Raw genomic sequence first — 57,671 nt, 5'->3', positions numbered from 1 at the left:
CAGGCTTTTCCCGCCCTGCTGGCGCTGGCTGATGAAGCCTTGTATCGCGCTAAAGCCGCCGGACGTAACCGCGTCGAAGGTTATCAGACGCCGCAGGCGGCAATGGCTGAAGCCGGTTAGTGCGTTGAGTGGTGATCGCGACGGCAGCGTTTGTCACCGTAGTGACGCAGCCAGTAGTAGCGGTCTTCTACCCTCTCCCGCCCGCTGACGCGTGCGCCGACCAGCCACAGTAGCGCACCCACGAAAATACTGAACATCGCTCCATGCGCGAGGAACTGTGGCAGGTTGACCGACGGCAGCTGGTTAATGATGGAATAACCCACCCCGAGCACCATGGTTAACAAGCCGAGACACATCAAACCATTACCGACGGTGCGGCAGTGTTGACGTTTCATGATTCACCTCCATCCTTTTCAGCAACGCAGAAAACAGCACGTTTGGTTAACTGGCCATAAGTTTAGGCAATGGCTGGCGGTTAAGATGCGTACAGGATCACATATCCTTCACAATGTCTGACAAAACTTTACCGCCAGCACCTTGATTTCGATAGAAATTGATTAGTCACCTCAGGTCATTAATCTGCCATTACGCCCTTTGTCATCCCCGCCGGCAGGCAGTAAACTATCGCCCTTTCGCAGCGAGACAGGATAAACATCGTGAGCAGCATTAAACTGATTGTGGGGCTGGCCAATCCCGGGGCTGAATACGCGGCAACGCGCCATAACGCTGGCGCCTGGTATGTGGATTTACTTTGCTCGCGCCATAATCAGTCCCTCAAAGAGGAGCCGAAGTTTTTCGGCTACACCGCGCGCCTGTCGCTGGCCGGCGAGGATGTGCGCCTGCTGGTGCCCACTACCTTTATGAACCTGAGCGGCAAAGCGGTGGCGGCGATGGCGACGTTCTATCGCATTACGCCGGAAGAGATTCTGGTGGCACACGATGAAATGGACCTGCCGCCAGGCGTGGCGAAATTCAAACAGGGCGGCGGCCATGGCGGTCATAATGGCCTGAAAGACATCATCAGCAAGCTCGGTAATAACAACAATTTTCATCGCCTGCGCGTCGGTATCGGCCATCCGGGCGATCGAAACAAGGTCACCGGATTTGTGCTCGGCAAGGCACCGGCCAGCGAGCAGAAGCTGATTGACGAGGCGGTCGACGAAGCGGTGCGCTGCACCGAACTGTGGCTAAAAGAAGATAAGATTAAGGCGATGAACCGTCTGCACGCCTTCAAAGCCAGCTAAGCCAATTCCCGCGCCGCCGCAGGTAATTCTGTGTATAATGCGCGAAAATTTTTGAATCAGTCGGCGCTGTCTGCCAGCGCTGCACACTCAGTGAGAAAGGTAAGATCATGGGATTTAAATGCGGTATTGTGGGCCTGCCGAACGTCGGTAAATCCACCCTGTTCAACGCGCTGACCAAAGCGGGTATCGAAGCAGCCAACTTTCCGTTCTGCACCATCGAGCCCAACACCGGCGTGGTGCCGATGCCTGACCTGCGCCTCGATCAGCTGAGCGAAATTGTTAAGCCACAGCGCGTGGTGCCAACCACCATGGAGTTCGTGGACATCGCCGGTTTGGTAAAAGGCGCGTCCAAAGGTGAAGGCCTGGGCAACCAGTTCCTGACCAACATCCGCGAAACTGAAGCTATCGGCCACGTGGTACGCTGCTTTGAAAACGACAACATCATCCACGTCTCCGGTAAAGTAAACCCGGCGGAAGATATTGATGTCATCAACACCGAGCTGGCGCTGTCGGATCTCGACACCTGCGAACGTGCCATTCAGCGCTGCCAGAAGAAAGCCAAAGGCGGCGACAAAGATGCTAAGGCGGAACTGGCCGCGCTGGAGAAGTGCCTGCCGCATCTGGAAAACGCCGGTATGCTGCGCTCGCTGGCGCTGGACGCCGATGAGAAAGCAGCGATCCGTTATCTCAGCTTCCTGACGCTGAAGCCGACCATGTACATCGCCAACGTCAATGAAGACGGTTTCGAGAACAACCCATATCTCGACCAGGTGCGCGCGATTGCTGAAGCCGAAGGCTCAGTAGTGGTGCCGGTCTGTGCGGCAGTGGAATCGGACATCGCCGAGCTGGAAGATGAAGAGCGCGACGAATTCATGGCCGAGCTGGGCCTGGAAGAGCCGGGCCTCAACCGCGTGATCCGCGCCGGTTATGCCCTGCTCAACCTGCAGACTTACTTCACCGCGGGCGTGAAAGAAGTGCGTGCCTGGACCATCCCGGTTGGCGCCACCGCACCGCAGGCAGCCGGCAAAATCCACACCGACTTCGAGAAAGGCTTTATCCGCGCTCAGACCATCGCCTTCGAAGATTTCATCACATACAAAGGTGAGCAGGGCGCGAAAGAAGCCGGCAAAATGCGTTCAGAAGGTAAAGAGTACATCGTGAAAGATGGCGATGTGATGAACTTCCTGTTTAACGTCTGATTGGCTTCCAGGGTGTCATGAGGTTCCACTTATCTCATGAACCCGCAAAAAATAAAATCCACGCAATTGCGTGGATTTTTTTATGGCTGAAGCCCTGTCGCCAGGCTAATTATCCGATCCGTTAGTGGCATACAGCGGCCATGACTCAAACAGGTAGCCGTCGAAATCAATGTCGTCCACATCGGAGAACTCCAGCAGCAGCTGCTTGACGTTTTCCAGGTGCTGCCACATCGCCTGTTTCGCGGCGCGCGCGTCTTTCTTGATTAAGGCGGCGAGGATCTTTTTATGATCGTCGAGCCACTTTTTGCGGTAGTTGGTATTGATCAGATGCCGGTGCAGCTGGCTCCACATCACGTTGTCTTCGCGCCACTGCCAGGATTGTTTGAACAGCTCCACCAGCATGCTGTTGTGTGTGGCTTCGGCAATCGCCAGGTGGAAATTGCGGTCGCCGTTTTCGCTGTCGTTCACTGCGCCTGACGCCAGCTCACGCTCTTCCAGCGCCAGCGCCTGGCGCATTTTGATGATGTCTTCACGCGTCGCCTGTAACGCAGCGAATTCGGCGATATTGCTCTCCAGCAGCTGACGGGCCTGCAGCATCTCAAACGGACCGGCCGCATTGCAGGCGGTTTGCGCAGCGGCACGCGGTGCCGGCGTGTCGTTGATCACGTAAATGCCTGCACCACGCCGCACTTCAATCAACCCTTCCAGCTCCAGCATAATCAGCGCCTCACGCACCAGCGTGCGCGTGACGTTCAGCAGCATCGCCAGTTCACGCTCCGGCGGCAACCGCTCGCCAATCGCGTACTGTTTCTGCGTAATCATATTGCGAAGCATCTCGCCCACTTCCTGATAGGGTCGCTGTGCTGAAGCTTGTGGTTTCATAACGCTCTTTTCTGCTGGTTCAGACATTAGGCCGCCAAATTTTCTACCCTGCACTATAACACAGGGCGTGATTTTCACCGTGGGTTAAGGGTGAAGTAGCGTCGGGCGTTATGGAAGCAAATATCCTGCAACATCGCGCCCAGCGCGGCTTCATCGTGCGGCACAATGCCGTCACGCACCCACTCGCCAAACAGATTGCACAGAATGCGGCGGAAGTATTCGTGCCGCGTATATGAGAGAAAACTGCGCGAATCGGTCAGCATGCCAACGAACTGGCTGAGCAGCCCCATCTGCGCCAGCTGCTCCAGTTGCCGCAGCATCCCTTCACGCTGATCGTTGAACCACCAGCCAGAGCCGAACTGCATCTTGCCCGCCATGCCTGCGCCCTGAAAGTTACCCGCCATGGTAGCCAGCACTTCGTTGTCACGCGGATTGAGGCAGTAAAGAATGGTTTTTGGCAGCTGGTCATTGGTGTCCATCGCGTCAAGCAGGCGCGCCAGCGGCCAGGCAACAGGATGATCGCCGATGGAGTCGAAACCGCTGTCCGGGCCGAGCTGACGGAACATGCGCGTGCTGTTATTGCGGATTGCACCGATATGTAACTGCATCGCCCAGCCACGACGGGCATATTCCGCGCCCAGCCACACCAGCACGGCAGTGCTGAACTGCGCAATCTCCAGCTCGCTCAGCGCCGTACCGCTGCGGCGTCTTACGAGAATGCCATCCAGCACGCTGTCGGCAGGCACCGCAGCATAGCGCAGCGTTTCAATGCCGTGGTCGGCGGCACGGCAGCCATGGGCGGAAAAGTGGTCCAGACGGCGCAGTAACGCCACACGCAGCGCATCAAAGCTGTCGATACTGACATCCGCGGCGGCTTCCAGCCGGGTCAGGTAATCGCTGAATCCTTCCAGCTCAATCTTGAACACCCGGTCCGGACGCCAGCTCGGTGCCACCTCAATATCAAAGCTGCTGTCTTCAGCTATCTGACGATGATACTGCAGGGAGTCGATCGGATCGTCAGTGGTGCCCACCATACGCACGTTCATCTGGCGCATGATGCCGCGCGCGGAAAATTCAGGCGTGGCCAGCTTCTCCGCACACTCATGCCAGATGCGCGGTGCGGTTTCCGGTCCAAACAGCGTGTCAGTGATACCGAACGGCCGGCGCAGCTCCAGATGCGTCCAGTGATAGAGCGGATTGCCAAGCGTTTTCGGCACGGTCTGCGCCCAGGCCAGGTATTTATCGTAATCGCTGGTGGTGTTACCGGTGATCAGTGATTCCTCTACGCCCGCCGCGCGCAATGCGCGCCATTTGTAGTGATCGCCCTCCAGCCAGATTTGCCCGAGGTTGGCAAACTGCCGGTCTTCTGCAATCTCCTGCGGATTGAGGTGGCAGTGGTAATCATAGATCGGCATCTCCGCCGCCACGTCGTGATACAGGCGGCGCGCCACCTCGCTGTGCAACAGAAAATCGTCATCCATAAAACGCTTCATTTGGCCTCCGGATTGAGGGATGCAACCGCGGCTCTGGCACCCTGCTGGCACAGGCGGTCATAGGTGTGTTGCAGGGCGGCAACAAAGGCCGGATTGGCGGGTAAGTCGTCCGCGAAGATCTCGTTAATGCCCAGCAGTGCCTGCACGCGGGCGGGACCTGAAGGGAACTGCTGATTAATCCGCTCAAACTTAGCGACCAGTGGATCAGCCACCGGGTAGCGCTCACCCTTTTCGTCTTCGCCGAGGATATAACGCATCCAGCCCGCGATGCCGAGCAGCAGATGCCGGCAGTCACTGCCGTGGTGCAGATGATAGCGCAGCGAATCCAGCATGCGCTGTGGCAGTTTCTGACTGCCATCGCTGGCAATTTGCGCCGTGCGATGGCGCAGCGACGGATTACTGAAGCGCTCAAGCAGTTGATGCGCATACGCGTTCAGATCGCTGCCTGCCGGCATCGTCAGCGTGGCCCGCTGTTCAGTCAGCATCAGCGACAGCGCGGCCTGACGGTAAGCGGGCAGCTGCATGGTCTCAGCGATAGTTTCACAACCGCCGAGGTAGCCAAGATATGCCAGAAACGAGTGTGTGCCATTCAGCAGACGCAGTTTCATCAACTCGTAGGGGGCGACTTCCGGAACAAATTGCGCACCAACGCGCTGCCAGTCGGGACGTCCCGCCACGAAGTTATCTTCTATCACCCACTGACGAAACGGTTCGCAGGCAACACCGCAGGGATCGGCGATGCCCAGTAGCCCGGTAATCTCGCGCTTCGTCTCTTCCGTCACGGCCGGCACGATGCGGTCAACCATGGTGCAGGGAAATGTAACCTGTTGCTCAATCCATGCCGCCAGCGCCGCATCCTGCCGTTGTGCCAGGCCGATGACCGCAGCCCGCGCGACGTGGCCGTTATCACGCAGATTGTCGCATGACAGCACGGTAAAAGGCGCTAACCCGGCTTCACGCCGCAAGCGCAGCGCCTCAACGATAAAGCCAATGGCGGATTTCGGCTGCCGGGGATGGGCCAGATCGTGCACGATCAGCGGATGGGTGCTGTCCAGTTCCCCGGTTGCGCCATGAGTGCAGTAGCCTTTTTCGGTTACCGTCAGCGAGACGATGGCGGTTTCCGCGCGGGCAAGCGCGTTGAGAATGCCGTCACAACCGTCCAGCGCCGGGTGCAGCGCGGAGTGTACGGAACCAATGATTTTGACGTCATGACGCGTCGCGCCTTGCTCGGTGACGCTGTAGAGCAAATTCTGCGCGCGCAATTGTTCCACCAGCTGTCTGCCGCTGGCCGACATCAGGTTGACCTCGCAAATGCCCCAGTCGCTGTCGCTCATCTCCAGCAGATGGTGCTGATAGAGCGCCTGATGCGCGCGATGAAACGCGCCGCAGCCAATATGCACGATGCGCGGCACCAGCCGCTGCTGCTGCCATGCGGGCCGCGCCACCTTAATGCTGGCGTCGGCAAGGTTGTGTTGCATGTAAACTCCTCAGTGTCCGGCGCGACTGCGCGTCCGCCGGGCAAGCGGTACAGGGCGATCGGCGTCAGAAAAAGGCGCGGTGTATCGCCAGCTCAACGCCACGAATCTCAGCCAGACCTTTCAGCCGGCCAATCGCGGAATAACCCGGATTGGTTTTCTTATGCAGATCGTCCAGCATCTGATGCCCGTGGTCGGGCCGCATCGGGATCAGGTCTTCCTGCCCCGCATTACGACGGCGCTGCTCCTCTTCGGCAATCGCTTTGATCACCGCAAACATATCGACATCGCCGCCAAGGTGCGCGGCTTCGTGGAAAGTTTTGGGGTTGGCTTCACGCCGGGTTGAGCGCAGATGGGCAAAATAGATGCGCGGGCCAAAACGTTTCACCATGCCGGCTAAATCATTTTCCGCCAGCACGCCGTAGGAGCCGGTACACATCGTGAAGCCGTTAGCCGGGCTGTCGATGGTGTCGATCATCCACTGCAGGTCGTCAGCATTGGAGACGATACGCGGCAGGCCGAGGATCGGGCGCGGCGGATCGTCAGGATGTACCGCCATGCGAATACCGACCTCTTCAGCAACCGGAATGATACCGCGCAAGAACGTGGCGAAGTGCTCGCGCAGCCGGGCTTTGTCGATGCCGTCATAACGCGCCAGCTGAGCACGAAACTGCGCCAGCGTATAGCCCTCTTCCGCGCCGGGTAATCCGGCGATGATGTTACGCGTCAGACGCAGCTTGTGCTCTTCGCTCATGCTGGCGAAGCGCGCAGCAGCCTGGGCTATCTCGTCAGTGCTGTAATCATTTTCTGCGCCCTGACGCTGCAGGATATGCAGCTCAAATACCGCAAATTCAATCTGATCGAAGCGCAGCGCTTTCGCGCCATCCGGCAGCTCGAACGCCAGGTCGGTGCGCGTCCAGTCCAGAATCGGCATGAAGTTGTAGCACACGGTGTGGATGCCGCACTGCGCCAGATTGCGCAGCGACTGCTGATAGTTGCTGATCCACTGCTGGCACTGCCCGCTGCCGGTTTTGATCTCCTCATGGATCGGCACACTCTCCACTACCGACCAGACCAGCCCGGCCGCCTCAATCATCGCTTTGCGCTGCAAAATCTCCTCCACTGGCCACACCTCGCCGTTCGGGATGTGATGCAGGGCAGTCACAATGCCGGTAGCGCCCGCCTGTCGGGCATCGGCGAGTGAAACGGGATCGTCAGGGCCATACCAGCGCCAGGTCTGCTTCATGTCGTTCTCTCCTGCGGGCCTGAGCATCACTCTCAAAGCCCTTCCATTTTGGTTGACCAATTTTACAAGCGAAGCGCTTTCTGAGTCGTAAAAAGTGCCTGCGCAGCGTCAAATTCAGCTTCTCACCGACGGAAGTCAACCTGATAAATGATTTTGGTTAACCAGATCACAAATACCGCATCAGGCTGGCGACCACCTGACCTAACTGTGGTTCACTCCCGGCGGATAGGTAAAACAGGACGCATCACGCCACGCCCGGCAATCAAGGGCCAGGGGTTATGCGCTGGCCGGTATGGACTCCACCTCCGGCCAGGCAGTCACAGACGTTGCTCACACATGCTGTTAATAATGAATGGAGAATCCGATGAACCGCAGTTTGAACCCAGGGATTGCCGCAACCGGCACGAAACGCGTCATCCGTCATCTGCGCTGGTGGGTGCTGGTGCTGTTTCTCGCCGGTGTCACCGTCAACTACATTACCCGTAACTCGTTAGGCATTCTGGCCCCCGAGCTGAAAACCAGTCTCGGCATCACCACAGAACAATATTCATGGATAGTCGGCGCTTTTCAGCTGGCTTATACCTTCTTTCAACCAATCTGCGGCTGGCTGATTGACGTCATTGGCCTCAAACTCGGCTTCTTCATCTGCGCCACCATCTGGGCGCTGGCCTGTCTGTTCCATGCCGGCGCCGCCAGCTGGTTGCACCTGGCCATCTTGCGCTTTGTCATGGGCGGAGCTGAAGCGGCCGCCACGCCGGCCAACGCCAAAGTGATTGGTGAATGGTTCCCGAAAAAAGAGCGCCCGATCGCGGCCGGCTGGGCCGGCGTCGGCTTCTCGATTGGCGCTATGCTGGCACCTCCCATCATCTACTTTGCCCACGCCTCGTTCGGCTGGCAGGGCGCATTCCTGTTTACCGGCTGTCTGGCTCTGGGCTGGGTGGTGCTGTGGTGGCTGTTGTATCGCGATCGGGAACGTAACCCGAATCTCAGCAGCGATGAGCTGGCCTTTATTCGTCAGGATAATGAGCCACCGGCGGTCAAACTGCCCTTTTTCAAAGCCCTGAAAACCGTCTCCAGAAACAAGCGTTTTTACGGTATCGCCATTCCCGCTTTTATGGCTGAACCGGCATGGGGCGTGTTGAGTTTCTGGGTGCCGCTCTATCTGGCAAAAGACCTGGGAATGGACCTGAAACAGATTGCCATGTTCGCCTGGCTGCCGTTCCTCGCGGCGGATCTCGGCAGTGCAGCCAGCGGCTACCTGACGCGCATCTATACCCGGCTGTTTGGCTTCAGGCAGGTGAATTCCGTTGTCGCCAGCTCGGTCACCGGCGCCTTTCTGATGCTGTCGCTGGCGCTGGTGGCGATGACCAAAGACCCCTATGTCGCGATTGCTCTGATCTCGATTGGCGGTTTTGGTCATCAGATCATCTCCTGCATGTTGAGTGCGCTGGTGGTGGAAAAATTTGATAAGGGCCAGATGGCCACGGTGAATGGCATGCGCGGCTCGTTTGCCTGGATCTCCAGCTTCCTGTTTTCGCTGGTGATTGGCGTGACGGCTGACAAAATCGGCTTTAACCCGCTGTTTGTCGCCATGGGCTTCTTTGACCTGATCGGTGCAGTCTTCCTGATTGCGTTTATTGCTGAGCGTCGTTCAGCGACCCAATGAAGTAGGTAACGATGAAAACCTTAAAAAACTGGTCTTTAGCCCATTCTGATCATCACCATGTGGTGCTTAACGTCGATGGCAAACACCATCTGTGCCTGTACGTGCTGGAAAAAGGTCTGTTCCGCGTGGTGATCAAGCGCCACGGCAACTACAGTCTGGACCGCACCTGGAGCATTGCACCGGAACAGGATGTTCCATGGGAAGGGCGTCCGCGCGACAGCCTGGCCGGGTTTAGCCTGCCCGGCTTTACGCTGGAGGAAGAAGCCAGTTGTCTGACCATTAGCACCGACACGCTGCGCGTGATGGTGCGTCAGCCGCTGGCGCTGGAGTGGCAGTACCGTGATGCCGCAGGCCACTGGCAACTGCTGACCGGCGATCGCCCCACCAGCGCCTATCAGATCAACGCACACGGCGACGGCGTGGCACACTATCAGCGCCGCATGGCGGACGACCGCTACTACGGTCTGGGCGAAAAAACCGGCGATCTGCAACGCAACGGCAAACGCTATGAGATGCGTAATCTGGATGCCATGGGTTACAACGCTTCCTCCACCGATCCGCTCTACAAACATGTGCCCTTCACCCTCACGCGGCGTAACGACGTCAGCTTTGGCCTGTTCTACGATAATCTCAGCACCAGCTGGTTCGATCTGGGTAACGAACTGGATAACTATCACCAGCCGTATCGCCGCTGGCAGGCGGAGAGTGGCGATATCGATTACTACCTGTTTGTCGGTAAGCGGGTGCTGGATATCACCAAAACCTTCGTACGCCTGACCGGCAAAACGCTGTTCGGCCCCAAATGGAGTCTGGGCTACAGCGGCTCGACCATGCACTACACCGATGCGCCGGACGCGCAAAACCAGCTGATGAACTTTATTCGCCTGTGCGAAGAGCACGCTATTCCGTGCGACTCCTTCCAGCTCTCCTCGGGCTATACCTCCATCAATAACAAGCGTTATGTGTTCAACTGGAACTACGACAAAGTGCCGCAGCCGGAAGCGATGAGTCAGGCGTTTCACGATGCCGGGCTGCGTCTGGCGGCCAACATCAAACCCTGCCTGCTGCAGGATCACCCGCGCTATGAAGAAGTCGCAGCTCAGGGACTGTTTATCCGCGATTCGGAAGAGGATGTGCCAGAGCGCTCAGTGTTCTGGGATGATGAAGGATCGCACCTCGATTTCACCCATCCGCAAACGGTGGCCTGGTGGCAGGAGAACGTCACCCGTCAGCTGCTGGAAAAAGGCATCGACGCCACCTGGAACGATAACAACGAGTATGAAGTCTGGGACGGCGAAGCGCGCTGCCACGGCTTCGGTACGCCGATTGCCATCAAGCATATTCGCCCGGTGATGCCGCTGCTGATGATGCGCGCCTCGATGGAAGCGCAACAGCGCTTTGCCCCCGAACAGCGACCGTTCCTGATTTCGCGCTCCGGCTGCGCCGGGATGCAGCGCTACGTGCAAACATGGAGCGGGGATAACCGCACCAACTGGACCTCGCTGCGCTACAACATTCGCATGGGCCTCGGCATGAGCCTGTCCGGCTTGTATAACGTCGGTCACGACGTCGGCGGCTTCTCGGGCGATAAACCCGACGCGGAGCTGTTTGTGCGCTGGGTGCAGAATGGCGTCATGCATCCGCGCTTCACCATTCATTCATGGAATGACGATCACACCGTGAATGAGCCGTGGATGTATCCTTCGGTCACGCCCGCGATTCGGGCGGCCATCGCGCTGCGCTATCGCCTGCTGCCGTATCTCTACACGCTGCTGTGGCAGGCGCATGCGGACGATGAACCGATGCTGCGCCCGACGTTCCTTGATCATGAACACGATGCCCAGACCTTTGCTGAGTGTGATGAATTCCTGCTCGGCCGCGATCTGCTGGTCGCCAGCGTAGTGGAACCCGGCCAGCGTGAACGCCGCCTGTGGCTGCCCGACAACCAGACAGGCTGGTATGATTTCGCCACGCAGCAGTGGTATAGCGGGGGTCAGTGGATCACCTTACCTGCGCCCCTGGAAACGCAGCCGCTGCTGGTGCGCGCAGGTGCGGCACTGCCACTCAGCGAGCGAATTGCTCACGTCGACGCCGCCGCAGACGATCGTCGCACGCTGCAGCTTTATCCATTGCAGGGCAAAGGCGTTAGCCACGGCGAACTGTTCGAAGATGATGGCGAATCCTGGGGCTATCAGCAGGGCAATGCGCTGTGGCTGCAGTGGGAAATGCGCTGCGAAGCCACAGCCATTCACCTTACGTTGCGGCGCAAGGGTGATTATCAGCCGGCATGGCAAACGTTGCAGATTGCCCTGCCCGCCGGTGAACAGCGTGCGCTGTTTATCGATGGTGTCGCCGCAGGCGCTGCGTCAGCCGACGTGACGCTGGCGCAGATTTCCCGCAGCTGATAAAAGCAAGAGCGCACCGATGTCGGGTGCGCCTGCTTAACTTCACCACAGCCCGCTTTTCTCTCCCTCAGCAGCTTGCGCCACCACGATATCTGCCAGTTTCCTGCCCTGACGTTATCGCGCTAATAAATCTATCCGGTTTAATACGCTTATTTCACCGCCCTGCTCACCCGATTAATCCTGGTTGCTTACTAATATAATAGCTGCGCTTAATGCAGGCATAACCGTTTTCTGCTGAGGCGATTGCGTAAAACATGACGACGCACTGGCTAAGCCATCGCAATAATATGCCTCAACACGGAAACGCCGCGGTTTAAGCAATATTCAACTGTGGCGCGCTATTAGTCATTAAGACGACATTAACCGGGTAATTCCCGACTTCTCAAAGGGCCTCTGTGATGAAAAGATTGCTGTTACCGATGATAGCTTTACTTGCCAGCCACGCCACCCTTGCCGCCGACGGTCAAATCACGTTCGTCGGCGCGATTGTTGAACCCTCCTGTGAGTATGCCGTGACGCGCAGCGTCTCGCTGAACTGCACGCGCGAAGGGATTAAAAAGAGCGAAACCCTGCAGGTTAATAGTGCCGCGCGTGAATTACCTTACGCGCTGGGCACCGCGCGCATTATCCGTGAGCGTGGTTTGACTTTTCTGCAGGTAGAATATAATTGATGGTTTTAAGTCTGATTTACTCAGCTGCTCATTATCCTAGTCATTATCACTGCCTGGCAAAGGAATGCTTTATAAAACAGTGTTTCTCTTAACCCATCCTGGCATTTCACTTCCAAAAAAACAGACACCTGATTAATCTGGCATTCAACGCTTCAGTCTGCAGATATTTTTAACTGCACGATGATGGATATAAGATCATTTGCGACATCATGATTTTATATAAATATAGCGCCTGAACCAACAGGCCGGAAGCGCCCCGTCTGATGGCCGCGGCCGGGTATTCAGCTCACGCGCCTGATCGCCCATAGCACATTGACTTCTTTCGTGGCGCAGGTACATTTTACGCCATGAAAACCTTTCTGATTATTGTCCCGGACGGCGGCATGCTGTTCGAAGCGGCGGGTATCGCCGACATCCTCATGCACGCCAACCTGCACCTGCCGGTGGGCGTTGCTGGCGCACGCTATCGCATCAGCATCGCGACCACGCAGCCGCACCAGGTGATCCACGGCCAGTCCGGCCTCAATCTGCTCGCCGACCTTAAACTGGCTGAACTCGATCCGCGCGAACGCTGGGACACCATCATGATTACCGGCCGCGGTGATAACCCCGAAGAACGCAACATGGTGGTGGACTGGATTAAGCTGGCTGCCCCGCAGGCGCGCCGCGTGGTGTCGATTTGCGGGGCGGCAATGCTGCTGGCGGAAGCGGGATTGCTGGATGGCCGGCGCGCCACCAGCCACTGGCGTCTGCTGGACACGCTGCAGGCCAGCTATCCGCGCGTGCAGGTTGAAGGCGGCCCGCTGTATATCCAGGATGGCCCAATCTGGACCTCCGGCGGCGTCAGCTCCGGCTTCGATCTGACGCTGGCGCTGGTAGAGGAAGATTTTGGTTTCAGCGTGGCGCGCGACATCGCGCAGGATATGGTGATGTATCTGCGTCGTCCCGGCGGCCAGATGCAGTTCAGCCACTTTCACCTGCAGTCCGTTAGCGAGTCGGGGCCGATTGCTCAGTTGCAGAGCTGGATCGCCGCCCATCTGGCGGAAGACCTGTCGGTGGAGAAACTCGCAGCCCAGGTGGCGATGAGTCCGCGTAACTTTACCCGCGTGTTCAGCCGCGAAACCGGCGTTTCACCGGCGCGCTATGTGGCAGAAGCGCGGCTGGCGGCGGCGCGCGAACGGCTGGAGCAGACGCGCGAGACGCTGGAACGCATCGCCATCGCTACCGGCTTTGGCAGCAGCATCAATCTGCGGCGCAGCTTCGAGCGCCAGCTGCATCTCACGCCCAACGAATATCGCCAGCGCTTTCACAGCCGCAAAATGGCGTAAAGTGATCCTTTTTTGTCGTTTACGCCAGCACGCCTCCGGCCTACAGTGACTGCAGTAACTTCACTAAGGAGTCAGTCATGATCAAGGTAGGCATTAACGGTTTTGGCCGTATCGGACGTAACGTATTCCGCGCCGCGCTGGGCAGCAGCGACATCGATATTGTGGCGATTAACGATCTCACCGACAGCAAAACGCTGGCGCATCTGCTGAAGCACGACTCCCTGCTGGGTCGGCTGCCAGCCGAAGTCAGCGCTGGCGACGGTGAACTGCGCATTGATGGCAAACCAGTGCGGGTGTTCAGCGAGCGCGATCCGGCCAATATTCGCTGGCGTGACGTGGGCGTGGATATCGTCATCGAAGCCACCGGCTTTTTTACCGAGCGTGACAAGGCCGCGGTGCATATCACGCACGGCGGCGCCAAACGCGTGATCATCTCTGCGCCGGGCAAAAATGATGATTTGACGATTGTGATGGGCGTCAATGACCAGCGCTACGATCCGCAGCAGCACTTTGTAGTGAGCAACGGCAGCTGTACCACTAACGGCCTGGCGCCCGCCGCGCAGGTGCTGCATCAGGCGTTTGGTATTGAGCACGGTCTGATGAACACCACCCATGCCTACACCAACAGTCAGGCGCTGCACGACCAGCCAGAGAAAGATCTGCGCGGCGCGCGTGCGGCGGCGCTGTCGATTGTGCCCTACTCCAGCGGCGCGGCTAAAGCGCTTGGCCGGGTAATTCCGGAACTGGAAGGCCGCTTAACTGGTTACTCGCTACGCGTGCCGGTGCCGGTGGTCTCGGTGGTGGATCTGACGGTGACGCTGAAACGCGACGTGACGGCCGAAGAGGTGAATGACGCCTTTAAAGCCGCTGCTGCTGCCGGTCCGCTGCAGGGTATCCTCGGCTACAGCGATGAGCCGCTGGTCTCCAGCGATTATCAGGGCGATGCGCGCTCATCGATCATTGACGGCTTATCGACGCTGGTGATTGGCGGCAACCTGGTGAAGATCCTTGCCTGGTACGATAACGAATGGGGCTTCTCCAACCGTCTGGTTGACCTCGCGCGCCTGATGGCACAGCGCGGTCTGTAACCTCCCCGGCGGCGTGCGCCCGACCTGTGCACGCCGCGCTAATGCGCCAGATAGAAGATCAGATGCATACCCGGTGCCTGCTCAATTTGCAGCGAGGTAAAGGTATATGTCTGCATCCTGCCCTCGACATCAATCAGGGTTTTATTGCCCGCGCCGATTTTCCCCACATCATGGTCATTCCACAGCGTGCGAAACCCGGCGCTGCGCGCCAGCAAATCCTCGATCACCACTTCGAATTCCTGCGCCTGATTGCTGGCGGCATACCCGGCGCGAAACGCCGACAGCGTATGGCGCGCCGCCTCTTCCCAGCCATGAATGCGCTGCTGGTAGGCTTCACTGATGAACATCAGCTTGAGCGAGTTGCGATCCGCCGGCGGCAGGGCCGCCCAGTCGACAATCAGCGACTGCGCCGCCGGATTCCAGTAGACAATATCCATATTGGCGCGGCGCACAAATGCCGGATGCGGGTCCAGCGCATCCACCATCGCCCTCACTTCAGGCGGCAATTCATGACTGAAAGGTTGCGAATGTGCGTTACCAAACACCAGCGCTTCAAGATACTCCTGCTCGGTGACAGAGAGCTGTAGCACTTTGCCGATACGCTGCAGCGCGGCGGGCGAAATACTGATGTCGCGGCCCTGCTCGAGCCAGGTGTACCAGCTGACGCTGACCGCCGCCAGCTGTGCCACTTCTTCGCGCCGCAGTCCGCTGACGCGCCGGTTTTGCCGGCTGAAGCCATAGATCTGCGGATCAATACGCGCGCGCTGGCGGGTAAGGAAGTTTTTCACATCTTCACCACGCAATTTGACGGTCTGGGTATGACCTGTAGTCATAGGATAAACCACCCCATTTTTCACTGACTGATTGACATTTACTATCACCGGACAGAGTAAGGGATCTCAGCGGAGTAAAGCAAAGTATGTCAGCAGATTCAGTTTCCGCCGGACGGCAAGCAGTCCGGCACACCCGGGTGAGCCTGATCACCATGCTCACCGGCATGGTGACCCTGATTGTGGTAATGGGTATCGGCCGCTTTTCACTCACGCCGCAGATCCCGCTGATGATCGCCAACGGTCACCTGACGCTCTCCAGCGCTGGTGTGCTGGCAGCGATGAATTACATCGGCTATCTGCTGGGCGCACTGCACGTGAGCCGTATCACCGCCCATCACGCGCGCTACCTGAAGGCCGGTTTGCTGGCCACCGCGCTGGTGACTCTGCTCTCCGGCTTTAGTCATGCCTGGGTGCTGCAGTGCCTGTTCCGTGTGGTGGCGGGTATCGGTGGTGCCTGGGCCCTGATTATCGTCACCTCCTGGACGCAGATGGTGCTGGCACAGCAGCAGGCCCCGCGCATGTCCGCCGCGGTATTTGCCGGCCCGGGGGCCGGCATCACCCTGAGCGGCGTGCTGGCGTGGCTTATCACCCGGTTACAACTGAATGACGATCGCGCCTGGCAATGCTATGGCGTGGTCGCGCTGGCTGGCGTGCTGCTGGTGTGGCGCGCGCTGCCCGCGTCGCTCCCCGCCCGGCAGCGGGAAAGTGCGCCGACGGCTCCGGGTCACGAGGTAAAACGGCTATGGCTGGCCTATACGCTGGCCGGTTTCGGCTACATTTTGCCCGCGACGTTTCTGTCACAAATGGCGCACAGCCTGTTTGCGCAGGGTCAGCTGGCAGCGCTTTTCTGGCCGCTGTTTGGACTCTGCGCAGTGGCTGGTGTGGTGCTGATTATGCTGTTTTCAGCGCGCCTGAATACGCGCCTCAGCCTGGCGTGGGTTATGATCCTGCAGGGGTTGGGCGTGGCCAGCGGCGTGCTCATCCCGGGCGTGAGCGGGCTGCTGATCTCAACGGTGATAGTCGGGCTGGGGTTTCTTTCGATTATGCAGCTGTCGATGCAGCTGGCGCGCGCCGTCTCCAATATCAGCGTGGCAAAAACCGTGGCGATATTGACGTCAGGCTATGCCACTGGCCAGCTGATCGGTCCGCTGATCTCCGCCGCCAGCGTGCAGGTTTTTGCTTCCCTGCACCCCGCGCTGCTGCTGGCTGCTGGCGGACTGGTGCTGGGCGGACTGCTGGTGCTGCGCATCCGCCCGCACTGACGCGCTTACTTCAGTGCCATCGCCTGCTTCAGCGTGAAGAACAGGTCGGTCTGATCGGTCAGGCCGACCACATTCGCCGCGTGCGGACCGTAGGCCGCGATGCGCAACTGGGTGCCGGTGTGCTCCTGGGAATCCTCTTCCGAGTTACCGTAGCTGATGGTCATCACCGCGCCATCTTTGGTGTTGAGCGCCTGAGTCAGACCCGGCGCTTTGGTGCCGTTTTCGACGATCTGGCTACTGTGCGCGTGATCGGCGGTTACCACCACCAGCGTATCGCCGTGCTCGCGCGCATACGCCAGCGCCACCTGCACCGCCTCATCTAAATCGACGGTTTCACCAATCTGACCGCACGGGTTAGCAGCGTGATCCTGCTTATCAATCGACGCGCCCTCCACCTGCAGGAAGAAGCCATGACTGTTGTGGCTGAGCAGGTCGATGGCTTTTTGAGTCATCTGCGCCAGGGTTGGCATTGATGCCGGGCGGTCTTTGTTGACCTCACAGGTCACTACCGGTTTATCCAGATTGCCGTGATAGCTGGCTTTTGGCCCCTGCCAGCGCACCGGCATGTTGCCCTCCGAGAACAGCCCCAGCAGTGGCGTCTGTTGATTCGCCTGCTGTACCGCGTTCAGCGCGGCGAGATTATCGACCAGCTGGAATCCCCGTACTTCGGCCTGCTCGCGCAGGGTTTTGCCTTGGTAGTCGCCCGCCTTAGCTCGCTCAGCGAAGGATTTGGCGCCGCCGCCCAGCGTGACGTCGGGACGGGTTTGCAGCAGCTGCTCGCTGATTGATCCTTTCCCGCCCTGCTCCAGCGCGTTACCCGGACACAGCCCAGTGGTTTTTTCCGGGCCGTAGCATTTGCGCGAGGTAACGTGCGCCATCAGCGCGGCCGGCGTGGCATCCTGCAGTTCTGCGGTGGAGACGTTGCCGGTGGCTTTACCGGCTGCTTTGGCCAGCTCAAGCAGCGTAACCTGATCTGTGCCGTTGACATCGACACCAATCGCGCCGTTATAGGTTTTCGTGCCGGTGGCCCAGGCCGTGGCCGACGCGGCAGAATCCGTTACGTAGTTTGGCTTATGCGTTTTCTTGTCCAGCGAGTAATGGGTGTACTGGCCGGTGAGCGGCAGCGCATCAATACCGGGAAAGAAACCGCCGGCCCCCATTGCCTGATTGCGTGCCGCGGTGATTTCGGAATCGCCCATGCCATCGCCAATCAGCAGGATGACATTCTTCGCCGTGCTATTGCTCAATGAGGCTTTCAGCGCCTCGGTCTGGTCGCCGCTCAGGCGACGCGCGCCGCCGTGCTGGGTGATATCGCCGGTGGCGGCGCGTTGATAGCTGGCGATCTCTGCCAGCGCGGACGTGGTGGTGAGTGAAGCCAGCAGAGAGAGGGTGAAAAGAGGTAAGCGTTTCATTTATCAGCATCCTTATCCGTAGATATAACCAAATGTTTCCGCCGACAAGTCTGCGACAGTGCGGTGACACTTTTGTGTCAGTTAAGGAATGTTTTGATGACAAAACCGGCAAAGTGGAGAGGCTTAAGGCAATCTGCGCAGAGGTTAAGCGAATAGAAAAAAAGGAGAAAATAGCCCTTGACCCTTATCGCTGAACTCCCTATAGTAGCGCCCCGTTGACCCAGTGCGGTCAGCAAACAAAATGTGGTGAGGTGTCCGAGTGGCTGAAGGAGCACGCCTGGAAAGTGTGTATACGGCAACGTATCGGGGGTTCGAATCCCCCCCTCACCGCCATCATTCAGAGAAGAGCCTGTACGCAAGTACGGGCTTTTTTCATTTATATTCTCCACGCGTGGGGGGATGAGAATCCCCGATGGGGGTTCGACAACTGGCGCATGCCAGTTGGACAGCGGAGCCTGCGACGCTGCCCGCAGGGTGAGCGAAGTGACAAAACGGCAGGATAGCCGTTTTGCATGGCTGCAAGCCACCCGGAGGGCGAGGCACAGGAATGTGCCGAGTGACATCAATCCCCCCCTCACCGCCATCATTTATATATAGGTGCCCGGTTAACAGCTGGGCATTTTTATTTGTCTGTTATCCAACCGCTTTTGTGCCACAGGACGCATAATCGAAAGATCCCTTTTCGCTGCAATATCGCGTGGGCAGCGGACCGTGTACTCTTACCGGAAATTTTGCAGGGTATCCTTTTCATCCACTGATGTTGTCGCTGAATTAAGAGGGAATGCACTATGACCAGACTGAAAAAGCACCGGCCATGTTCCGGCCATTCTTTTCGCTGCTTAATGAGACGGACGAACCATTGCCTGACGGGAGAGCGTTAACATGGCCGTTCAGTCAAACGTATCCCATATTCTTAACGAACTCGCGCACAACGCCCGGCAGATAGACGAGAGCCAGGCGCAGGCATTGATCGCACATATTCGCAGCGCGAAACACATTTTCCTGCAGGGTGCCGGGCGCAGCGGTATTGCTATCCGCGCGTTCGCTAACCGTCTGTTGCATTTGGGTTTCTCTGTCAGCATGGTCGGTGAAATCTCGTCACCCCACTCCAGACCTGGCGATTTATTGATTATTGGTTCTGGCAGTGGCGAAACCGCGAGCCTGAAAGCGCTGGCGCTGAACGCCGTTGAGCGCGGTGTCGATGTGGCGCTGATTACCCTGAAAGCAGATTCAGGCATCGGCAGACTGGCCAAATGCGTGTTGGTGTTACCCGGCAACGTTAAAACCGATAACGCACGCAGCGCCGGACGATTCTCGCAGCCAATGGGCTCGGCCTTTGAGCAGCTTTGCTTTATCACCTGTGACGCCATGGTGCTTGAAATCATGCATCAGTGCGGTGAAACCAGCGAGAGCATGTTCAGCCGCCATGCGGATTTCGAATAACAGCATAACGCTTTTCCCGAACGTCGCTGATTTATACCCGGCAAATCTGACACCGAAACCCTGTGTGGTGATACGGTATCGCCGCTGATACGGGTGTGCAGGTTAGATAAGTTATTCTGTTTATATTTAAGCGTAATTGATTTCCCTGATGCCGGACTCAGTTATTGATGTGGATAAGGCCACGCATGATCGAGGCCGGTTGATGACAGGATGCCTGTGACGGCCAGCCAGGCGATCACCAGCGCGAAGACAATAATTGCTGTGATTTCAATTGATTTAATCCAATGACGCTTAGCCATAAATACCCCTTCTCAGTTCGGGTGTTTGTACACGCTTCTCTGAAGATAAGATGTTACCGGTAAAGCGCAAGCGTTGATCACATCATGAAACATAAAGCATAGCTTATTGATTATTTGCGGCGCGAAAATTTGGCATAGCCGTTTGCCCGTCTGCTGGCGTCCTGGTACATCCGGGTTTTTCGTGGGGTGAGTGATGTTATCCTTCAGACGCTGCGTGCACCGGGCTGACCGCATCCGTTGCCGCTAACCCATTTTTGTGACGCACAATATCCGCCATGATTGCCAGCGCGATTTCCGCCGGGGTTTTGCTGCCGATATCCAGCCCAACCGGTGCGTGAATGCGCTGCAACTGCGCCGGCGTCAGCTCCGCAATCGCGCTCAGGCGCGCTTTGCGTTTGGCGCTGTTGCGCTGCGAGCCCATCGCACCGAGATAAAATGCCGGCAGATTGACCGCTTCCATCATGGTGAGATCATCAATACGCGCATCATGCGTCAGCGAGAGGATCGCCGTGGCGGCATGACAGCCCTCGCGTTCCAGATACACTGCCGGAAACTGCTGCACCAGTTTGACATCCGGCGCCAGTTCGGCCGCCATATTGCTCAGCACCTCTTCACGGTGTTCACAGACGATGGTTTCGAATCCCAGCGCCAGCGCGAAGTTGGCACAGTAAACGGCGACGCTGGAGAGTCCGGCAAGGATCAGGCGCGGCGCGGCACTCAGGGTCAGAACGATTTCACCGTCAGTGACATGGGTGCGGGCGCGACGGGTATAAGGCGCCGGTTCGAGGGCGTGACACGGCTGCGGCAGCGTCAGGCGTTTGGTGATAGCTCGCGCGCCGGTCAGCGCATCCTCCAGCTGCTGTAAGTAGCCCAGCGTGGCGGCACCGGCAGGCAACCGTTCGACCAGAATATCCAGTACGCCGCCGCACGGCAGCGCGCGGTCAGGCGTGTCGCCCCCCTCACCGTAGCGCACCAGTTGACTGGCGGCAGAGAACGCCTGCTGCTGAACGCGGGTGATAAAATTCTCCTCGACGCAGCCGCCGGAAAGGGAACCGCTATAGCGCCCATCGGCGCGAATCACCATCATCGCGCCCGGCGGGCGCGGCGATGAGCCGTACGTGCTGAGCACGGTACACAGCCACACCGGCTGCGCTTCCGCCCACTGCTGCGCCATCCTTACCACCTGCACATCAAGAGAGTGCATGACTTTCTCCGCTCATCGTTTTCGCCCTTTTCGTCCCGTAAGCATAGCAATGAAAAACCCGGCCGCAGCCGGGTTGAGATTAGCTATTTTTTCAAGGTTAACTGTAAGCATGCAGCGTGCGCTGGCACAGTGCCGAGCGAACGCAGTCCTCTTTACCGAAACGCACCACGCCAATCATCTCATCCTCTTCGAAGCGCGCCAGCGCATCGGCAAGGCCAGATTTGACGCTGGCGGGCAGGTCGCACTGGGTGACATCACCGTTGACAATGACCGTGACGTTTTCACCCAGGCGGGTCAGGAACATCTTCATCTGCGCAGCGGTGACGTTTTGCGCCTCATCCAGAATCACCACCGCATTCTCAAAGGTACGTCCGCGCATATAAGCGAAGGGCGCGATCTCTACCTTGGCGATTTCGGGTCGCAGGCAGTACTGCATAAAGGAAGCGCCGAGACGTTTAACCAGAACGTCGTAAACCGGTCGGAAATAGGGGGCAAATTTCTCGGAGATGTCTCCTGGCAGGAAACCGAGATCTTCATCCGCCTGTAAAACCGGGCGCGTCACAATGATCCTTTCGATGTCCTTATTGATCAGGGCCTCGGCTGCTTTCGCAGCGCTGATCCAGGTTTTACCGCAGCCGGCTTCACCGGTCGCGAATATCAGCTGTTTCGTTTCTATGGCGTTAAGATAGTGCGCCTGAGCATCGTTTCTGGCCTCAATTGGTGACCGGTCACGCACATCGCGCGCCATGCCAATTGCATCCAGCCCACCCATCTGCACCAGCGAAGTGACCGATTCTTCTTCACGCTGACGATGACTGCGAGAGTCACTGCGAAGCACTCGGCGGGCTTCACGACGCGCTTTGATCACTGCTTTCTGTCTTCCCATAGTGGCACCTTACAGTTGGTTTCATTTATCGCGGCGGATCACCCGCGGCGATGATTTGAACGCTTTAGAGGTTTTGTTGGCTTCCTTGTAAGCCGTATCGAGCCAGTGAGAAAAGTGTGCAACAACGCCGAAACGCTGCCGCGCACCGGTAAACATCGGAAAAGAATTCGAAGGCGATAAAAGAAAAGTGAAGAGGATTCTCACGCGGGAGGCAATCCCCCGCAGCGTACTGCGCTAGCTGAAGTGTATTTAACTGTCCGTATAAGGACCGGGCCATGCGCGAACTCCAGTGGACTTAGCCACACAACTGACGACGCTATGACTAAAGTTCATCATATTTCCGCCGATTTGCAACACTATTTTTACTTTACAGCAAAGAAAACCCGCATGGCGCTGCCTTAACCCGGTGCGCTTAAATTAAATTAATATTAATATTCAGTAAGATAGGTAATTGAGCACTTAACAAACTGTTTCAGAAAATTCGGACATCACAGCGAGACAAGAGAAATTTAAGGCGGGCTTAACAGCAGCGCCTGGCACCGCGAACGGCGAACAAGCGCTGTACATTAATTAATCAGGCTTCGAGCAACGGCTGCCCCAGATAATGATTTTTGTCCGCCACGCCGGGCAAAACAAAAAAGTATCCGCCGCCGATGGGACGAATATATTCTTCCAGCGCTTCGCCGTTCAGCCGTTTCTGCACGGTAATAAAGCCTTTGCTTAAATCGTGCTGATAACAGACGAACAGCAGCCCCATATCCAGCTGCCCTGCCCCGGTAATCCCCGAGGAATAGCTGTAGCCGCGCCGCAGCATCAGGCTGCTGTCGGTTTGCGGCGTGCGCGGATTGGCGAGCCGGATATGCGCATCCAGTGCGATAATCTCGCCGTCCGGATCGCGGGCGTAATCCGGCACGTCATGCTCGTGCTGCATCCCCAGCGGCGCGCCGGACAACTTCTCACGACCAAAAATGGTTTGCTGCTCGCCCAGCGGCGTACGGTCCCACATTTCAACGTGAAAACGGATGATGCGTACCGCCTGATAGCTGCCGCCGTGCGTCCACGCCGGTTCCTGCTGTTCTGGTGTCACCCACAGCAGCTGGTCCATCAACTGAGTATTGTGCGTATCCGGATTGGCGGTACCATCTTTGAAACCCAGCAGGTTGATCGGCGTTTCGCGCCCTTTGCTGCGTGCAGCGTGATCGGCGATAAAGCCGTCGCGCCGCCAGCGCACCGCCAGCAGATCCGGCGTGTGCTTGATGATATCGCGCAGCGCGTGAATCACCGTATCCTGGGTATTGGCGCAGATCTGAATCAGCAGGTCGCCATGACACTGGGCGGCGTCGAGCGAATCGTTGGGAAAGCGTGTCATCGTCTGCAGCTGGCTGGGCTTATGCGCGGCCAGCCCGAAGCGCTCGTCGAACAGTGAATGCCCCACCGACAGCGTCAGGGTCAGGTTATCGGGCGCAATGTCCGCACCCAGGATGCCGGAGTCGAGCGGCGGCAGCTGCGGATTGGGCACCGCCGGCGCCGGTCCGCCCTGGGTGAGAAAGGCAAAGCGCTGCGTCAGCAGCCGCAGCAGGCGTTCCAGTTCGGCTTTATCACTGGCCAGCACATCAAACGCCACCAGCATCATAGATGCCTGCTGCGGCGTCAGGATGCCGGCCTGATGAGCGCCGTAAAACGGTTGCGCCTGCTGGCGCGCGTCGGGTGCAACCGTGCCAGGTGAGAAACTCTCTGCCGCGCTGGCGGCATGGAACGGACAGCCGCCGCCCAGTGCCGCCGCGCCACCCAGCATGCCTAATCCCTGTAACAGACGACGACGCGACGGTTGCGCCGCGTCATTTTTTTTACTCATGATTAATCAAGACCTAAAGTGCCGCGCAGCAGGGAGAGATCTTCCGCCAGCGTGGTGATGGGCCCTTTCAGCGCATTACGGTCGCTGGTGGTCAGCTTTTCATAGGAGGCAAAACCGTCTTTGGTGCGGTATTTGCTGAGAATGCCATCCACCTTCTTAAAGTTCGCGTCCACTTTCGCCAGCAGCTGCGGATTGGCTTTTTGCAGCAGAGGACGCAGCAGATCAACGATTTTCTGTGCGCCGTCGATGTTGGCCTGAAAATCGGACAGATCGGTACGGCTGTAGCGATCTTCATCACCGGAGATTTTGCTGGACGCTACCTCTTCAATCAGGCCTGCCGCGCCACCGACCACTTTCGCCGGCGGGAAGGCCAGCTCGCTGACGCGGGTTTGCAGATCCTGCACATCCTTATACAGCTGGTCAGCGAACGCGTCCGCGCCTTTGGTGGTGTTGTCGGCGAACAGTAGTTTTTCCAGCCGGTGGAAGCCGCTAAATTTCGGATCTTCCGCTTTTTTCTCGAAGTCATCTTCACGCGCGTCAATACTGCCGTCGAGGTCAGAGAACAGTTCGGCAATCGGCTCGATGCGCTCATAGTGCACACGCGTCGGCGCATACAGCGCTTTGGCTTTTTCCACGTCACCGGCTTTTACCGCGTCGGTAAAGGCTTTGGTGCCGGCCACCAGCGCGCTCACTTCTGCCATCACGTAGACTTTGTAATCGGCAATCGGCCCGACCAGCTGCAGCACGTCTGGCTTGCCGGTGCTGGCGGTTTGGCTGTCACCGCTGACCACCAGCTTGCCTTTCGGATTGGTGAGCAGGCCGCAGGTCATGTCATATTCACCCGCTTCCAGGTTGGCGGTGAGCTTCTGGCTGAAGCCGGGCGCGATGTTTTCGCGCTCTTCCACCACCATCACGCCTTTAAGGATTTCCCACTCCAGCGCTTTCTGGCTGTTGTTTTTGATGATGAACTGGGTTTTACCGGCCTGCACGTTGAGCGACATCGGCTCGCACTGCTTGTCAGTGACCGTCACCGTGACCTGCGGTACGGCAGCGGCAGAAGCGGCACCGGACAGCGCCAGCATGGAGAGCAACAGCGCCTTACGGCGGAAGCGAATCGTCATAGTCATATCCCTGTTACATGAAGGTACAGGCGCACGCGCGCCTGCGAAAATTTAGCGCACCGACCGTGCGGCGCTGGGTGCCGGACGCGCCGGGAAGAAAAACAGCAGCAGCGCCGGGATCAGATAAATCAGCCATACCGCGACTTCGCTGACGCTCGGCGCTTCCTGATAACCCAGAATGCCTTCCAGCAGCGTGCCAAAGATCGAATGGGTAGAGAGCGTGTTGCTGAAGTCAAACGCGGTCGCCTGGAAGTGGTTCCACAGTCCCGCCTCGTGGAAGGCGCGGATCGCCCCCGCCGCCAGTCCGGCCGCCACCAGCAGGATGAACAGGCTGGTCCAGCGGAAGAAGTGCGCCATGTTAAGACGCACGCCGCCGTAGTAAATCAGCATGCCCAGCACGATGGCGGTCGCCAGACCCAGCACCGCGCCAATCGGCGGCGCATAACCGACATCCTGGGTAAACGCTGCCAGCAGAAAGAACACCGACTCCAGCCCTTCACGCGCCACGGCGAGAAACACCATCAGCACCAGCGGCAACCCGCTGCCGCCCGGCTTCTGCAGCGCCTGATCGACGGATTTTTCCAGCGTGGCTTTGATATTGCGCGACACCTTGCGCATCCAGAACACCATTGAGGTGAGGATCACCACGGCAATTACCGCCACGATGCCCTCGAACAGCTCCTGCTGTTTCTGCGGGAACTCACCGGTGGTTTCGTTGATGAAAATACCGAGCGCGAGGCACAGCGCCGCAGCAATAAACACGCCGGCCCACATCGCGGGGAACCACTGGCTGCGCTGGGTGCGTTTGAGATAGCTGGCAATCAGGCTGACGATGAGCGCTGCCTCGAGACCTTCGCGCAGCATAATGAGAAAGGGAACGAACATCACCAACCTCTTGAATGTTAAGGAGGGTAAACCTAAGGTAAAAATACGTAAAGTGCGAACGATATCGATTATCATTATCGCGGATGAAAATACAAGTCACCGCGCGAAATTAATTTTGCTTTTGCGGGTCAGGTAGAGATGCGGGAAAGTCAGGGCGGAGTGACAGATTGCGCGATAAATCGTGCGCAGAGGACGAGACATGAAAACTGCGGGGAGCACGGCACTCGCGCTCCCCGCTTTACTCAGACCATCACCGTTATTTGGTGTTGTATTCCGCTTCGGCGGCATCGAAACGCTGCTGCGCTTCAGCCGACGGTTCGCGGCCGGCCAGGCTCACCACGACAATCGCGATGCTGGCAAACAGGAAGCCCGGGATGATTTCATACAGATTGAGCCAGGCGTACTGCTTCCAGATCAGCACCGTGGCGGCACCGATAATCATGCCGGCCAGCGCGCCGTTGCGCGTCATGCGCTTCCAGCACACGCCGAACAGCACCACCGGACCGAATGCGGCACCAAAGCCTGCCCAGGCGTAGCTCACCAGCCCCAGCACGCGGTTCTCCGGGTTGGAGGCCAGCGCAATTGCCACCAGCGCAATCACCAGCACCATTAAACGGCCAACCCACACCAGCTCTTTCTGGCTGGCATTTTTACGCAGAAAGCCTTTATACAGGTCTTCGGTCAGTGCGCTCGAGCACACCAGCAGCTGACAGCTCAGGGTCGACATCACCGCCGCCAGAATGGCTGACAGCAGAATACCGGCGATCCACGGATTGAACAGAATACGTGCCAGTTCGATAAACACGCGCTCGCCGTTTTCGCTCACGCCCGCAGCCTGATCCGGATGGTTCTGGAAATAGGCGATGCCGAAGAAGCCCACCGCGACGGCACCGGCCAGGCACAGGATCATCCAGGCCATGCCGATGCGGCGTGCGGTACGAATAGAGCGGTGCGAGTCTGCGGCCATGAAGCGCGCCAGAATATGCGGCTGGCCGAAGTAGCCAAGGCCCCAGCCGAGCAGTGAAATCACCGCCACGAAGTTGAGGCCCTTCAGCATATCGAGGTTTTCCAGGCTTTTCGCTTCAATCACGGCCAGCGAATCATCCAGGCCACCGACAGCGATAATCACAATCACCGGCGTCAGGATAAGGGCAAAAATCATCAGGCTGGCCTGCACGGTATCGGTCCAGCTCACCGCAAGGAAGCCGCCCACCAGGGTATAAAGAATGGTTGCTGCCGCGCCGGCCCACAGCGCGGTTTCATAACTCATGCCGAAGGTGCTTTCAAACAGGCGCGCACCCGCAACCACGCCCGAGGCACAGTAAATGGTGAAGAAGATCAGGATTACCAGTGCCGAGATGACGCGCAGAATTTTGCTGTGGTCTTCGAAGCGGCTGGTGAAAAAGTCCGGCAGGGTTAAGGCGTTATTGTGATGCTCGGTCTGCACACGCAGGCGACCCGCAACAATTTTCCAGTTCAGCCACGCGCCAATCGTCAGGCCGATGGCAATCCAGCTCTCAGAGATCCCGGAGAGAAAAATCGCGCCCGGCAGTCCCATCAGCAGCCAGCCGCTCATGTCCGAGGCCCCGGCTGACAGCGCGGTCACCACGCTGCCCAGGCTGCGACCGCCCAGAATATAGTCGTCAAAGTTTTTGGTTGAGCGGTACGCGATAAAACCAATCAACACCATCCCGAGGATGTAAATGATAAATGTCACCAGCATCGGTGTACTTACTGTCATCTGTCTCTCCACTTATTATTTGATCTCTTAAGAGAAATCTTTTTCCTGCGTTACCGGAACGGGATAACGTCAGGGCTTTACCGCATCCAGAGAAAGCGATTTCTCATAAGGCGCGGTATCCTGCCGCAAAGGTGCGACGCGCACAATGCATTTAACACAGCTGTTACCTGGGTTTCACCTGACTTTGCGTTTTTCATGCTCACAGGTTGCGCCTGTTCACATTTTAAGTTGCACCTGATGTCAGCCAGGATGCGTTTTGTTGCGGTGGGTTGCAACTCTGGCGAGATTCTTGCAGCAAGTTCTGTGCCGCTTTTGCTGCGTTAACAAAAAAGCCGGTTAAAAACGTGCAACCGGGGTCACATTTAACACGGTTGCACAAAGTTGCAACATGAGTGATAGTGCAGCCCACGCTGAAGTTGATTCACACTTTGAGGACGAGGAAATCATGGGAACCACCACCATGGGGGTGAAGCTGGATGAAGCCACCCGCGATCGCATTAAACTGGCGGCGCAAAAGATTGACCGCACGCCGCACTGGCTGATCAAGCAGGCAATTTTTAACTATCTCGGCCAGCTGGAAGCGGGAGAAACGCTGGCGGAGATCCCGCTGCAGCTGAATGATGCCGCAGACGATGAGCGCGTGCCGGAAGAGAGCTTCCAGCCTTTCCTCGACTTCGCCGAACACATTTTGCCGCAGTCGGTCAGCCGCTCAGCCATCACCGCCGCGTGGCGTCGTCCGGAGACCGATGCGGTGCCGATGCTGCTGGAGCAGGCGCGTCTCACTGCCCCGCTGGCAGAGAAAACCCATCAGCTGGCATACAGCCTGGCGGACAAGCTACGGCACCAAAAAGGGGCAACCGGACGCGCCGGCATGGTGCAAAGCCTGCTGCAGGAGTTCTCGCTCTCGTCTCAGGAAGGCGTAGCGCTGATGTGTCTGGCGGAAGCGCTGCTGCGTATTCCTGACAAGCCCACCCGCGATGCGCTGATCCGCGATAAAATCAGCAACGGCAACTGGCAGTCCCATCTGGGCCGCAGCCCGTCGATGTTCGTCAACGCCGCCACCTGGGGCCTGCTGTTTACAGGGCGTCTGGTCTCCACGCACAATGAAGCCAACCTGTCTAAATCGCTGAACCGCATCATCGGCAAGAGCGGCGAACCGCTGATCCGCAAAGGCGTGGATATGGCGATGCGCCTGATGGGCGAACAGTTTGTCACTGGCGAAACCATCGCCGAGGCGCTGGCCAACGCGCGCAAGCTGGAAGAGAAAGGCTTTCGCTACTCGTATGACATGCTGGGCGAAGCGGCACTCACCGCCAGCGATGCCAAAGCCTATCTGATCTCCTATCAGCAGGCGATTCACGCTATTGGTAAAGCCTCCAACGGACGCGGCATTTATGAAGGTCCGGGCATTTCCATCAAGCTGTCGGCGCTGCATCCGCGCTACAGCCGCGCGCAGTATGAGCGGGTGATGGAAGAGCTTTATCCGATCCTGAAATCGCTGACGCTGCTGGCGCGCTCGTATGACATCGGCATCAACATCGATGCTGAAGAAGCCGATCGCCTGGAGCTGTCGCTCGATCTGCTGGAAAAACTCTGTTTTGAGCCGGAGCTGGAAGGCTGGAACGGCATCGGTTTCGTGATTCAGGCTTATCAGAAGCGCTGCCCGTTTGTGATTGATGCGCTGGTGGATCTGGCGCAGCGCAGCCGCCGTCGTCTGATGATCCGTCTGGTGAAAGGCGCTTACTGGGATAGCGAAATCAAACGCGCGCAGATGGAAGGCCTTGAAGGCTATCCGGTTTATACCCGCAAGGTGTATACCGACATCTCCTACCTCGCCTGCGCGCGTAAACTGCTGGCGGTGCCTAACCTGATTTATCCGCAGTTTGCCACCCACAACGCCCACACGCTGGCGGCGATCTACCAGCTGGCGGGCAACAACTACTATCCTGGCCAGTACGAGTTCCAGTGCCTGCACGGCATGGGCGAACCGCTGTACGAGCAGGTGGTGGGCAAAGTGGCCGATGGCAAGCTGAACCGGCCGTGCCGGATTTATGCGCCGGTCGGTACCCACGAAACGCTGCTGGCCTACCTGGTGCGTCGCCTGCTGGAAAACGGTGCCAATACCTCGTTCGTCAACCGCATCGCTGACAACACGCTGCCGATTGACGAGCTGGTGGCCGATCCGGTGGCTGCAGTGGAAAAAATGGGTGTCGCAGAAGGCGCCATTGGCCTGCCGCATCCGAAGATTCCGCTACCGCGCGATCTGTATGGCGACAAGCGTGTTAACTCTGCCGGTCTGGATCTGGCCAACGAACACCGCCTGGCGTCGCTCTCCAGCGCCCTGCTCTCCAGCGCCAGCCAGCCGTGGCAGGCTCAGCCGATCATTGATGGCGAGCTGGGTAGCGGCAGCAGCCGCGCGGTGATCAACCCGGCCACGCCGGCGGATATCGTCGGCAGCGTGCGGGAAGCCACCCCTGAAGAGGTCTCCTGTGCGCTGGATGCCGCGGTCAATGCCGGACCAATCTGGTTCGCCACGCCGCCGCAGGAGCGTGCCGCGATTCTTGAACGTGCCGCCCAGACAATGGAAGACCAGATGCAGCAGCTGATTGGTTTGCTGGTGCGTGAGGCAGGTAAAACCTACAACAACGCCATTGCCGAAGTGCGCGAAGCGGTGGACTTCCTCTATTACTACGCCGGCATGGTGCGTGACGATTTCGATAACGAAACCCATCGCCCGCTCGGTCCGGTAGTGTGCATCAGCCCGTGGAACTTCCCGCTGGCGATCTTCACCGGCCAGATTGCCGCCGCCCTGGCGGCCGGCAACAGCGTGCTGGCGAAACCCGCCGAGCAGACGCCGCTGATTGCCGCGCAGGCGGTGCAGATCATGCTGGATGCCGGCGTACCGGCCGGCGTGCTGCAACTGCTGCCCGGCCAGGGCGAAACGGTGGGTGCGCAGCTGACCGGCGACGAGCGGGTGCGCGGCGTGATGTTCACCGGCTCAACCGCAGTCGCCACCCTGCTGCAGCGCAACCTGGCTGGCCGCCTCGATCCGCAGGGTCGCCCGACGCCGCTGATCGCCGAGACCGGCGGCATGAACGCCATGATCGTCGACTCTTCAGCGCTCACCGAACAGGTGGTGGTGGATATCGTGGCGTCCGCGTTTGACAGCGCCGGCCAGCGCTGCTCGGCGCTGCGTCTGCTGTGCATCCAGGACGATGTGGCTGACCACACGCTGAAGATGCTGCGTGGTGCCATGGCCGAATGCCGCATGGGCAATCCGGAGCGTCTGTCGACCGACGTCGGTCCGGTGATCGACGCTGAAGCCAAAGCCAACATCGAGCGCCATATCCAGGCGATGCGCAATAAAGGCTTTACTGTGTATCAGGCGGTGCAGGAGCATCCGCAGGACAGCAAAGAGTGGCACAGCGGCACCTTTATCAAACCGACGCTGATTGAGCTCGACCAGGTCAGCGATCTGGATAAAGAGGTGTTCGGTCCGGTGCTGCACGTGGTGCGCTTTGCGCGCAACAACCTGCCGCAGCTGATTGAGCAGATCAACGCCTCGGGCTATGGCCTGACGCTCGGCGTGCATACCCGAATCGATGAAACCATTGCGCAGGTGACGGCCGGGGCGAAAGTCGGCAACCTGTACGTTAACCGTAACATGGTCGGCGCGGTGGTCGGCGTACAGCCGTTCGGCGGCGAAGGCCTGTCGGGCACCGGTCCGAAAGCCGGCGGTCCGCTCTATCTTTACCGCCTGCTGGCTCATCGTCCGGACGGTGCTCTGCGCATCACCTTTGATCGTCAGGATGCCGAACGGCCGGTGGACAGCAGCGTGCGCACCACGCTGCTGAGCGCGCATCAGGCATTGCAGAGCTGGGCACAGGATAAGCCGGAGCTGCTGGCGCTGTGTCAGCGTTACGATGCGCTGAGCCAGGCCGGAACCATGCGACTGCTGCCAGGCCCGACCGGTGAGCGCAACACCTTTACGCTGCTGCCGCGCGATCGGGTACTGTGTATCGCGGACAATCAGCAGGATGCGCTGATTCAGCTGGCGGCGGTCACCAGCGTCGGTAGCCAGGCACTGTGGCAGGATGACGAGCTGCACCGGACGCTGCGCCAGTCGCTGCCGGCCGCGGTACAGGCGCGCATCACGCTGGCGAAAGATGTGCTGGCGGCGGAGTTTGATGCGGTGATCTATCACGGCGATGCCGATCAGCTGCGCAGCCTGTGCGAACAGATTGCCGCCCGCGAAGGTGCGATTGTGTCAGTGCAGGGCTTTGCCCGCGGCGAGACCAATCTGCTGCTGGAACGTCTGCTGATTGAGCGCTCGCTGAGCGTCAATACCGCGGCCGCCGGCGGCAACGCCAGCCTGATGACCATTGGTTAAGTAAAGCAGGATCGCCATGGATGGCGTAATGGAGATCGGTGAAGGACACCGCAAGTTGCAATAAGGCCGTAGCGGCGCTATTCATTGTGCGATGAATCGCGCCGCTACGAAATGTGCCCTCGTTTTTGTACCACTTTAAAACTTACCAGCGCACATCACGCCACCGACTTACTGCGTTTCAAACCAATCAGCGTCGGGAAAACAAACAGCGACTGCCCCAGCCCGCGGTTGGTCAGCGACCACACCGCCACCGAACACAGCGAACAGATGCCGACAATTGCCAGCGGATAGAAGCACGCCCACAGCAGCGCAAACCACGCCTGCTCAAACAGATGATGGCGCTGCGCAAACAGAATCGCTGACATGCCGAAGAACTCAATAAAAATGCGGTGGATAACGTAGATCTGCAGCGTGTTGCGGCCAATCCAGTTGAAGTAACGCATGCTGAAGTGCGCGTTGAGCCAGCGGCACGCCGCCACGCTCACCAGCACCGCGATGATGCACATGAACAGGCTCTTATCGAGGCCAAAAATCACGTGCAGGCCGGACAGCGCGGCCAGCGCGGCCCACGGCAGAAGGTTCTCGCGGCGCAGTTGACTCAGGCGCAACATCAGCGGGCTCCAGAACGCGCCCAGCAGGAAGAACAGGAAATACTGCGCCACGCTCTGCGGTCCCCAGTAGGGAATGATCTTCTCCACCGCCAGATAATTCAGCACCACCGCCGCCACCAGCAGCGCCACTTTGTGCTGACGGAAGATTTTGGCGCACAGGAAGTAGATCGCCAGACCGTACAGGTACCACGAGGTGCTCATCGCCAGGAAAGTCAGCTTAAGGAACTCCAGCAGCGAACCGGCGTAAGCCGCGTTGAGGTTCTGCGAGATACGCTGGCCGGTGATTTCAGTCGAAATGCCGACAATCGACCACCACTGAATAAAGCCCCACAGCACATAGAGATAGAACAGATTGGTAATGCGGCTGGTAAATACCTGTTTCCACGGCCGGTTGAGAATGCCGTTGGTGGCAAGCAGGCCGGAGACGAAGAAAAAGGCGGGCATGCGCAACGGTGATAACACCGTATTAAACTGCACCCATATTTCCGCCGGAATCCAGCCGGCGCTGAGATATTTAACCGTGCCTTCAAAGCCCGGTAATACGGTGTGATACAGCACCACCAGCAATATGCACACCCCTTTCAGGGTATTCACCCATGCAATATCTTCTTTCATGGCGTTATTCATATTTTTGACTCCTGCTGCGGTGTAGGTCTTAAAGGAGAAGAATGGAAAAACAGGCAGTGAAGCCTTTATGGTTATTCAACGATTATTCAGCAAGCAGCAGGGACTGACTCTAGCGAAACTCCTAAAACTTTTTCGCTGGTCCTGATATAACAATACTTTACAGTACCAGAGATAAATTGACCGCCCGGCGGGTTAGCCGTGAATAGCTGTTATTTAAGCCTTCATGGCATAAATTGACGGTGCGCCGCGCACGTAATGCCGCGTGGAAATTAAGAACATTCCGCAGCGGAGTAAACCAGCATTAATTATATCGCCGGGAAATAAATTTATTAATGCGTCAAAAAGATAAGCGCGATATTTAATATTTTGCTAGAGGAAAAATAATTCGGGCCAGCGAACCGGCCCGGAGAGATTATTGATTGAGAAACTTGTCGAGAAATTGCCGGGTGCGTGCCTGCTGCGGATTGCTGAACAGCGCTTTAGCCGGGCCCTGCTCCACAATACGCCCCTGATCCATAAAGATGGCGCGATCGGCGACGTCACGCGCGAAGCTCATCTCATGCGTAACGATCACCATAGTGCGTTTCTCCTGCGCCAGCGCGCGAATGGTGCTGAGCACCTCGCCCACCAGTTCAGGATCCAGCGCCGAGGTTGGCTCATCGAACAGAATCACCTGCGGACGCATCGCCAGCGCCCGGGCAATTGCGACGCGCTGCTGCTGACCGCCGGAAAGCCGGCGCGGGAAACTCTCTTCCTTACCGTGCAGACCGACCTTCTCCAGCAGCGTGCGCGCGCGCGCAATGGCTTCCGCCTTCGCTTCGCCTTTGACGATCACCGGCCCTTCAATGATGTTCTCCAGCACCGAACGGTGCGGGAACAGATTGAAGTTCTGGAACACAAAGCCGACCTGCTGGCGCAGCTGCCGCACTTTATCCTTCTGCTTGTGCAGGCCGAGGCTGGCGTCGATGCTGATGTCACCGACTTTGACCTGGCCGCTTTCCGGCACTTCCAGCAGATTAATACTGCGCAGCAGCGTGGTTTTGCCCGAGCCGCTCGGACCGATGATCGCCACCACTTCGCCGGGCGCGACATCGAGGTCGATACCGTGCAGCACCGTCTGGCCGTGAAACTGTTTCACCAGCTGACGGACTTCAATTGCACTCATCTTGCCTCCCGATCCTGACGATTGACGTGCGCTTCCAGCCGATTTTGCAGCGCCGACAGCACCGTGGCCATCACCCAGTAAATCAGCGAGGCCGCCAGATACATGGTGAACACTTCCAGCGTGCGCGAGGTGATCAGCTGCGCCTGCCGGAACAGCTCCGGCACCTGAATGGTGGCCGCCAGCGAGGTATCTTTCACCAGGCTGATAAAGCTGTTACCGAGCGGCGGCAGCGCGGTGCGCGCCGCCTGCGGCAGAATAACGCGACGCAGCGTCTGCCACGGCGTCATGCCGATACTGGCGGCCGCTTCCCACTGACCGCGCTCAATAGCCGCAATCGCGCCACGCAGCGATTCCGAGGCATAGGCCGCGGTGTTGAGCGACAAACCAATCATCGCTGACGGAATCGGGTCGAGCTCAATGCCAAACTGCGGCAGACCGTAGTAGATCATAAACAGCTGGGCAATCAGCGGCGTGCCGCGAAAGATCGACACATAAAAACGCGCCAGCCAGTTAACCGGCCAGAAGCGTGACAGGCGCATCAGCGCCAGCACGAAGCCGAGTATCAGGCCGAAGAACATCCCGCCGATACTCAGCTGCAGCGTGAACAGCGCGCCTTTCAGCAGAAAAGGTGCTGAATCCAGCACCAGCTGTAAACTTTCCTGCATTATTTCGTGACGTCCGCGCCAAACCACTTCTCAGACAGCTTGCTCAGCGAGCCATCTTTCTGCATGTCGGCGATGGCACCATCAATCGCTTTCAGCAGCGATTCATTGCCTTTGCGCAGCGCCACGCCCGCTTCCAGACGGGAGAACGCCGGGCCAGCCACCGCCATGGTATTGCCGGTTTTCTTCACCAGATCCAGCGCGGCTAAGCGGTCAACCAGAATGGCATCCACGCGGCCTGAACGCAGATCCTGATATTTGGTTGGGTCATCATCATAGGTACGGATATCCACGCCTTTGACGTTGTCGCGCAGCCACTGCTCATAGTTAGAACCGAGACCCACGCCGACTTTCTTGCCGGACAGATCATCCGGTTTGGTGATGGAGCCCGCGTTCTTCTTCAGCGTCAGCGCCTGCACGCCGGAGATGGTGTACGGCGTGGAGAAGTCATACTTCTTCTTGCGCTCGTCGGAGATGGTCACCTGGTTGATCACCACGTCGATACGTTTGGAATCCAGCGAGGCCAGCATACCGTCCCATTTGGTCGGTTTGAGATCCGCTTTCACGCCGAGGTGTTTTGCCAGCTCCTGGGCAAACTCGACTTCAAAACCGGTCAGCTTGCCGTTTTCATCCTGGAAGCTGAACGGCGGATAGGTGCCTTCCAGCCCGACGCGCAGCTCACCTTTGCTCTTGACCTGCGCCAGCAAATCTTCTGCCGCAAAGCTTTTTACGTTCACGCCCGCCACCAGTGCGACCGCCATCATTCCCATCACCAGCTGGCGACGAATCGGAGAGAAAGCCATGTTTACCCCATTATTGTGATGTGTTGTGTGCTTATGGTTAATTAACGCACATTTTGGGCGCGGCGTGCTTTATCTCGCAATAAAGGGTGCCGCTCCGGCATGTGCTCTTTGTAATAACCGCTGGATTATAAACCTTTTTTTGCTGCTGTCTCATACCGAAGGATGATAAGCAAATAACGCCGGTGCGCCGCCGGTATGCACAAACAGCAGCGGCCCTTCCCGGCGGAAACGGTTCTGGCTGATGCCATCGATCAGACCCGCCATCGCTTTGCCGGTGTAGACCGGGTCGAGCATAATGCCCTCCAGCCGCGCCAGCAGGCGCACCGCTTCCATGCCTTCGTCATTGGGTTCGCCGTAGCGCGGCGCAAAATAGTCATCCCACAGGGTTACCGGCGCACGCGCTTCCAGCTCCAGCTGCTGTGCCAGCGCGCTGCGAATGCGCTCCACCACCGGCAGCTGCGCCTCAACCTTGCGCGACACCGTAACGCCCACCAGCTCGCTATTCGGCAGCAGCTGTTCCAGACCGATCGCCAGCCCGGCATGCGTCCCGGCACTGCCCGACGCCACCACCACCGCAGCGAAATCCACCACGCCTTCGCTTTGATGGGCGATCTCCTGCGCGCATTCGACGTAGCCGAGCGCGCCAAGCGCATTCGAGCCGCCCATCGGCACAATGTAAGGCCGGAAGCCCTGCGCTTCCAGCCGTTCTGCCTGCTCTGCCAGCTGCTGCGGCGGATTGTGCAGCGCATCAACCATCACGACCTCGACATCCATCAGGTCCAGCAGCAGGCGGTTGCCGTTGCTCAGGTAGTTGGCGGCGTCGGTGCCAATCGGGTTCTCCAGCAGCGCCACGCATTTCAGGCCCAGACGCGCCGCCACGGCTGCCGTCTGGCGCACGTGGTTGGACTGAATCGCGCCGGCGGTCAGCAGCACATCGGCGCCTTCCCGCAGCGCATCGGCAGCGAGAAACTCCAGTTTACGCAGCTTGTTACCGCCCAGCGCCACCGGCGTGACGTCATCACGTTTAATAAAGATATCGCGTCCGAGGTAATCAGACAGGCGTGGCAAATGTTCTAACGGCGTCGGTGCGCCAAGCAGTTCAAGACGGGGAAACTGGTGCAAAAGATGTAAGGACAATGCAGCCTCCATTCGGGCAATGTGCAGTTATCCCTACAGTGTTGCAGAAGATGAGAAAAGTCGCATCCGGAATTGATCGCGACGCGCCCCGGTTGCTGGCATGCTCACCAGTAACCGGGGTTGAATCACCCTTAGCCGCGCTGCCAGCCTAAGAACTGGTCATATTTGCGCAGTGCAATACGGTAGTTATTGTTGCCCGCATCGGGCAGATCGTTTTGCAGACACTCATGCCAGCTGTTGCCCCGTAACCTTTCTGCCGGGAAATTTTTCGCTTTCAGCATGTCATCAAGACGACGCAGACGCACCACATATTCACGAATGGTACTGTGACTCATCTCGGTCTGCTCAAACAGATATTGTTTGAACGCCATGATATCGAAGTAATTCGGATGGGTATTACAAAAAATATCGCTGCAGAAACGGCACAGCGCCGTCAGTTCCGGCTGGAGTTTCATCCATACCTGATCGTCAATCATCTGGTCCATGCGTGCGATGGCCTCTTTATTGATGATCTGGCCGCGGAACACTAACGCCATACGGTCTAAAACTTTGCCACAGTGTGAACAGTTGCTTTGGCTGTGTTTGTAGTCTTTAAGGTAGCGACTTAACGGTCTGGCTTTAACTTTGGCTCCCATTGCTGAGTCCCCGGTTTTTTTATTTTTGGTTCCCCAGGAACTGAGTCTGTTAGCGCGCTCCCGTCAAACGGGCCCGCAGGCGTTTGATCGCCTGACTGTGCAACTGGCTGACGCGGGATTCCCCCACTTCCAGCACCGCGCCAATCTCTTTCAGGTTCAGTTCTTCCTGGTAGTACAGTGTGAGCACCAATTTTTCGCGTTCAGGCAACGCCTCAATCGCTTCAATCACGCGTTCACGCAGGTTTCCTTCCATTAACTGATGCAACGGGTTGGCTTCCTCATGCCCCTCCGTGACCAGTTCCGCACTGTCGCCGTGTTCTTCCCGATACTCGTCGTACGAGAAAAGCTGGCTGTTATTGGTATCCAGCAGAATCTGCCGGTACTCTTCCAGCGAAACATTCAACCGCTCAGCCACTTCCTGCTCGGTAGCCGCGCGCCCCAACGCTTGCTCTACCTGATGCATAGCGCCGGCCACCTCGCGCGCATTACGACGTACGCTGCGTGGTGCCCAGTCGCGGCTGCGCAGCTCATCCAGCATTGCGCCCCGGATACGCTGCACGGCGTAGGTGGTAAAGGCGGTGCCCTGCAGCGCGTCATAGCGCTCCACGGCATTCAGTAAGCCAATACCACCGGCCTGCAGCAGATCGTCAAGCTCAACGCTGGCTGGCAAACGCACCTGCAGGCGCAGCGCTTCATGCCGCACCAGAGGAACGTAGCGCTGCCAGAGCGAATGTTTATCCATCACGCCATCGGCGGTATAGAGATCGTTCACGTTGACTACCCTGCGTTAATAAAGTTATCGGCATGATTATCCAATTCTGTAGCGGTTTCGATTGGCAGAATAGGCAGGCAAAAGCGAGGTTATTTCAAATTTGTTATGGATGGCGGTGGATCGCACCGCCATTGCGCGCAGGTTCAGCGCAGATTACGCAGCCGCTGCCTTGTGCCAGGCGGGACGGCGTCCCACAGCGCACAGGTTTTGCCCTCAAGCGCCTGATAAAAAGGGCTAATGGACTCGTCGCATTCCAGCGCGGAATTAAACAGCACCTGACCGGTTTCTGCGTCAATGCTAATCATTTTGTTGATAAACAGCCGCTGCAGGTCGCTGCGCAGGAACAGGCCGTTGTCGACGCTGTTATCCGCCAGGAAGCCCTCTTCATTCTCCTGGGTGTCGATATGGCAGGCTTCCACCCACGGCCAGCTGTGGCGCTCGGTTAAGCGCGTGCCGGTAATAATGCAGGCACCATAGCGCGCCTTCACCGCCGCGCTGAACTCCGCCTGGCTGGCGCGCTGGAACACTTTCGCCTTGACGCGCCGCCCCACTTCAGTACCCGGCATTACCGCGCTGGGCATTTTCTGCTGCGGCGTGCTGAGTACCACTAAAAACTGGATCTTGCGCGACAGCGGGAAACAGGGGTGCGCCTGCGGATCGAACAGCTGCCAGTACTCATCCTCTTCGGTCTGACGCATCAGCACCAGCTTGAAACCGCGGCTGTTGAGCAGGTTTTGCGCTTCCGCCGAGCGGGGATCGAGCATCGCGTAGACCCTGGTTTCGCCGATCACTTTCCAGCGTCCGCTTTTACGCGCTTCATCGTTACGACGAAAATAGAGAAACGCCTGCTGGTTTTTAAGGTAATGCTCGAAGCGGCGCAGGTAGTTTTTGCGCTCGTTATCGTCGGAGACGAACAGCAGATCCTCCAGCGGACTGTTCAGCTCCTCCTGCGCAAACAGCGCGCGGATCACCAGATTGCGGTAGCTGGTTGACGGGCTGAGCAACCCGCGGGCGGTGAGCTCCTTCTCCTCCGGATGCTGCTGCGCATAGCGCAGCGCGATCTCATCGAAGGTCAGTTGCTCACCCGGTAACAAGTCATAATTGAAGCGCATAGACACCCCAGAAACAGGAAAAATAGAGCTTAAAAATTGGAATGATTCTGAAGAGGGTTATCGGCAGTTCTCACCCAGGCTGTAACAGGATGGTTACTTTTTTGAGGTTATGATGCGCAAGGGGAAATCGTCTGCCGCGCAAGAGCCCAATTTGATTTAGCTCAGCAGGAATGCCCACGCGCTGCTTTTCTCTCCTTCCGCTTATCCCCGGCAATGCCCGCTTTTTTATCGGTTATTCGCGCCATCAATTATTCCTGCGCGCTCGTATGCTCACAGCATGACTCTGTGGAGAGCAGAGACGCGTAATAAGGAAGGCAATGATGAAAGGTATAGTGCTGGCGGGCGGGACAGGTTCCCGCCTGCATCCTGTAACCTGCGGCGTATCGAAGCAGCTGTTACCGGTTTATGACAAACCGATGATTTACTATCCACTTTCGGTGCTGATGCTGGCAGGCATTCGTGACATCCTGGTGATTACTACCGCTGAAGATCTGGCGGGATTCCAGCGTTTGCTGGGCGACGGCAGCCATTTCGGCGTCAATCTCCAGTTCGCGGTGCAGCCATCGCCCGATGGCCTGGCGCAGGCGTTTATCATCGGTGAGTCTTTTATTGCCGGTGAGCGCTGCGCATTAGTGCTGGGCGATAACATTTTCTTTGGTCAAAGCTTTGGTAAAAAGCTCGAAGATGTGGTCGCGCGACCGCAGGGTGCTACGGTATTTGGCTACCAGGTGATGGACCCTGAGCGCTTCGGCGTGGTGGAATTTGATAAGCAGTTCCGCGCACTGTCCATTGAAGAAAAACCGCTACAGCCAAAATCGAACTATGCCGTCACCGGCCTCTATTTTTACGATAAAAATGTCTGCGCCATGGCGCGGGAAGTTCGCCCTTCTCACCGCGGCGAACTGGAAATTACCACCCTCAATCAGATGTATCTCGACGATGGGTTGCTTAACGTCGAAGTGCTGGGACGTGGCTTTGCCTGGCTCGACACCGGTACCCACGAGAGTTTACTCGAAGCGTCACACTTCATTCATACCATTGAAAAGCGCCAGGGCTTCAAAATTGCCTGTCTGGAAGAGATCGCCTGGCGCAAGCGCTGGATCGGTAGCGAGTCGCTGCTGCAGCGCGCCGCCTATCTCGGCAAAACACAGTATGGTCACTATCTGAAGATGCTGGTGGAGGAGTGAGATGGAGGTCATCACCACGAAAATTGCTGATGTAAAAATTATCCAGCCTAAAGTATTTGGCGATGCCCGCGGCTTCTTCCTCGAAACCTTTGAGAAGCGGCGTTATCAGCAACTGCTGGATATCGACCTGGATTTTGTGCAGGACAACTACTCCCGTTCGGCGCGTAACGTGTTGCGCGGGCTGCATTTTCAGAAAACCCAGCCGCAAGGCAAACTGGTGCGCGTGGTACGCGGCGCGGTGTTTGACGTTGCCGTCGATATCCGTGCGGATTCGCCCACCTTTGGCCAATGGACCGGGCTGGAGCTGTCTGAAGAGAACAAAACCCAGTTGTGGATCCCGCCGGGTCTGGCACACGGTTTTGTGGTGCTCTCCGAGGTCGCTGACTTCGAATATAAATGTACTGATTACTACAACCCACAGGATGAAGCCTGCCTGATGTGGAATGACGCTGAAATTGCGGTGCAATGGCCGGTAGCGACGCCTCTGCTATCGGTAAAAGATCAACAAGGACTCTCCCTGCAGGAGTTAGTGCAATGCGCGTTTTGTTAACCGGTGCTTATGGCCAGCTTGGCCGTTGTTTACTGGATCGGGTGCCGGCAGAGTGGGTGCTGCTAGCCTGTGGCTCTGCCGAGTTAGATATTACCGACCGCCCGGCGGTGGAACGGGTGGTGAAGAAATTCCGTCCCGATGTGATCATCAATGCCGCCGCATATACCGCGGTCGATAAGGCTGAAACCGACCGTATCCGCGCCATGAAGGTCAACGCCATCGGCCCGGAAAATCTCGCCATCGCCGCTCACCAGCAGGGCGCCCGCTTGATTCATCTCTCCACCGATTACGTGTTTGATGGCAGTAAAAAAACGCCTTATACCGAAAGCGATCTGCCCTGCCCGATTAATTTCTACGGCCTGAGCAAATGGGAGGGTGAGAAACGCGTATTCTCAGTGCTGCCGGACGCCGTAGTGATTCGCACCTCGTGGGTGTTCAGTGAGTACGGTGCAAACTTTGTCAAAACCATGCTGCGGCTGGCAGAAACCCGCAGCGAAATCAGCGTGGTGAACGATCAGTTCGGCTGCCCGACCTATGCCGGCGATCTGGCACAGGCGATTATCACCCTGGCATCCCGCGCGGAAGCCGCCGGCGTTTATCACTACTGTGGCGATGTGGCGGTCAGCTGGTGCGAATTCGCCCAGGCGATTTTTGTGGCCGCGCAGCGGGATGTGCTGGTGAAAGGGATTGGCAGTGCGCAATATCCGATGGCGGCGGCAAGGCCGGTAAATAGCGTACTGAATACCGTGCGGATAGCGGCGCTGGGGGTTGAAGCATCGGACTGGCAAAACCGCGTGCAATCCGCCTGCTTAGCCGGTGATTCAGCCATCGTTCAGCCCGTTCCTGACATCACCGCCCTGCAATAAATATAAAACAAGGCGTCTCAGACGCCTTGTTATTATCCCACCAGAGGTAACGCGCGGCTTGTTAGCTTTTGCTCAGCCAGGCGGTGAATGATTTGCACAATATTGTCAACTTCGGCCAATGCTAAGCCAGGATAGACCGGCAAACATAACACGCGCTGAGACATTTGTTGTGCAATCGGTAAGGCCGCTTCATCAGCGCTAGGTAATCCACGATACATTGGGAAACTGGTGATCAGCGGATAGAAATAACGGCGGGCAATAATGTTGTGCTCACGCAGATGGGCATAAAGCTCATCACGACTCAGCGGAAAATCTTCGGTTACCATCACCGGCAGATAAGAGTAGTTCCATTCAACATCAGCCGGAATATGCGGCAGCGTAATGCCATCGATTTCCGCGAGCAAATCATAGTAGTGCGCCTGAATACGCGCCCGCTCCGCTAATGCCTGGTCGATGTGCTTTAACTGCAGCAGGCCAAAGGCCGATTGCACCTCGTTCATCTTGCCGTTAATGCCGGTCGCCACAATGGTGGTTTCATCTGCAAAGCCAAAATTCTTCAGGTAATCGATGCGCTTTTTGGTTTTAGCATCCGGGCAAATAATTGCGCCACCTTCAATGGTATTGAAAACCTTCGTTGCGTGAAAACTTAAAATCGACAAGTCACCATAATTCAATATGCTGTTGCCGTTTTTACGGACGCCAAAGGCGTGAGCCGCATCGTAAATGACTTTCAGCCCGTACAGGTCAGCGATGCGCTGAATATTCTCCACGTCGCACGGATTGCCGTAGCAGTGCACCGGCATAATGGCTGTGGTTTGCGGTGTAATGGCCTGCTCTATTTTGGAGGCATCGATATTACAGCTTATCGGGTCGATATCGACAAACACCGGGGTTAACCCATTCCACAACAGAGAATGCGAGGTGGCGACAAAAGAATAAGGTGTGGTGATGACTTCACCGGTAATACGCAACGCCTGCAGTGCCGTCAGCAACGCCAGCGTGCCATTGGTAAATAAGCAGAGATGCTCAACACCTAAATAGCGTGCCAGCTCCTGTTCAAGTTGCTGATGGAAGGGCCCGCCGTTGGTCAGGACTTTATTCTGCCAGATCTGTTCAAGGTAAGGCATGAACTCTTCCAGCGGTGGCATAAGCGGGCTGGTTACATACACAGGTTTATTATTCATAATCGTTCACCTCAGCAGAGTGCCTTTTCACACCAACCCACTCTTGAAGGTTATCAGCCGGGTCATTCCCTGCAGAACAGGTATTCGCCTCAGCCAGTGATGAGGCGGTGAATGACCGCAGAGTGTGGTGTTATCCAGATAGATTGAAACTGCATTGACCCGCTGCGGTGCAGCAGGTCAAAAATTAACGCTTCAGCGTCCAGGCTTGTGACCAGCTTTGCAGGTTCTCGCCTTCCAGCATCCAGTCCTGGCGAATTTCCTGCTGCAGCCTGGCGCCCATTTGGGCACTCGCTGCGGGGTCCAGCAGATGCATATTGATGGCGTCCACCCAGTCTTTGTGGCGGTTCTTCACGCGCGTGACGGTTAAATCACCGCGATAACACGCCACATCACTGCAAATCACCGGAATGCCGCAGGCACCATATTCCATCAGGCGCAGATTACTTTTACAGGTGTTGAAAAAGTTATCTTCGACAGGCGCTAACGCCAGGTCGAGATTAAGCGAAGCCAGTTTGGCCGGATAACGCTCAATTTCTACGCCGTGGTGATATTCATGAATAAAAGGCCGCAGCTTTGGCGGGCACATGCCAAAAAACACCCATTCAACGTCATTAGCAAAATGGCGCACTACATCGACAATCATTTCCAGATCGCCGGTATGACTGGAGCCCCCGGCCCAGCCAACGCGTGGTTTTTTTCCCTGATTGCGCAGCGACTGCAGCTTGCCCCACCAGTCATGCGAAAGACGGTTTTTACGCACCACAATATCGTGGTGCATATCCGCGAACGCTTCGGCTAGGGGTTCGGTGGATACGACAAAGCGATCCATATAACTCAGGCTGCGCCGCATCAATTTTTTAACATCGTTGCCAAACTGTGAGCGATGATGATTTTTGAGCGGAATATTGGGCAGGTAGTCGTCGAGCTCATAAATTTTGAACGCCTGCGTATGCTTACTGACTTTCTCCAGCCATTCATGGAACTCGGCGTCAATCCGACGCTGGAAAATCAGGCTATCGGGCGCGAAGCGATTGAGCTCGGCAACATTTATCAGCGTGGAGGATAGTTTGCCATCCACCAGGCCGGCATCGCGCATCGCCTCATAGGGCTTGATGATGCGATAGTAACCACAACCGGCAAAATCAGCCATGAAAGGCATAACCACCGGCAATGGCCGCCACGAAAGCGGACGCCATGTCAGTTCGCTGTCGGAGGACACGCTAAAGTTGATGTTATTGAGCGTCAGGTTGGGGTTATACGCCGGATCCTGGGTCACGATGGCCTGCCATTTCTGCAGCTGACGATCTTCCTCCTGGCTTCGACTCTGCGTGTCGATCGTCAGTTCAGGATTAACCTGCCGCAGCATACGCACGTACGGTGTCCAGACCGTCATTAACCCGGCTTCGCGCACGCGCAGACAGAAGTCGACATCGTCGAAATGCTGCAGCGTCTCATCCAGACCCTCAACGGCGCGAAACACCTCGGTACGCACCATCATCAGATCGCCTGACACCGCGCTGTAGTTCTGGTCGGCTTGCAAACGCGCCATGTGTCCCGCGGTTTCATGGCTCTCACCATAGAACGGCTCACCTACCAGGCCGTTAATCCCCAGCACATAACCGGCGTGGCGTACCTGGCCATTTTCGTAGATTTGCCGGGCGCCAACAATAGCGACTTCCGGACGTTGGGCATGGTTAAGCAGATTTTCCAGCCAGCTGTTATCAAGCATGGCCAAATCGCTACTCAGCAGCAGCAGGTAATCGCCTCTGGCCACAGCGGCGGCGGCATTGACCATTCTGGCGCGATGAAAACCGCCCTCAATCTGCAATGTGCGAATGCGTGCCGGGTCGATCTCAGCGATACCGCGCAGCCATTCGTCCTGGGCGGCACTTCCGCCCTGAGCAGAAACCAGGAGCAATTCATAATTCTGTGAGGCGGTTTTTTCCATCAGTGAGGTGACGCAACTCACCAGGTTCGGGAGGTGATTACTCACCAGAACGATGATGGAAACCGGGGCCGACTGCGGGTGACCATAATGCAGCTGATAAACATTATGTGGGCTCAGGCTGACATCGGCCTGTGCGTAGCCGCGGTGCTGCAGGTGGGTGCGGATGAGGGCGCGCTCTTCATCCACCGGCTGTCGTAATGAGGCGGTCTGCACTAACGGCTCAGCCAGATGCCCAATCACATTAAAAGGCTGGCTTTCGATGGTGCGCAGAATCACGTCCAGTTCAAAACAGCCCGGCCAGTGCGTGGCAAACCCGCCAGTCTGTTGCAAAAATTCGCGGCGGAACAGCCAGTGGCAGGCCATTCTCGATGGGTTACTGAGCAGCAGGTCAAGATTAAAGTCAGGGCGGAAGGATGCGCCAACCGGACGGCCATTGACCGGATACACCTCATCGGCATAAATCAACTGGCAATGACCGACCTCCGGCAGCACCGTTCCCAGCGCCTGCAAACCTGAGGTATACAGCTGACTGCCGGCCCGTAATACTATCAGCCAGTCGAAATGTCCCTCTTCGGTCAGCGTGTTGAGCGCAGCAACTACCTGATTGTCGCGCACATCAATACGCTGCACAGAGGCCGGAATAAACGATTGATACGGTGCCGCCAGCACCACCGGCTGCAGGCTCAGGCCGGCCACAGAGACATCCAGGCTGGCCTGTGTCAGCAGCCACTCGGTCTCAGTCGCGTCGCGAACATCAATCACCACGGCAATACGTGCGACCGGCTGACTGGCAAGATGCTGTGCAATCAGCTGTTGTTCGATGGGCCGCAGTGTGCGTTGACGGAACCACTCGGCAAAATGGCTCTCTACCCGCGCATTCTGCAGCGCCGTTGTCAGGTCAAACGGCTGGAAGTCCTGCTGGCTGCGCAGCGTGGCGTGACGGATCCAGCCCTGCGGCAGCTGCTCATCATACCAGCCCAGTTTTTTGATCTCTTCCGGAAAGCGCTGGTGAGACTGACTGGCTATATTGCCATCGAGGCGCGCTTCCTGACTGGTTTGCTCACGCGAGATACGAATCTGCGCCAGCACCTGCGGTAAATAGACCAGATGACCATGACGTAGCAAGCGCAGGTAAATCACCAGATCGGCAATGAACGGTAGCCCTTCATCGATCAACGCATGCAGCTCGCGCGGTTCGTCCACCAGCTTGCGCAGCGCCGCGCTGCGCACTAAAACGGCACTGGGTTCACCGATAAAGTTGTTCAGGAAATCAGCCTGCCAGCGGGCCATATCCTGACCATGAAAAATCGTGTCTTCTAATACCGGCGATACGCTGTAAATCTCGTCTGCCATCGCTTTACCGACGGAATCAATGCGATTACGTCTGGCTGTCGCCATCACCGCTTGCGGCACCTGCGACAGCGCCGCGACTAATTGCGACACGGCCTGCGGCAGAAGTACATCATCATCATAAAGGAATTTTACGTATTCGCCTTTGGCGCGACGTATTGCCTGACTGAGGTTGGCGATTTCGCCTAATGCGGGATGATGATGCTGGTAATAGATGGGAAATTTACTGTTTACCTGATACGCACTAACAATATCCTCGATTTTTGCATCAGGGCAATCATCGCCAATGATGATTTCACAATGAGGGTAATCCTGTGCTAATGCACTTTTCAGCGCCAGTTCAAACCAGGTGGCTTTATAAGCAGGAATGATTATGCTTACCAGTGCGTTCGCGTTCATTGTCGGTTGTATCCTCAGCCTCGGCGATAACTCACGTCTGTGTGACGTCTCTTTCAGCTCAGAATACGCGGCGCGCCTGGAAACAATCGCGCCATTATCCAGTAAAAAAGCGGTTAATCCCGCCCATAAAAAAGGCCCCCAGTTGGGGGCCTGATCTGCGTAAGAAAGAATTAACGCAGCAGAGATAGCATGGTCTGTGGCACCTGGTTGGCCTGCGCCAGCACCGAAGAACCTGCCTGCTGCAGGATCTGCGCGCGCGACATGTTCGACACTTCTGTCGCGTAGTCAGAATCCTGAATACGGCTGCGCGCAGCTGACAGGTTGTTCACGGTGTTGTTCAGGTTGGTGATGGTTGACTCAAAGCGGTTCTGTGAGGCACCCAGCAGGCTGCGCTGTGAGTCAACAGATTTGATGGCCGCATCAATGTCTGCCAGTGGCGTGGTGCCGGACGCTGCGCCAGACGCGCCGCCGGTGACTGCGCCTTTCAGCACGTCAAAACCAACGGCTTCAGTAGAGCGCGCGGTACCGTTAACGGTATCGCCTGAGGTCATCGCTCGGGTGTTCAGCGCGGTGCCGCTGGTGCCGGCTTTCGCCAGGTTATAACCATCGCTGGAGCTGATGGTGATGGCGATGGTTTCGCCATCTTTTGAACCCACCTGGAAGCTGTAGTCGGTAGAGCCGGAACCGGTGTTCAGCACTTTGATGCCGTTGAAGTCGGTCTGCGACGTTACGCGGTTGATCTCTTCCATACGCTGGTTAACTTCAGCCTGGATGGAGTCGATGTCTGAGGCCGAGTTCGAGCTGTTCTGCGCCTGCACGGTCAGGTCACGCACACGCTGCAGGTTGTTGTTGATCTCGGACAGCGCACCTTCAGCGGTCTGAGCCAGTGAGATACCGTCGTTGGCGTTACGGGCAGCAACGGTCAGACCGTTGATGTTAGAGGTGAAGCGGTTAGCAATCGCCTGACCTGCAGCGTCATCTTTTGCGCTGTTAATACGCAGACCAGAAGAGAGACGCTCAATAGCGGTACCCAGAGAAGCCTGAGACTTTGACAGGTTGTTCTGAGTCGTCAGCGACAATGTGTTGGTATTAATCACTGCCATAGCAAGTTTCCTTTATTAAGAGAGATAATTCAGCCCTTCAGGCCTGCGGTTCAACACCGTATTAAAGTTATCGACAGGCTGCGCAAAAACTTCACTCTTTTTAATATTGATTTTGTCGTCTTTGCAGACAAAAAATAGATGTTAATAATCAGAAAATTAGCAACGAGGCTGTGGCTACCCTCTTCCGGAAATAAAAAAACGGAGCCAGCTGGCTCCGTTGAAGTCTGCGCGTTTGCGATTAACGCAGCAGAGACAGCATGGTCTGTGGCACCTGGTTGGCCTGCGCCAGCACAGAAGAACCTGCCTGCTGCAGGATCTGCGCGCGCGACATGTTCGACACTTCGGTCGCGTAGTCAGAATCCTGAATACGGCTGCGTGCAGCTGACAGGTTGTTCACGGTGTTGTTCAGGTTGGTGATGGTTGACTCAAAGCGGTTCTGTGAGGCACCCAGCAGGCTGCGCTGTGAATCGACGGCTTTGATAGCGGAGTCGATGTCTGCCAGAGGCGTGCTACCGGTAGCTGCACCAGACGCGCCGCCGGTGACTGCGCCTTTCAGCACGTCAAAACCAACGGCTTCAGTAGAGCGCGCGGTACCGTTAACGGTATCGCCTGAGGTCATCGCACGGGTGTTCAGATCCGTACCGCTGGTGCCGGCTTTCGCCAGGTTGAATTTGTCGCTTGAGCTCAGGGTGATGGCGATGGTTTCGCCATCTTTCGCACCCACCTGGAAGCTGTAGTCGGTAGAGCCGGAACCGGTGTTCAGCACTTTGATGCCGTTGAAGTCGGTCTGCGACGTTACGCGGTTGATCTCTTCCATACGCTGGTTAACTTCAGCCTGGATGGAGTCGATGTCTGAGGCCGAGTTCGAGCTGTTCTGCGCCTGTACGGTCAGGTCACGCACACGCTGCAGGTTGTTGTTGATCTCGGACAGCGCGCCTTCAGCGGTCTGAGCCAGTGAGATACCGTCGTTGGCGTTACGGGCAGCAACGGTCAGGCCGTTGATGTTAGAGGTGAAGCGGTTAGCAATCGCCTGACCTGCAGCATCATCTTTGGCGCTGTTAATACGCAGACCAGAAGAGAGACGCTCAATAGCGGTACCCAGAGAAGCCTGTGACTTGGACAGGTTATTCTGCGTGGTCAGCGACAAGGTGTTAGTGTTAATGACTGCCATGATGTTTATTCCTTAACTGATGATGAATTCAGGTCGAAAACCCGTGGCGTTCTCGCCGTCGCCAAAATTTATCGGCAGCCGCTGCGTAAGCTTTAATGATGATTTCATTAAAATTAAGCGGTAAGGAACGATCGAAGAAAATCTCAGCAGCAGAAATAAAAAAGGGCCCCATACGGGGCCCGGTCTGTGCGCGAGAGAATTAACGCAGCAGAGACAGCATGGTCTGTGGCACCTGGTTGGCCTGCGCCAGCACCGAAGAACCCGCCTGCTGCAGGATCTGCGCGCGCGACATGTTCGACACTTCTGTCGCGTAGTCAGAATCCTGAATACGGCTGCGCGCAGCTGACAGGTTGTTCACGGTGTTGTTCAGGTTGGTGATGGTTGACTCAAAGCGGTTCTGTGAGGCACCCAGCAGGCTGCGCTGTGAGTCAACAGATTTGATGGCCGCATCAATGTCTGCCAGTGGCGTGGTGCCGGACGCTGCGCCAGACGCGCCGCCGGTGACTGCGCCTTTCAGCACGTCAAAACCAACGGCTTCAGTAGAGCGCGCGGTACCGTTAACGGTATCGCCTGAGGTCATCGCTCGGGTGTTCAGCGCGGTGCCGCTGGTGCCGGCTTTCGCCAGGTTATAACCATCGCTGGAGCTGATGGTGATGGCGATGGTTTCGCCATCTTTTGAACCCACCTGGAAGCTGTAGTCGGTAGAGCCGGAACCGGTGTTCAGCACTTTGATGCCGTTGAAGTCGGTCTGCGACGTTACGCGGTTGATCTCTTCCATACGCTGGTTAACTTCAGCCTGGATGGAGTCGATGTCTGAGGCCGAGTTCGAGCTGTTCTGCGCCTGCACGGTCAGGTCACGCACACGCTGCAGGTTGTTGTTGATCTCGGACAGCGCGCCTTCAGCGGTCTGAGCCAGTGAGATACCGTCGTTGGCGTTACGGGCAGCAACGGTCAGGCCGTTGATGTTGGAGGTGAAGCGGTTAGCAATCGCCTGACCTGCAGCATCATCTTTGGCGCTGTTAATACGCAGACCAGAAGAGAGACGCTCAATAGCGGTACCCAGAGAAGCCTGAGACTTGGACAGGTTGTTTTGCGTGGTCAGCGACAATGTGTTGGTATTGATAACGGCCATGATAAATTCCTTGAGTCAATGAGTTGAGATTCTATCGGGCTTTTGGCCCGGGGCCATTCAGCTTGCTTTGGTTATCGTCGGTACCTGAGAAAACCTTAGCTATTTTTTTAAACCCCGAAAACAGGCCCTTATCCCTTCTTTATTTGCCTCATTGTTTTTTTATATTTTGTCTAATATTTTTCCGCTCACTGCCGATACCCTCCTCAGTGATTATCCACCTATAAAGGATTACAACATGGCAAGTGTAAGTAACCTCAATGCTGGTAATAGCCTGGGTTTGAGCGATCTGTATGACCAGCTTGAAACGGCAGAAAAAGCCAACCTGACGCCAATTACAAATCAGCAAACCTCTTATAAAGCCAAGCTGACAGCATGGGGCGTCGTGCAAACGGCACTGGCGAAAGTCCAGACAGCTGCCGCTGCGCTCAAAGACACGTCTGCAATTGCCTCAACAAAAGTCAGTAGCACCAATACCGCGTTCACCGCCACGCTGGCCAATGATGCGGCGGCCGGTAACTTTTCGGTTGAAGTCACCCAACTGGCTAAAGCGCAGTCGCTGCTGTCGAAAAGCGCGACCAGTAAAGATGGCGATTTAGGCGATTCCAGCCTCGCCTCGCGCACCATCACCATTACGCAACCGGGTCAGAAAGACCCAATGACCATCACGCTGAGCAAAGATCAAACCAGCCTGACGGACATTAAAGATGCGATTAACAAACAGCAGGGCAGCGTTACCGCCAGTATCATCAAATCCGATGACAATACCTATTATCTGGCCCTGACCTCGCGTGATACCGGCACCACCAATGAGATGACGGTTTCTACCGATGACAGCGCCCTGGCGCAGTATATTGGTTTTACCAAAGGTGGCAGCAGCAATGGTATGACGGAGCAGGTGGAAGCGGCCGATGCCAAACTGAGCATTAATGGCGTCGCCATCACCCGCAGCAGCAACATCATTACTGATGCGCCGGAAGGCGTCACGCTGAACCTGACCAAAACCAACACCGGCAGCCCGGAGACCTTATCCGTCACCAAGGATAATGCGCCGATGATCGCCGCGGTGCAGGCTTACGTTGACGCGTACAACTCGCTGCAGACCACCATCAGTAACCAGACCAAATACACCGCCGTGGATCAGGGCAGTACCTCGCAGGACTCCAGCAATGGCGATCTGTTAGGTGATGGCACGCTGCGTAACATTCAGACCAGCCTGCGCTCCAAGCTGTCCACCAGTGCCCAAAGCGGCGGCAGTATTTCCCTGCTGTCACAGATCGGCATTACCCAGGATGTGAATGGCAAGCTGACCGTCGACAGCACCAAACTTAACAAAGCGCTGGATGAAAAATCGGCGGATGTGGTCAGTTTCCTGTCCGGTGACGGCAAAACCACCGGCTTTGCGACGCAAACCAGTAACTATCTGGATCAGATTTTAGGCAGCAATGGCTCTGTACAGAACGCCACTGACGGCATCAATAAAACGCTGAAGAAACTGTCTGACGATTACGATCGGGTAAACGCACAGATTACCGCCACTATGGCGCGCTACAAGACCCAGTTCACGAACCTGAATACGCTGGTCTCATCCATGACCCAGACCCAGAACTATCTGACGCAGCAGTTCGCGAACATGAGCAGTTAACAGGAGTTAAATATGTACGCTAAATCGGGAACGCAGGCCTACGCACAGGTCGGTCTGGAAAGTGCCGTGTTAAGCGCCAGCCCACATCAGCTGGTGGTTTTACTGTTTGATGGCGCACTCAGCGCCATGAAGAAAGCCACCATTCTGATGGATCAGGGCGACATTCCCGGTAAAGGCCAGGCGCTGTCGAAAGCCATTAATATCATTACTAATGGCTTACGCGCCGGGCTGAATCATGAAGCCGGTGGAGAGATTTCTGCCAATCTGGATAATCTTTACGAGTACATGACCCGCCGTCTGCTGGAAGCCAACCTGCACAACGATCCGGCAGCGATTGCGGAAGTCGAGCGCTTGCTGAGCAACATTGCCGACGCGTGGAAACAAATTGGTCCACACGCCGTTCAGGAAGCGTAACCATGACTTCAGATAGCGACCTGCTGCAGGGGTATCAGCGTTTGCTCAGCCTGAGTAATCAGATGTTGAAACAGGCGCGCCAGGGGCACTGGGATGATTTAGTGGCCAGTGAGGCAGCTTACGTGAGCAGCGTTACGCACGTAGCGCGCGACCGTGATACCTCCGCCCTGCCTGCTGCGCTGCGTGTCCAGTTACGGCCCATGCTGAAGCAGGTGATGGACAATGAGCTTGAGATTAAGCAGTTGATGGCGACCCGCATGGAAGAGCTGCGTTCGCTGGTCCAGCAAACCACGCAGCAACAGAAAGTCACCAACGCTTATGGTCGTTTTTCCAGTCAGGTGCTTTATCCCAGCGATTTATAATCCTATCTGTCAGGGAGACGCTGTTCTCCCTGGATTCTTACCGCCCCCGCCATGCTAAGCGTTTAATTACCCCCTTAAACTGAGCCTTATTACCGCCTTGAATGATGGCAACTGTGGCACATTTAACGCAGACCTTTTCAGCCTTGCCGGCTGTATTCTCTCTTTATAAGGCAACGACATGCTCGATATCGCGGATTTAAAAGTTTTTTTTCAGGAGCCTGAAATACAGCAGCTCATCGATGACACCTGGGATAAGGTCGGTGATGCTCTGGCACAGGCGCAGGCAGAATTACCGGCAGAACTGGCCATGGCGCGCCGTGAGCTCTCTTTCCATAGCCATGTAAAATGCCTGGGTTATCTTTGCTGGTTACTCGAGCATAATAATGTAGCGGGTGACATCATTGAAATCGGCGTGTGGAAAGGGAAATCGACGGCTTTCATGAATGAGATTTGCCAGCATAAACGTCGCATTATCAGCATCGATCCCATGGAGCTGGCAAATCAGGAAAGTGAGCTGCGCTTTTATCACGAAAAGCTGTTTCCCCAGGTTAATCTCATCCGTGGCTACTCTGAATTAAGTATTGAGCGGGTGCAGGCCCTTAATCCGCGTACCGTATTACTGCATATTGACGGCGGACACGAAGGCCGCCATGTATTGCTCGATTTCCTGTTATATTCGCCCACCCTGGTGCAAGGCGGCTTTATCGTCTTTGACGATTATCGCGATCACCAGTATTCACCGCAGGTCGGTCCTGCTGTGGATTTATTACGGGCGGGTGGCTATTTTAATGGGTTCGATGTGATTGGCAGTTTGCCCGGCTTTGAAAACAGCTATTTATTGCAGAAGCGATAACCGTTCCAGCCTGATGAAATGTCCTCTCCCGCAGTCGGGAGAGGAAGAAAAGCATTTCAGCTCTGTCCCTTATTTCTCTGCCGAGACCGGCCTGAGAATCTGCGGCTCAATATCCTGAATCACCGCATCGCCAGGGCGCTTTGCCACTTCGTCCAGCGCCTGCTGGCACTCGACGGTTGGGCGTTCCACTTTACGCAGCGTCAGGCCATCGTAGTGCAGCTCACCGTTCTCCAGCGAGAGCGGCATCACGCGCGCCTGACGGTTAACGTTAACCCAGTCATCATCCAGGCGCGTCAGCTTGCCTGGTTTGGCAATCACCCGCTGCCACTGGCGGCAGTCAAGGGTAGTGCCATCAGCGCTGACGATCAGGCTGGCCATAGCCTCGCTGCTGATCAGCTTGCTCTGCGGCCCCATCGTCTGCCAGTTACCCTGCAGTTCCAGCGGTGCCGGGGTTTTTACCGCTTCGTCATAACTGTTGATTTGCGCACAGCCGCTCAGCGCCAGCGCGGCCAGTACCATCCACTTTTTCATCTTCGGTCCCTACACTCGCATCAATGGCGGCTACGTTATAATGTTTTCCCGGCGTGACGCAAGGTATCTGCGGTGGAATCCCCCTTCTCTTTCTCCGGCGCCCTCAAGCTGTTCAACTCTTCGCCGATAACCTGATGTGAAGTCTAAAGCACCTGCACCCATAACAATATTGACGACTTACTCACCCTGGTTTCGGAGAACGCTGTTATGCGATTGACCCTTCGCGCACGTCTGGCTGCGATTGTCAGCCTGCTGTGCCTGTTACTGATTATTGCTGCCGTCTGGGGAATTATCGGCCTGCGCGCTGCCGATCAGCGCGCGCAAAATGCCTATCAGAACGAGCTGCTTCCGCTGCAATACTCCTCACGCCTGTACCGCATGGTGCAGGAGCAATCCGCTACCCTGTTCGATGCGCTGCGCTACTGGACCGACAGCAGTGAAGTGGAAAAACGCCTGGCGCGCATTGCGCAGTACGGTCAGCAAATCAACGCCGATCGCCATACCTGGCAGCAGCTGGCGTTTGATGCGTAGACCAAACCGCTGAGCCAGCGCTTTGACCCATCTCGACGGCTGGCAGGGTGCGCTGCATGAAGCCGGTGAGCTGCTGAAAGGCGGTAACCCGTCCGCCGCACTGGTGGTCATCGAAACCCGCCTGCGCAGCGGCAGCCAGTTGCTGCAGCAGGACATTGACCAGCTGGATGCGCTGATGCGGCAGCATGCGCAGACGGCCTGGCAGCAGGGCAACCGCGACTACCTGCTGGCACGCAATAGCCTGATCGCCATCCTGCTGTTGGGTCTAAGTCTGGCGCTGGTCTCCGGCTGGCTGCTGATCCGCTCGATTAACCGTTCCATCGCCCAGGCGCGCGAACTGGCGGATGCCATTGCCGGCGGCGAGCTCAATCACCGTATCGGTACGGTAACGCGCGATGAGATGGGTGAACTGATGCAGGCGCTGCTGCGCATGGATGTGCGGCTGGCGGAGATCGTGCGCGAGGTGGGCGAAAGTGCCCATGCACTGAGCGATGCGGCACGCCAGATGGCGGATGGCAACGACGACCTGTCGGAGCGCACCCACGCGCAGGCCAGTTCGCTGGAGCAGACTGCGGCCAGTATGGAGCAGATGACCGCCACGGTGAAACACAACGCGGACAACGCCGCGCAGGCCAATGAGCTGGCAAGCGATGTGCGCCATCAGGCCGAGCGCGGCAGCGGTGTACTGCGCGACGCGGTGAGTGCGATGGAGGAGATTGAATCCTCCAGCAAGCGCATCGCGGATATCAACCGCGTGATTGATGAAATCGCCTTCCAGACCAACCTGCTGGCACTGAATGCGGCGGTAGAAGCGGCGCGCGCCGGGGAACAGGGACGCGGCTTCGCGGTAGTGGCGTCAGAGGTGCGACAGCTGGCGCAGCGTTCGGCCGGTGCCGCACAGGAGATCAAGGCGCTGATCGATGCCAGCGTGGGTAAAGTCGAAGCCGGCAGCGCGCTGGTGCAGCGCTCTGGCGAGATGCTCAACGACATCAACCACGGCGTGGCGCGCATGGTGGATATCGTTGGTGAGATCGCTGTGGCCAGCCGCCAGCAATCCAGCGGCATTGAGCAGGTGAACACCGCAGTAATCCAGATGGACGGTGCCACCCAGCAGAATGCATCGCTGGTGCAGCAGGCCAGCGCGGCCAGCCAGACGGTGAGCCAGCATGCCGGTTTGCTGGTGGAAAAAATGGCGTTCTTCCGCCTGCAGCAGCCATAAGGAGCCGCCATGAAGCGTACCATAATTGCGCTGCTGGCCGCGCTGCCGCTGCTCAGCCAGGCCGCCACCACGCTCAATATCGCCACCATTGCCAATGGTGACATGACTATCATGCAGCAGCTGTCGAGCCGTTACGAACAGCAGCATCCGGACGTGAAACTGCAGTGGCACGTGATGGATGATGGCGCCCTGCGCCAGGCGGTGCTGGCAGCCATGAACAGCGGTGACGCAAAATTTGATGTGATTACCGTGGGTACCTATGAAGCGCCGCTGTGGGGTAAAAAAGGCTGGCTGGCGCCGCTTAATAACCTGCCGCCAGAGTATGACAGCGACGATCTGCTGACGCCGGTGCGCAAAGCACTGTCCTGGCAGCAAACGCTGTACGCGCTACCGTTTTACGGGGAAAGCAGCATGACCTATTACCGCAAAGATCTGTTTGCGGCGAAAGGGCTGACCATGCCGGACGATCCCGACTGGACCGACATCAAAAATTTCGCGGCGAAACTCACCGATCCTCAGCACGGTATCTATGGCCTGTGCCTGCGCGGCCAGCCCGGCTGGGGCGATAACGTGGCCCTGCTCACCACCATGGCCAACGCCTATGGTGCGCAGTGGTTTGACGATCGCTGGCAGCCGACGCTGAATTCGCCAGAGTGGCGCGAGGTATTGACCGATTATCTGGCGATGGTGAAACAGGACGGTCCGCCGGATACGGCCAGCAATAGCTTTGGCCAGATCCTGCGTCTTACCGCACAGGGAAAATGCGCGATGTGGATCGACAGTACCGTCGCCGCCGGGCTGCTGATTAACCCGCAGATTTCGCTGGTAGCGGACAAGCTGGCGTTTGCGCCGGCGCCGGGCGGCATTACGCGCAACGGCTCGCACTGGCTGTGGTCGTGGGCGCTTGCGGTACCGGCTAACTCACCGCAGCGCGCTGCCGCCGTGGACTTCATCAGCTGGGCGACCTCGCGGCAGTATATTCAGCAGGTTGCGGATACCGTCGGCTGGGGAGCGGTGCCACCCGGCAGCCGCAACTCCACCTACCAGCAGCCAAACTACCAGCGCCTGGCGCCTTACGCCGCTCAGGTGCGCAGCGCGATTGAATCCGCCACCGTCGATCAACCGACATTGAACACCGTACCTTACACCGGTGTGCAGTACGTCAGTATTGCTGGCTTTGATCAGATGGGTAACGCCGTCGGGCAGAATCTGGCGGCGCTGCTGCAGGGCAAGCTGACGGTGGACCAAACGCTGGAAAAAAATCAGCAGGACGTGACGCGCCTGCAAGCCGCACAGCAGTAAACATTCGGGGTTCCTGACAAGTCGCCGTGTGCGGGTTACACTAACGCGCAATTTGACCGGCAGGAACCCCCGAATGAAAACCCCTGAAGAGTATTACGCCCTGGCCCGCAGCCTGTTTTTCACCGCCCACCCTGATTTTCAGTCCGCGCTGGATGAACTGAGTGAGAGTGATGCGCGCGCCGCCAATATGTCCCTGCGTGAACTGCGCGCGTGGCACGCCGAGCGCATCTATGCCGCGTTTCTGCGTCAGAAGAAGCTCGACGGCATTCTGTTCTCCATCCAGCTGGCGGAACCGGATAAAGCAGTTGCTGCACAAGCGATTGAAACCTATCTGAAATCTCACGCGGAAGCGTTAGGTATGACGTGGGAAGAGTT

The 57,671-nt window shown here is 57.2% G+C and carries 50 protein-coding genes and 1 tRNA gene (2 of these 51 cut by a window edge); 23 read left to right on the top strand and 28 right to left on the bottom strand.

Annotated elements, in window-relative coordinates:
* Window positions 1–120, top strand: partial view of a GGDEF domain-containing protein gene (locus F3J41_RS14480; RefSeq protein WP_166711628.1) — the 3' portion only. Its footprint begins 1,050 nt before the window's first position; 120 of the gene's 1,170 nt are visible here — the last part of the coding sequence; the start codon falls outside the window, past its left edge; its stop codon occupies window positions 118–120.
* Here the strand turns inward: F3J41_RS14480 and ychH are convergent.
* Window positions 117–395 carry a stress-induced protein YchH gene (gene ychH / locus F3J41_RS14475; RefSeq protein ID WP_021509933.1) on the bottom strand — a complete coding sequence of 93 codons (279 nt, stop codon included), beginning with the start codon at window positions 393–395 and terminating at the stop codon, window positions 117–119. The genes F3J41_RS14480 and ychH overlap by 4 nt on opposite strands.
* A gap of 261 nt (window positions 396–656) precedes the next feature.
* Here ychH and pth point away from each other — a divergent pair, with 261 nt between their 5' ends.
* Both pth and ychF read left to right on the top strand, forming a co-directional pair.
* The gene (pth, locus tag F3J41_RS14470) at window positions 657–1,244 is read left to right on the top strand and encodes an aminoacyl-tRNA hydrolase (protein ID WP_021509932.1); all 588 of its coding nucleotides are present in this window, start codon (window positions 657–659) and stop codon (window positions 1,242–1,244) included.
* Window positions 1,245–1,351: 107 nt separating this feature from the next.
* Window positions 1,352–2,443 (top strand): redox-regulated ATPase YchF, encoded by a 1,092-nt coding sequence (ychF, locus tag F3J41_RS14465; RefSeq protein WP_021509931.1) that lies wholly within the window; start codon window positions 1,352–1,354, stop codon window positions 2,441–2,443.
* A 105-nt stretch (window positions 2,444–2,548) separates the two neighbouring features.
* Here ychF and uxuR read toward each other — a convergent pair whose 3' ends face one another.
* From uxuR to uxuA, 4 genes are all read right to left on the bottom strand, one after another.
* Entirely contained in the window at window positions 2,549–3,325 is a 777-nt protein-coding gene (gene uxuR / locus F3J41_RS14460) for a Uxu operon transcriptional regulator (protein ID WP_031280188.1), read from the bottom strand.
* 74 nt (window positions 3,326–3,399) lie between these two features.
* Entirely contained in the window at window positions 3,400–4,818 is a 1,419-nt protein-coding gene (uxaC, locus tag F3J41_RS14455; RefSeq protein WP_166711626.1) for a glucuronate isomerase, read from the bottom strand.
* The gene (locus F3J41_RS14450) at window positions 4,815–6,296 is read right to left on the bottom strand and encodes a fructuronate reductase (RefSeq protein ID WP_166711624.1); all 1,482 of its coding nucleotides are present in this window, start codon (window positions 6,294–6,296) and stop codon (window positions 4,815–4,817) included. Before F3J41_RS14450 ends, uxaC begins: the two co-directional genes overlap by 4 nt.
* A 64-nt stretch (window positions 6,297–6,360) precedes the next feature.
* A complete protein-coding gene (gene uxuA, locus F3J41_RS14445; RefSeq protein ID WP_166711622.1) occupies window positions 6,361–7,539 on the bottom strand; it encodes a mannonate dehydratase in 1,179 nt (392 codons plus the stop codon).
* 364 nt (window positions 7,540–7,903) lie between these two features.
* Between uxuA and F3J41_RS14440 the strand changes: the two genes are divergently transcribed.
* The 5 genes from F3J41_RS14440 to gap all read left to right on the top strand — a co-directional run bounded on the left by F3J41_RS14440 (window position 7,904) and on the right by gap (window position 14,697).
* On the top strand, window positions 7,904–9,205 hold the full coding sequence (locus F3J41_RS14440; protein WP_166711620.1) for an MFS transporter: 1,302 nt from the start codon (window positions 7,904–7,906) through the stop codon (window positions 9,203–9,205).
* A gap of 11 nt (window positions 9,206–9,216) precedes the next feature.
* Entirely contained in the window at window positions 9,217–11,610 is a 2,394-nt protein-coding gene (locus F3J41_RS14435; RefSeq protein WP_166711618.1) for a TIM-barrel domain-containing protein, read from the top strand.
* A 419-nt stretch (window positions 11,611–12,029) separates the two neighbouring features.
* Window positions 12,030–12,281, top strand: a complete 252-nt coding sequence (locus tag F3J41_RS14430) for a hypothetical protein (protein WP_166711616.1) — start codon at window positions 12,030–12,032, stop codon at window positions 12,279–12,281.
* 347 nt (window positions 12,282–12,628) lie between these two features.
* The gene (locus F3J41_RS14425; protein ID WP_166711614.1) at window positions 12,629–13,609 is read left to right on the top strand and encodes a GlxA family transcriptional regulator; all 981 of its coding nucleotides are present in this window, start codon (window positions 12,629–12,631) and stop codon (window positions 13,607–13,609) included.
* Between the two features lie 77 nt (window positions 13,610–13,686).
* Window positions 13,687–14,697, top strand: a complete 1,011-nt coding sequence (gap, locus tag F3J41_RS14420; RefSeq protein WP_058757433.1) for a type I glyceraldehyde-3-phosphate dehydrogenase — start codon at window positions 13,687–13,689, stop codon at window positions 14,695–14,697.
* 38 nt (window positions 14,698–14,735) lie between these two features.
* On the opposite strand, the gene F3J41_RS14415 is transcribed toward gap, so the two are convergent.
* Window positions 14,736–15,530: a helix-turn-helix transcriptional regulator gene (locus F3J41_RS14415; protein ID WP_166711612.1), complete on the bottom strand. Its 795-nt coding sequence runs from the start codon at window positions 15,528–15,530 to the stop codon at window positions 14,736–14,738.
* An 86-nt stretch (window positions 15,531–15,616) separates the two neighbouring features.
* Here F3J41_RS14415 and F3J41_RS14410 point away from each other — a divergent pair, with 86 nt between their 5' ends.
* Window positions 15,617–16,792, top strand: a complete 1,176-nt coding sequence (locus F3J41_RS14410) for a YbfB/YjiJ family MFS transporter (RefSeq protein ID WP_166711610.1) — start codon at window positions 15,617–15,619, stop codon at window positions 16,790–16,792.
* 5 nt (window positions 16,793–16,797) lie between these two features.
* On the opposite strand, the gene phoA is transcribed toward F3J41_RS14410, so the two are convergent.
* Window positions 16,798–18,204, bottom strand: a complete 1,407-nt coding sequence (gene phoA / locus F3J41_RS14405) for an alkaline phosphatase (RefSeq protein ID WP_166711608.1) — start codon at window positions 18,202–18,204, stop codon at window positions 16,798–16,800.
* Between the two features lie 245 nt (window positions 18,205–18,449).
* Between phoA and F3J41_RS14400 the strand changes: the two genes are divergently transcribed.
* Together F3J41_RS14400 and hxlB are read left to right on the top strand one after the other, a co-directional pair.
* Window positions 18,450–18,537, top strand: a tRNA-Ser gene (locus F3J41_RS14400).
* A 549-nt stretch (window positions 18,538–19,086) separates the two neighbouring features.
* The gene (gene hxlB / locus F3J41_RS14395) at window positions 19,087–19,647 is read left to right on the top strand and encodes a 6-phospho-3-hexuloisomerase (protein WP_127834261.1); all 561 of its coding nucleotides are present in this window, start codon (window positions 19,087–19,089) and stop codon (window positions 19,645–19,647) included.
* Window positions 19,648–19,808: 161 nt separating this feature from the next.
* On the opposite strand, the gene F3J41_RS14390 is transcribed toward hxlB, so the two are convergent.
* From F3J41_RS14390 to putP, 7 genes are all read right to left on the bottom strand, one after another.
* A complete protein-coding gene (locus F3J41_RS14390; RefSeq protein ID WP_021509915.1) occupies window positions 19,809–19,946 on the bottom strand; it encodes a hypothetical protein in 138 nt (45 codons plus the stop codon).
* A gap of 196 nt (window positions 19,947–20,142) precedes the next feature.
* Window positions 20,143–21,150, bottom strand: coding sequence for an XdhC family protein (locus F3J41_RS14385; RefSeq protein WP_166711606.1), 1,008 nt, complete (start codon window positions 21,148–21,150; stop codon window positions 20,143–20,145).
* 97 nt (window positions 21,151–21,247) lie between these two features.
* Window positions 21,248–22,036, bottom strand: coding sequence for a phosphate starvation-inducible protein PhoH (phoH, locus tag F3J41_RS14380; protein WP_150361542.1), 789 nt, complete (start codon window positions 22,034–22,036; stop codon window positions 21,248–21,250).
* A 574-nt stretch (window positions 22,037–22,610) separates the two neighbouring features.
* Entirely contained in the window at window positions 22,611–23,891 is a 1,281-nt protein-coding gene (efeB, locus tag F3J41_RS14375; protein ID WP_166711604.1) for an iron uptake transporter deferrochelatase/peroxidase subunit, read from the bottom strand.
* A 2-nt stretch (window positions 23,892–23,893) separates the two neighbouring features.
* Window positions 23,894–25,012, bottom strand: a complete 1,119-nt coding sequence (gene efeO, locus F3J41_RS14370) for an iron uptake system protein EfeO (RefSeq protein WP_166711602.1) — start codon at window positions 25,010–25,012, stop codon at window positions 23,894–23,896.
* Between the two features lie 51 nt (window positions 25,013–25,063).
* Complete coding sequence (gene efeU / locus F3J41_RS14365; RefSeq protein ID WP_021509909.1) at window positions 25,064–25,897, bottom strand: iron uptake transporter permease EfeU; 834 nt, start codon at window positions 25,895–25,897, stop codon at window positions 25,064–25,066.
* A 256-nt stretch (window positions 25,898–26,153) separates the two neighbouring features.
* Window positions 26,154–27,638, bottom strand: a complete 1,485-nt coding sequence (putP, locus tag F3J41_RS14360) for a sodium/proline symporter PutP (RefSeq protein ID WP_058774545.1) — start codon at window positions 27,636–27,638, stop codon at window positions 26,154–26,156.
* A gap of 445 nt (window positions 27,639–28,083) precedes the next feature.
* Between putP and putA the strand changes: the two genes are divergently transcribed.
* Window positions 28,084–32,028: a trifunctional transcriptional regulator/proline dehydrogenase/L-glutamate gamma-semialdehyde dehydrogenase gene (putA, locus tag F3J41_RS14355; RefSeq protein WP_166711677.1), complete on the top strand. Its 3,945-nt coding sequence runs from the start codon at window positions 28,084–28,086 to the stop codon at window positions 32,026–32,028.
* Between the two features lie 155 nt (window positions 32,029–32,183).
* Here putA and F3J41_RS14350 read toward each other — a convergent pair whose 3' ends face one another.
* The 8 genes from F3J41_RS14350 to F3J41_RS14315 form a co-directional block, all read right to left on the bottom strand.
* Window positions 32,184–33,266, bottom strand: coding sequence for an acyltransferase family protein (locus F3J41_RS14350; protein WP_166711600.1), 1,083 nt, complete (start codon window positions 33,264–33,266; stop codon window positions 32,184–32,186).
* Window positions 33,267–33,678: 412 nt separating this feature from the next.
* On the bottom strand, window positions 33,679–34,431 hold the full coding sequence (gene tcyN / locus F3J41_RS14345) for an L-cystine ABC transporter ATP-binding protein TcyN (protein ID WP_021509905.1): 753 nt from the start codon (window positions 34,429–34,431) through the stop codon (window positions 33,679–33,681).
* Entirely contained in the window at window positions 34,428–35,096 is a 669-nt protein-coding gene (gene tcyL, locus F3J41_RS14340; RefSeq protein WP_058757420.1) for a cystine ABC transporter permease, read from the bottom strand. The genes tcyN and tcyL overlap by 4 nt, the downstream gene beginning before the upstream one ends.
* Complete coding sequence (tcyJ, locus tag F3J41_RS14335) at window positions 35,096–35,896, bottom strand: cystine ABC transporter substrate-binding protein (protein WP_166711598.1); 801 nt, start codon at window positions 35,894–35,896, stop codon at window positions 35,096–35,098. Before tcyJ ends, tcyL begins: the two co-directional genes overlap by 1 nt.
* Window positions 35,897–36,046: 150 nt before the next feature.
* Window positions 36,047–37,033, bottom strand: a complete 987-nt coding sequence (locus F3J41_RS14330) for a D-cysteine desulfhydrase (RefSeq protein WP_166711596.1) — start codon at window positions 37,031–37,033, stop codon at window positions 36,047–36,049.
* Window positions 37,034–37,164: 131 nt separating this feature from the next.
* A complete protein-coding gene (gene fliZ, locus F3J41_RS14325) occupies window positions 37,165–37,668 on the bottom strand; it encodes a flagella biosynthesis regulatory protein FliZ (protein WP_031280184.1) in 504 nt (167 codons plus the stop codon).
* A gap of 49 nt (window positions 37,669–37,717) precedes the next feature.
* A complete protein-coding gene (locus tag F3J41_RS14320; protein WP_021509900.1) occupies window positions 37,718–38,440 on the bottom strand; it encodes an RNA polymerase sigma factor FliA in 723 nt (240 codons plus the stop codon).
* 143 nt (window positions 38,441–38,583) lie between these two features.
* Window positions 38,584–39,552 carry an HNH endonuclease signature motif containing protein gene (locus F3J41_RS14315; protein ID WP_088517721.1) on the bottom strand — a complete coding sequence of 323 codons (969 nt, stop codon included), beginning with the start codon at window positions 39,550–39,552 and terminating at the stop codon, window positions 38,584–38,586.
* Between the two features lie 320 nt (window positions 39,553–39,872).
* Here F3J41_RS14315 and rfbA point away from each other — a divergent pair, with 320 nt between their 5' ends.
* The 3 genes from rfbA to rfbD are packed head-to-tail and all read left to right on the top strand — an operon-like array spanning window position 39,873 to window position 42,155.
* On the top strand, window positions 39,873–40,739 hold the full coding sequence (rfbA, locus tag F3J41_RS14310) for a glucose-1-phosphate thymidylyltransferase RfbA (protein ID WP_125310830.1): 867 nt from the start codon (window positions 39,873–39,875) through the stop codon (window positions 40,737–40,739).
* Between the two features lies 1 nt (window position 40,740).
* Window positions 40,741–41,289 (top strand): dTDP-4-dehydrorhamnose 3,5-epimerase, encoded by a 549-nt coding sequence (rfbC, locus tag F3J41_RS14305; protein WP_021509897.1) that lies wholly within the window; start codon window positions 40,741–40,743, stop codon window positions 41,287–41,289.
* Window positions 41,274–42,155: a dTDP-4-dehydrorhamnose reductase gene (rfbD, locus tag F3J41_RS14300; RefSeq protein ID WP_166711594.1), complete on the top strand. Its 882-nt coding sequence runs from the start codon at window positions 41,274–41,276 to the stop codon at window positions 42,153–42,155. Before rfbC ends, rfbD begins: the two co-directional genes overlap by 16 nt.
* A 32-nt stretch (window positions 42,156–42,187) precedes the next feature.
* Here rfbD and F3J41_RS14295 read toward each other — a convergent pair whose 3' ends face one another.
* From F3J41_RS14295 to F3J41_RS14275, 5 genes are all read right to left on the bottom strand, one after another.
* On the bottom strand, window positions 42,188–43,339 hold the full coding sequence (locus F3J41_RS14295; protein ID WP_021509895.1) for a DegT/DnrJ/EryC1/StrS aminotransferase family protein: 1,152 nt from the start codon (window positions 43,337–43,339) through the stop codon (window positions 42,188–42,190).
* Window positions 43,340–43,523: 184 nt separating this feature from the next.
* On the bottom strand, window positions 43,524–47,036 hold the full coding sequence (locus F3J41_RS14290; RefSeq protein WP_166711592.1) for a glycosyltransferase: 3,513 nt from the start codon (window positions 47,034–47,036) through the stop codon (window positions 43,524–43,526).
* A 170-nt stretch (window positions 47,037–47,206) separates the two neighbouring features.
* Window positions 47,207–48,139, bottom strand: coding sequence for a flagellin (locus F3J41_RS14285; protein ID WP_058757414.1), 933 nt, complete (start codon window positions 48,137–48,139; stop codon window positions 47,207–47,209).
* A 238-nt stretch (window positions 48,140–48,377) separates the two neighbouring features.
* On the bottom strand, window positions 48,378–49,310 hold the full coding sequence (locus F3J41_RS14280; RefSeq protein WP_058757413.1) for a flagellin: 933 nt from the start codon (window positions 49,308–49,310) through the stop codon (window positions 48,378–48,380).
* Window positions 49,311–49,509: 199 nt separating this feature from the next.
* Window positions 49,510–50,442, bottom strand: coding sequence for a flagellin (locus tag F3J41_RS14275; RefSeq protein WP_058757414.1), 933 nt, complete (start codon window positions 50,440–50,442; stop codon window positions 49,510–49,512).
* 235 nt (window positions 50,443–50,677) lie between these two features.
* Here F3J41_RS14275 and fliD point away from each other — a divergent pair, with 235 nt between their 5' ends.
* The 4 genes from fliD to F3J41_RS14255 all read left to right on the top strand — a co-directional run bounded on the left by fliD (window position 50,678) and on the right by F3J41_RS14255 (window position 53,713).
* Window positions 50,678–52,084: a flagellar filament capping protein FliD gene (gene fliD / locus F3J41_RS14270; RefSeq protein ID WP_150361553.1), complete on the top strand. Its 1,407-nt coding sequence runs from the start codon at window positions 50,678–50,680 to the stop codon at window positions 52,082–52,084.
* Between the two features lie 12 nt (window positions 52,085–52,096).
* Complete coding sequence (gene fliS / locus F3J41_RS14265; protein WP_021509889.1) at window positions 52,097–52,498, top strand: flagellar export chaperone FliS; 402 nt, start codon at window positions 52,097–52,099, stop codon at window positions 52,496–52,498.
* A 2-nt stretch (window positions 52,499–52,500) separates the two neighbouring features.
* Entirely contained in the window at window positions 52,501–52,860 is a 360-nt protein-coding gene (fliT, locus tag F3J41_RS14260) for a flagella biosynthesis regulatory protein FliT (RefSeq protein WP_104093187.1), read from the top strand.
* A gap of 178 nt (window positions 52,861–53,038) precedes the next feature.
* Window positions 53,039–53,713: a class I SAM-dependent methyltransferase gene (locus F3J41_RS14255; protein WP_058757411.1), complete on the top strand. Its 675-nt coding sequence runs from the start codon at window positions 53,039–53,041 to the stop codon at window positions 53,711–53,713.
* 69 nt (window positions 53,714–53,782) lie between these two features.
* Here the strand turns inward: F3J41_RS14255 and yedD are convergent, their stop codons facing one another.
* Window positions 53,783–54,244 carry a lipoprotein YedD gene (gene yedD, locus F3J41_RS14250; RefSeq protein ID WP_159377220.1) on the bottom strand — a complete coding sequence of 154 codons (462 nt, stop codon included), beginning with the start codon at window positions 54,242–54,244 and terminating at the stop codon, window positions 53,783–53,785.
* A gap of 207 nt (window positions 54,245–54,451) precedes the next feature.
* Here yedD and F3J41_RS23450 point away from each other — a divergent pair, with 207 nt between their 5' ends.
* The 4 genes from F3J41_RS23450 to F3J41_RS14235 all read left to right on the top strand — a co-directional run.
* Window positions 54,452–54,775 carry an MCP four helix bundle domain-containing protein gene (locus tag F3J41_RS23450; RefSeq protein ID WP_247656299.1) on the top strand — a complete coding sequence of 108 codons (324 nt, stop codon included), beginning with the start codon at window positions 54,452–54,454 and terminating at the stop codon, window positions 54,773–54,775.
* Window positions 54,776–54,797: 22 nt separating this feature from the next.
* Window positions 54,798–55,994 (top strand): methyl-accepting chemotaxis protein, encoded by a 1,197-nt coding sequence (locus tag F3J41_RS14245; protein WP_247656298.1) that lies wholly within the window; start codon window positions 54,798–54,800, stop codon window positions 55,992–55,994.
* 9 nt (window positions 55,995–56,003) lie between these two features.
* Window positions 56,004–57,296: a sugar ABC transporter substrate-binding protein gene (locus F3J41_RS14240; protein WP_058780709.1), complete on the top strand. Its 1,293-nt coding sequence runs from the start codon at window positions 56,004–56,006 to the stop codon at window positions 57,294–57,296.
* 73 nt (window positions 57,297–57,369) lie between these two features.
* On the top strand, window positions 57,370–57,671 hold the 5' portion of the coding sequence (locus F3J41_RS14235) for a DUF6388 family protein (RefSeq protein ID WP_058776037.1). 22 nt of this gene lie beyond the right edge of the window; the window shows 302 of its 324 coding nt (coding positions 1–302); it begins with the start codon at window positions 57,370–57,372; its stop codon lies beyond the right edge, outside the window.

It is taken from the genome of Pantoea sp. Ap-870, assembly GCF_011752515.1.
Taxonomy (GTDB): domain Bacteria; phylum Pseudomonadota; class Gammaproteobacteria; order Enterobacterales; family Enterobacteriaceae; genus Pantoea; species Pantoea dispersa.
This window is presented reverse-complemented; position numbering and strand designations above follow the sequence as displayed.

What these genes read in the sequence shown, in the direction of transcription:
- efeB (WP_166711604.1), bottom strand. Translation starts at nt 23,891, where the DNA reads ATGAGTAAAAAAAATGACGCGGCGCAACCGTCGCGTCGTCGTCTGTTA.
- phoH (WP_150361542.1), bottom strand. Translation starts at nt 22,036, where the DNA reads ATGGGAAGACAGAAAGCAGTGATCAAAGCGCGTCGTGAAGCCCGCCGA.
- efeO (WP_166711602.1), bottom strand. Translation starts at nt 25,012, where the DNA reads ATGACGATTCGCTTCCGCCGTAAGGCGCTGTTGCTCTCCATGCTGGCG.
- F3J41_RS14280 (WP_058757413.1), bottom strand. Translation starts at nt 49,310, where the DNA reads ATGGCAGTCATTAACACTAACACCTTGTCGCTGACCACGCAGAATAAC.
- F3J41_RS14435 (WP_166711618.1), top strand. Translation starts at nt 9,217, where the DNA reads ATGAAAACCTTAAAAAACTGGTCTTTAGCCCATTCTGATCATCACCAT.
- F3J41_RS14410 (WP_166711610.1), top strand. Translation starts at nt 15,617, where the DNA reads ATGTCAGCAGATTCAGTTTCCGCCGGACGGCAAGCAGTCCGGCACACC.
- hxlB (WP_127834261.1), top strand. Translation starts at nt 19,087, where the DNA reads ATGGCCGTTCAGTCAAACGTATCCCATATTCTTAACGAACTCGCGCAC.
- efeU (WP_021509909.1), bottom strand. Translation starts at nt 25,897, where the DNA reads ATGTTCGTTCCCTTTCTCATTATGCTGCGCGAAGGTCTCGAGGCAGCG.
- rfbA (WP_125310830.1), top strand. Translation starts at nt 39,873, where the DNA reads ATGAAAGGTATAGTGCTGGCGGGCGGGACAGGTTCCCGCCTGCATCCT.
- F3J41_RS14390 (WP_021509915.1), bottom strand. Translation starts at nt 19,946, where the DNA reads ATGGCTAAGCGTCATTGGATTAAATCAATTGAAATCACAGCAATTATT.
- F3J41_RS23450 (WP_247656299.1), top strand. Translation starts at nt 54,452, where the DNA reads ATGCGATTGACCCTTCGCGCACGTCTGGCTGCGATTGTCAGCCTGCTG.
- uxaC (WP_166711626.1), bottom strand. Translation starts at nt 4,818, where the DNA reads ATGAAGCGTTTTATGGATGACGATTTTCTGTTGCACAGCGAGGTGGCG.
- F3J41_RS14285 (WP_058757414.1), bottom strand. Translation starts at nt 48,139, where the DNA reads ATGGCAGTGATTAATACCAACACATTGTCGCTGACGACTCAGAACAAC.
- F3J41_RS14385 (WP_166711606.1), bottom strand. Translation starts at nt 21,150, where the DNA reads ATGCACTCTCTTGATGTGCAGGTGGTAAGGATGGCGCAGCAGTGGGCG.
- F3J41_RS14295 (WP_021509895.1), bottom strand. Translation starts at nt 43,339, where the DNA reads ATGAATAATAAACCTGTGTATGTAACCAGCCCGCTTATGCCACCGCTG.
- uxuA (WP_166711622.1), bottom strand. Translation starts at nt 7,539, where the DNA reads ATGAAGCAGACCTGGCGCTGGTATGGCCCTGACGATCCCGTTTCACTC.
- uxuR (WP_031280188.1), bottom strand. Translation starts at nt 3,325, where the DNA reads ATGAAACCACAAGCTTCAGCACAGCGACCCTATCAGGAAGTGGGCGAG.
- putA (WP_166711677.1), top strand. Translation starts at nt 28,084, where the DNA reads ATGGGAACCACCACCATGGGGGTGAAGCTGGATGAAGCCACCCGCGAT.
- tcyJ (WP_166711598.1), bottom strand. Translation starts at nt 35,896, where the DNA reads ATGGCTTTCTCTCCGATTCGTCGCCAGCTGGTGATGGGAATGATGGCG.
- rfbC (WP_021509897.1), top strand. Translation starts at nt 40,741, where the DNA reads ATGGAGGTCATCACCACGAAAATTGCTGATGTAAAAATTATCCAGCCT.
- F3J41_RS14315 (WP_088517721.1), bottom strand. Translation starts at nt 39,552, where the DNA reads ATGCGCTTCAATTATGACTTGTTACCGGGTGAGCAACTGACCTTCGAT.
- F3J41_RS14275 (WP_058757414.1), bottom strand. Translation starts at nt 50,442, where the DNA reads ATGGCCGTTATCAATACCAACACATTGTCGCTGACCACGCAAAACAAC.
- F3J41_RS14350 (WP_166711600.1), bottom strand. Translation starts at nt 33,266, where the DNA reads ATGAATAACGCCATGAAAGAAGATATTGCATGGGTGAATACCCTGAAA.
- F3J41_RS14430 (WP_166711616.1), top strand. Translation starts at nt 12,030, where the DNA reads ATGATAGCTTTACTTGCCAGCCACGCCACCCTTGCCGCCGACGGTCAA.
- F3J41_RS14255 (WP_058757411.1), top strand. Translation starts at nt 53,039, where the DNA reads ATGCTCGATATCGCGGATTTAAAAGTTTTTTTTCAGGAGCCTGAAATA.
- tcyL (WP_058757420.1), bottom strand. Translation starts at nt 35,096, where the DNA reads ATGCAGGAAAGTTTACAGCTGGTGCTGGATTCAGCACCTTTTCTGCTG.
- putP (WP_058774545.1), bottom strand. Translation starts at nt 27,638, where the DNA reads ATGACAGTAAGTACACCGATGCTGGTGACATTTATCATTTACATCCTC.
- gap (WP_058757433.1), top strand. Translation starts at nt 13,687, where the DNA reads ATGATCAAGGTAGGCATTAACGGTTTTGGCCGTATCGGACGTAACGTA.
- tcyN (WP_021509905.1), bottom strand. Translation starts at nt 34,431, where the DNA reads ATGAGTGCAATTGAAGTCCGTCAGCTGGTGAAACAGTTTCACGGCCAG.
- fliZ (WP_031280184.1), bottom strand. Translation starts at nt 37,668, where the DNA reads ATGGGAGCCAAAGTTAAAGCCAGACCGTTAAGTCGCTACCTTAAAGAC.
- fliS (WP_021509889.1), top strand. Translation starts at nt 52,097, where the DNA reads ATGTACGCTAAATCGGGAACGCAGGCCTACGCACAGGTCGGTCTGGAA.
- rfbD (WP_166711594.1), top strand. Translation starts at nt 41,274, where the DNA reads ATGCGCGTTTTGTTAACCGGTGCTTATGGCCAGCTTGGCCGTTGTTTA.
- F3J41_RS14415 (WP_166711612.1), bottom strand. Translation starts at nt 15,530, where the DNA reads ATGACTACAGGTCATACCCAGACCGTCAAATTGCGTGGTGAAGATGTG.
- ychF (WP_021509931.1), top strand. Translation starts at nt 1,352, where the DNA reads ATGGGATTTAAATGCGGTATTGTGGGCCTGCCGAACGTCGGTAAATCC.
- F3J41_RS14440 (WP_166711620.1), top strand. Translation starts at nt 7,904, where the DNA reads ATGAACCGCAGTTTGAACCCAGGGATTGCCGCAACCGGCACGAAACGC.
- F3J41_RS14450 (WP_166711624.1), bottom strand. Translation starts at nt 6,296, where the DNA reads ATGCAACACAACCTTGCCGACGCCAGCATTAAGGTGGCGCGGCCCGCA.
- F3J41_RS14425 (WP_166711614.1), top strand. Translation starts at nt 12,629, where the DNA reads ATGAAAACCTTTCTGATTATTGTCCCGGACGGCGGCATGCTGTTCGAA.
- fliD (WP_150361553.1), top strand. Translation starts at nt 50,678, where the DNA reads ATGGCAAGTGTAAGTAACCTCAATGCTGGTAATAGCCTGGGTTTGAGC.
- phoA (WP_166711608.1), bottom strand. Translation starts at nt 18,204, where the DNA reads ATGAAACGCTTACCTCTTTTCACCCTCTCTCTGCTGGCTTCACTCACC.
- F3J41_RS14240 (WP_058780709.1), top strand. Translation starts at nt 56,004, where the DNA reads ATGAAGCGTACCATAATTGCGCTGCTGGCCGCGCTGCCGCTGCTCAGC.
- fliT (WP_104093187.1), top strand. Translation starts at nt 52,501, where the DNA reads ATGACTTCAGATAGCGACCTGCTGCAGGGGTATCAGCGTTTGCTCAGC.
- ychH (WP_021509933.1), bottom strand. Translation starts at nt 395, where the DNA reads ATGAAACGTCAACACTGCCGCACCGTCGGTAATGGTTTGATGTGTCTC.
- yedD (WP_159377220.1), bottom strand. Translation starts at nt 54,244, where the DNA reads ATGAAAAAGTGGATGGTACTGGCCGCGCTGGCGCTGAGCGGCTGTGCG.
- F3J41_RS14290 (WP_166711592.1), bottom strand. Translation starts at nt 47,036, where the DNA reads ATGAACGCGAACGCACTGGTAAGCATAATCATTCCTGCTTATAAAGCC.